This is a genomic window from Marinomonas piezotolerans (assembly GCF_003362755.1).
Taxonomy (GTDB): Bacteria; Pseudomonadota; Gammaproteobacteria; order Pseudomonadales; family Marinomonadaceae; genus Marinomonas; species Marinomonas piezotolerans.
This window is the reverse complement of record NZ_QKRA01000001.1, coordinates 1-57,671: the sequence shown is the minus strand read 5'-3', so window position 1 is coordinate 57,671 and position 57,671 is coordinate 1. Positions and strand designations below refer to the sequence as shown.

39 protein-coding genes, 3 tRNA genes and 2 pseudogenes (1 of these 44 running past the window's edge) are annotated in these 57,671 nt (G+C 42.9%); 15 read left to right on the top strand and 29 right to left on the bottom strand.

From position 1 onward, the window contains the following. Window positions 1-496 carry the 3' portion of a hypothetical protein gene (locus DN730_RS00225; protein WP_115466106.1) on the top strand. 50 nt of this gene lie to the left of the window's left edge, so 496 of the gene's 546 nt are visible here — the last part of the coding sequence; its start codon lies beyond the left edge, outside the window; it ends in the stop codon at window positions 494-496. A gap of 336 nt (window positions 497-832) precedes the next feature. Here DN730_RS00225 and DN730_RS00220 read toward each other — a convergent pair whose 3' ends face one another. From DN730_RS00220 to DN730_RS00210, 3 genes are all read right to left on the bottom strand, one after another. Further along, complete coding sequence (locus DN730_RS00220; RefSeq protein WP_115466105.1) at window positions 833-1,138, bottom strand: hypothetical protein; 306 nt, start codon at window positions 1,136-1,138, stop codon at window positions 833-835. A gap of 62 nt (window positions 1,139-1,200) precedes the next feature. After that, window positions 1,201-1,563 (bottom strand): hypothetical protein, encoded by a 363-nt coding sequence (locus DN730_RS00215; protein WP_115466104.1) that lies wholly within the window; start codon window positions 1,561-1,563, stop codon window positions 1,201-1,203. 25 nt (window positions 1,564-1,588) lie between these two features. Continuing rightward, on the bottom strand, window positions 1,589-1,816 hold the full coding sequence (locus tag DN730_RS00210; RefSeq protein WP_115466103.1) for a helix-turn-helix domain-containing protein: 228 nt from the start codon (window positions 1,814-1,816) through the stop codon (window positions 1,589-1,591). Window positions 1,817-1,948: 132 nt separating this feature from the next. Between DN730_RS00210 and DN730_RS00205 the strand changes: the two genes are divergently transcribed. The 4 genes from DN730_RS00205 to DN730_RS00190 all read left to right on the top strand — a co-directional run bounded on the left by DN730_RS00205 (window position 1,949) and on the right by DN730_RS00190 (window position 4,484). Then, on the top strand, window positions 1,949-2,164 hold the full coding sequence (locus DN730_RS00205) for a hypothetical protein (protein ID WP_115466102.1): 216 nt from the start codon (window positions 1,949-1,951) through the stop codon (window positions 2,162-2,164). Window position 2,165: 1 nt separating this feature from the next. After that, entirely contained in the window at window positions 2,166-3,371 is a 1,206-nt protein-coding gene (locus DN730_RS00200) for a site-specific integrase (protein WP_115466101.1), read from the top strand. Then, entirely contained in the window at window positions 3,364-4,002 is a 639-nt protein-coding gene (locus DN730_RS00195) for a hypothetical protein (RefSeq protein ID WP_115466100.1), read from the top strand. The genes DN730_RS00200 and DN730_RS00195 overlap by 8 nt, the downstream gene beginning before the upstream one ends. Before the next feature lie 95 nt (window positions 4,003-4,097). Beyond that, window positions 4,098-4,484 carry a hypothetical protein gene (locus tag DN730_RS00190; RefSeq protein WP_115466099.1) on the top strand — a complete coding sequence of 129 codons (387 nt, stop codon included), beginning with the start codon at window positions 4,098-4,100 and terminating at the stop codon, window positions 4,482-4,484. Between the two features lie 452 nt (window positions 4,485-4,936). Here DN730_RS00190 and DN730_RS00185 read toward each other — a convergent pair whose 3' ends face one another. Together DN730_RS00185 and DN730_RS00180 are read right to left on the bottom strand one after the other, a co-directional pair. Next, window positions 4,937-8,056, bottom strand: a complete 3,120-nt coding sequence (locus DN730_RS00185) for a UvrD-helicase domain-containing protein (protein ID WP_115466098.1) — start codon at window positions 8,054-8,056, stop codon at window positions 4,937-4,939. A 2-nt stretch (window positions 8,057-8,058) separates the two neighbouring features. Continuing rightward, window positions 8,059-10,749 (bottom strand): PD-(D/E)XK nuclease family protein, encoded by a 2,691-nt coding sequence (locus DN730_RS00180; protein WP_115466097.1) that lies wholly within the window; start codon window positions 10,747-10,749, stop codon window positions 8,059-8,061. A gap of 800 nt (window positions 10,750-11,549) precedes the next feature. Between DN730_RS00180 and DN730_RS00170 the strand changes: the two genes are divergently transcribed. Further along, the gene (locus DN730_RS00170) at window positions 11,550-12,203 is read left to right on the top strand and encodes a HEPN domain-containing protein (RefSeq protein WP_115466095.1); all 654 of its coding nucleotides are present in this window, start codon (window positions 11,550-11,552) and stop codon (window positions 12,201-12,203) included. Between the two features lie 11 nt (window positions 12,204-12,214). Here the strand turns inward: DN730_RS00170 and DN730_RS00165 are convergent, their stop codons facing one another. Genes DN730_RS00165 through DN730_RS00155 form a run of 3 tightly spaced genes read right to left on the bottom strand, consistent with a single transcriptional unit; the run spans window position 12,215 to window position 15,692 of the window. Then, window positions 12,215-13,189, bottom strand: coding sequence for an FtsZ/tubulin family protein (locus DN730_RS00165; protein WP_115466094.1), 975 nt, complete (start codon window positions 13,187-13,189; stop codon window positions 12,215-12,217). After that, entirely contained in the window at window positions 13,186-14,808 is a 1,623-nt protein-coding gene (locus DN730_RS00160; protein WP_115466093.1) for a PcfJ domain-containing protein, read from the bottom strand. The genes DN730_RS00165 and DN730_RS00160 overlap by 4 nt, the downstream gene beginning before the upstream one ends. 11 nt (window positions 14,809-14,819) lie before the next feature. Further along, window positions 14,820-15,692 (bottom strand): hypothetical protein, encoded by an 873-nt coding sequence (locus DN730_RS00155; protein WP_115466092.1) that lies wholly within the window; start codon window positions 15,690-15,692, stop codon window positions 14,820-14,822. 238 nt (window positions 15,693-15,930) lie between these two features. On the opposite strand from DN730_RS00155, the gene DN730_RS19115 reads away from it, so the two are divergent. Next, window positions 15,931-16,104, top strand: a complete 174-nt coding sequence (locus tag DN730_RS19115) for a hypothetical protein (RefSeq protein WP_170139000.1) — start codon at window positions 15,931-15,933, stop codon at window positions 16,102-16,104. Window positions 16,105-16,164: 60 nt separating this feature from the next. On the opposite strand, the gene DN730_RS00150 is transcribed toward DN730_RS19115, so the two are convergent. From DN730_RS00150 to DN730_RS00100, 11 genes are all read right to left on the bottom strand, one after another. Further along, window positions 16,165-16,776 carry a hypothetical protein gene (locus tag DN730_RS00150; protein ID WP_115466091.1) on the bottom strand — a complete coding sequence of 204 codons (612 nt, stop codon included), beginning with the start codon at window positions 16,774-16,776 and terminating at the stop codon, window positions 16,165-16,167. A 35-nt stretch (window positions 16,777-16,811) separates the two neighbouring features. After that, entirely contained in the window at window positions 16,812-18,221 is a 1,410-nt protein-coding gene (locus tag DN730_RS00145; protein WP_115466090.1) for a zincin-like metallopeptidase domain-containing protein, read from the bottom strand. Window positions 18,222-18,351: 130 nt separating this feature from the next. Further along, window positions 18,352-21,075 (bottom strand): DEAD/DEAH box helicase family protein, encoded by a 2,724-nt coding sequence (locus DN730_RS00140; RefSeq protein ID WP_115466089.1) that lies wholly within the window; start codon window positions 21,073-21,075, stop codon window positions 18,352-18,354. Beyond that, window positions 21,068-22,861 carry a DNA methyltransferase gene (locus DN730_RS00135; protein ID WP_115466088.1) on the bottom strand — a complete coding sequence of 598 codons (1,794 nt, stop codon included), beginning with the start codon at window positions 22,859-22,861 and terminating at the stop codon, window positions 21,068-21,070. The genes DN730_RS00140 and DN730_RS00135 overlap by 8 nt, the downstream gene beginning before the upstream one ends. Before the next feature lie 36 nt (window positions 22,862-22,897). Continuing rightward, a complete protein-coding gene (locus DN730_RS00130) occupies window positions 22,898-25,768 on the bottom strand; it encodes an ATP-dependent helicase (RefSeq protein WP_115466087.1) in 2,871 nt (956 codons plus the stop codon). A 307-nt stretch (window positions 25,769-26,075) separates the two neighbouring features. After that, the gene (locus tag DN730_RS00125) at window positions 26,076-28,085 is read right to left on the bottom strand and encodes a DUF262 domain-containing protein (protein WP_115466086.1); all 2,010 of its coding nucleotides are present in this window, start codon (window positions 28,083-28,085) and stop codon (window positions 26,076-26,078) included. After that, a complete protein-coding gene (locus tag DN730_RS00120; RefSeq protein ID WP_115466085.1) occupies window positions 28,082-29,500 on the bottom strand; it encodes a DUF262 domain-containing protein in 1,419 nt (472 codons plus the stop codon). The genes DN730_RS00125 and DN730_RS00120 overlap by 4 nt, the downstream gene beginning before the upstream one ends. A gap of 125 nt (window positions 29,501-29,625) precedes the next feature. Next, complete coding sequence (locus DN730_RS00115; RefSeq protein WP_115466084.1) at window positions 29,626-30,624, bottom strand: helix-turn-helix transcriptional regulator; 999 nt, start codon at window positions 30,622-30,624, stop codon at window positions 29,626-29,628. Between the two features lie 107 nt (window positions 30,625-30,731). Further along, window positions 30,732-35,999, bottom strand: a complete 5,268-nt coding sequence (locus DN730_RS00110) for a site-specific integrase (RefSeq protein ID WP_115466083.1) — start codon at window positions 35,997-35,999, stop codon at window positions 30,732-30,734. Beyond that, the gene (locus DN730_RS00105) at window positions 35,996-36,820 is read right to left on the bottom strand and encodes a hypothetical protein (protein WP_115466082.1); all 825 of its coding nucleotides are present in this window, start codon (window positions 36,818-36,820) and stop codon (window positions 35,996-35,998) included. The genes DN730_RS00110 and DN730_RS00105 overlap by 4 nt, the downstream gene beginning before the upstream one ends. 153 nt (window positions 36,821-36,973) lie before the next feature. Then, a complete protein-coding gene (locus DN730_RS00100) occupies window positions 36,974-37,999 on the bottom strand; it encodes a helix-turn-helix transcriptional regulator (protein ID WP_115466081.1) in 1,026 nt (341 codons plus the stop codon). A gap of 505 nt (window positions 38,000-38,504) precedes the next feature. Between DN730_RS00100 and DN730_RS00090 the strand changes: the two are divergent. Both DN730_RS00090 and xylA read left to right on the top strand, forming a co-directional pair. After that, window positions 38,505-39,137 (top strand): annotated as a pseudogene (locus DN730_RS00090) (hypothetical protein); the annotation flags it as partial. A gap of 32 nt (window positions 39,138-39,169) precedes the next feature. Next, window positions 39,170-40,489 (top strand): xylose isomerase, encoded by a 1,320-nt coding sequence (gene xylA / locus DN730_RS00085; protein ID WP_115466079.1) that lies wholly within the window; start codon window positions 39,170-39,172, stop codon window positions 40,487-40,489. 88 nt (window positions 40,490-40,577) lie between these two features. Here the strand turns inward: xylA and DN730_RS00080 are convergent, their stop codons facing one another. From DN730_RS00080 to xylF, 6 genes are all read right to left on the bottom strand, one after another. After that, window positions 40,578-41,018: an RbsD/FucU family protein gene (locus tag DN730_RS00080; protein ID WP_115466078.1), complete on the bottom strand. Its 441-nt coding sequence runs from the start codon at window positions 41,016-41,018 to the stop codon at window positions 40,578-40,580. A 35-nt stretch (window positions 41,019-41,053) separates the two neighbouring features. Beyond that, on the bottom strand, window positions 41,054-42,244 hold the full coding sequence (locus DN730_RS00075) for a XylR family transcriptional regulator (RefSeq protein ID WP_115466077.1): 1,191 nt from the start codon (window positions 42,242-42,244) through the stop codon (window positions 41,054-41,056). A 151-nt stretch (window positions 42,245-42,395) separates the two neighbouring features. After that, the gene (xylB, locus tag DN730_RS00070) at window positions 42,396-43,847 is read right to left on the bottom strand and encodes a xylulokinase (protein WP_115466076.1); all 1,452 of its coding nucleotides are present in this window, start codon (window positions 43,845-43,847) and stop codon (window positions 42,396-42,398) included. Window positions 43,848-43,886: 39 nt separating this feature from the next. Further along, complete coding sequence (locus DN730_RS00065) at window positions 43,887-45,017, bottom strand: sugar ABC transporter permease (protein ID WP_115466075.1); 1,131 nt, start codon at window positions 45,015-45,017, stop codon at window positions 43,887-43,889. Beyond that, window positions 45,010-46,539 (bottom strand): xylose ABC transporter ATP-binding protein, encoded by a 1,530-nt coding sequence (locus DN730_RS00060; protein ID WP_115466074.1) that lies wholly within the window; start codon window positions 46,537-46,539, stop codon window positions 45,010-45,012. Before DN730_RS00060 ends, DN730_RS00065 begins: the two co-directional genes overlap by 8 nt. A gap of 79 nt (window positions 46,540-46,618) precedes the next feature. Beyond that, window positions 46,619-47,620, bottom strand: a complete 1,002-nt coding sequence (gene xylF / locus DN730_RS00055; RefSeq protein WP_115466073.1) for a D-xylose ABC transporter substrate-binding protein — start codon at window positions 47,618-47,620, stop codon at window positions 46,619-46,621. A gap of 501 nt (window positions 47,621-48,121) precedes the next feature. On the opposite strand from xylF, the gene DN730_RS00050 reads away from it, so the two are divergent. The 6 genes from DN730_RS00050 to DN730_RS00025 all read left to right on the top strand — a co-directional run bounded on the left by DN730_RS00050 (window position 48,122) and on the right by DN730_RS00025 (window position 55,233). Beyond that, complete coding sequence (locus tag DN730_RS00050; RefSeq protein ID WP_115466072.1) at window positions 48,122-49,177, top strand: sugar phosphate isomerase/epimerase family protein; 1,056 nt, start codon at window positions 48,122-48,124, stop codon at window positions 49,175-49,177. Between the two features lie 11 nt (window positions 49,178-49,188). After that, window positions 49,189-50,352: a Gfo/Idh/MocA family protein gene (locus DN730_RS00045; RefSeq protein ID WP_115466071.1), complete on the top strand. Its 1,164-nt coding sequence runs from the start codon at window positions 49,189-49,191 to the stop codon at window positions 50,350-50,352. Between the two features lie 15 nt (window positions 50,353-50,367). Next, complete coding sequence (locus tag DN730_RS00040; RefSeq protein ID WP_115466070.1) at window positions 50,368-51,867, top strand: sugar ABC transporter ATP-binding protein; 1,500 nt, start codon at window positions 50,368-50,370, stop codon at window positions 51,865-51,867. A 99-nt stretch (window positions 51,868-51,966) separates the two neighbouring features. Then, the gene (locus tag DN730_RS00035) at window positions 51,967-52,941 is read left to right on the top strand and encodes an ABC transporter permease (RefSeq protein ID WP_115466069.1); all 975 of its coding nucleotides are present in this window, start codon (window positions 51,967-51,969) and stop codon (window positions 52,939-52,941) included. A 102-nt stretch (window positions 52,942-53,043) separates the two neighbouring features. Continuing rightward, entirely contained in the window at window positions 53,044-54,012 is a 969-nt protein-coding gene (locus DN730_RS00030) for a substrate-binding domain-containing protein (protein WP_115466068.1), read from the top strand. A 192-nt stretch (window positions 54,013-54,204) separates the two neighbouring features. Then, entirely contained in the window at window positions 54,205-55,233 is a 1,029-nt protein-coding gene (locus DN730_RS00025; protein WP_115466067.1) for a LacI family DNA-binding transcriptional regulator, read from the top strand. 451 nt (window positions 55,234-55,684) lie between these two features. Here DN730_RS00025 and DN730_RS00020 read toward each other — a convergent pair. The 4 genes and pseudogenes from DN730_RS00020 to DN730_RS00005 form a co-directional block, all read right to left on the bottom strand. Then, window positions 55,685-56,832, bottom strand: a pseudogene (locus DN730_RS00020) (IS3 family transposase). Between the two features lie 508 nt (window positions 56,833-57,340). Then, a tRNA-Val gene (locus DN730_RS00015) sits at window positions 57,341-57,416 on the bottom strand. A gap of 47 nt (window positions 57,417-57,463) precedes the next feature. Then, window positions 57,464-57,540, bottom strand: a tRNA-Asp gene (locus DN730_RS00010). Between the two features lie 33 nt (window positions 57,541-57,573). Beyond that, window positions 57,574-57,649, bottom strand: a tRNA-Val gene (locus tag DN730_RS00005). Between the last annotated feature and the right edge of the window lie 22 nt (window positions 57,650-57,671).

The window sequence follows — 57,671 nt, the reverse complement described above, 5'->3', positions numbered from 1 at the left end:
TCTGCAGGATTTTACAGATTTCATCATTGATATCTTTCCTGATAAATTGATACCTGGCGCAAAAAAACAGCACTATCACGAGTTTTTACCTTTCTACATTTCGTCATACTGCGACCTACCTACCAGAGAAGAAGGCAGAGTGCTTCAAGCCCTAACTGCATTGTGCATACAACAGTATTACGCCGCCCAACAAACACAGCGGGAAAATCGATTTACTTTTGCATGCGAGGAAATCTTGGCCGCGTTAGAAATTGATAAAACAAATGAAAACACTGCAATGCTTTGGCGTTCGTTTGATCGCCTCCAAGCAGTCTCCGTTTCATATTTTGATGATCATTCAGTCGCGTTTGATGATTTGGCTGTAACACTAGATCTTTTTGGTCATGAAGGAAGCTTCCAACTTCTTCCTGGGTTCTCAGGCATTTGCGTAGACAACAAATTGGAGCGCATCTCCTTTTCTCTGTGGAGCAATGCATTTGAGTTATTAAGGTCATGAACAGGCTTTAATATTGCAGAAGTGGCTGACCTTGAGGAAAAACGGTTTAATCTAAGGAAAATACACTTAAGTCGGTAATACGAGACAATCATGTCGACTTAAGCGAACCGTTACATACTCGTCTCACCTAATTTCTTCGACGAAATCTAGTTTCCCCATCATAAACTGCTCTCCAACGCGAATGCGCTACGTCAAGACCAGTTATCTTTGGAGGCGATTCAAGCGCTGCCACGAAACGATCCATTCCCTTTGCCGTTAGCCTGATCTGTTTATTCGATGCCTTTGAAGTCATTAGTAGGTTTCTCTCAACTTAGATTGAGTGTATGCAACTCAATATCAGCCGTAATTAAAATGATGCTCCAAGGAAAATTTCAGATGACACCCTCGACCTAAAGCTAATTCTTCGATCTGTTTCCACAAGAGCGGTAAGTAAGCTTTGAGAATTTCCGCATGCGATTGGTGGTAATCGTTATCACAATTTCCGTCCGCTGCCTTAAGCCAATCTGAGGGAGTTAAAAGAGATAGTCCTTGTTGGAAGTACTCAGGAATAGATTCCCGTATTGATTCTTCACTACCACTGGCGACAAAAAGTGTAGCACCCTCACCTGTGGCGAAATAATACACAACTCCTACATAAAACATTTTCACTCCTAGACACTTTGTCATAGCACCATAACATCAGTTGAAAGCCTAAAAAGAAGCCCTTATTGAAATCCTCCCAACTCACGACTATTCACCCACTCATTAAGTGCTTCGACTCCCTTATCATGATGCGACTTAACCACTTCAGATGGAGTCAGTCCACCAAAAGGCACTAGAGATTCACCAATGAACCATTCCCATGTTGCTTGATCAGAGTTAAACCATGGCCGAACTCGAAACAGTAATTTATGGATATCGAGCAATCGAGTACGAGTGAGCTCAAGGCTTTTACTATCTAGCGACTTCGAAGGATTTAATGGCAAGCCAACATACTGCGCGACTTGGTCAACAGGGGTTGAAAACGCCTCAGCCCAACTCTCCAGAACTTCAGCTCCTAGCTCAGGGGTAGACTTAATTTCAAACATAGTAATAACCCCCATTTAGAGCGCCCTACTTTTCTTCAGGCAAATATTCCGCAATTTCAGACAATGAACACCCAAAATAAGCACATAACTTATCAAGGTTGTCTGTGACAGTGCTGTAACCTTTTTGGTTTGCCATTTTTGACAATGTAATACGGCTTATCCCTGTCTTTTCAGCGACCTCTACCATTGTAATACGGCGCCCTTCTTGGAACGACTTCTCTGCCAGCATCTCTTTAAGCTTAAATCTCAACACACCTTACACCATACATATGTATAAATAATTTAACATTAATATATTGACAGGTTCTTTAATGCCTATTAAGCTAATTCTAAATGTTAAATTATTTTAACATTTGAACAACCATAAATACTAAAGGATCTATATATGAGCACTTACCTTAGCACAGAACAGCTATCAGAGAGAATCCATTACACTCCACGCACGATCCGCAATGAGCTTTTGGATTCATGTTTATTCGAGGGACGTCATTACATACGTCCATTCAACCGCCGCAAAATCCTTTTCATCTGGGAGAACATCGAAGCAGATATGGTGAGCCAAGATGATTCTCTAGCTTTGGCATTTACAGAGGAGGCTTAACATGGCTAGTGTCAGCATTCGAAAGGAAACCAATACGCTATATCTTGACTTTCGCTACATGGGAAAACGTTGTCGAGAACAAACAACTTTGAAACCCACTCTGGCAAATCGTAAAAAACTCGAGCGCACTCTCGTGCAAATTGAGTCCGAGATGATCTCAGGGACTTTTCGCTACAAGACTTACTTTCCAAGCAGTAAAGTTGCGGAGCAATTCACGGAACTTGAGCTGCAAATCCATAGCCCTGAAGAGTGGAAAGCCCTTAAAAACCAAGGTGAGATACCCACTTTTGAAGAATTCATTGAAGGCTGGATTGATCGCAATAAGATCTCATGGCGCAGATCACATATTGTGAACATCGAGAGCATCGTCAAGAAGTACTACTTGCCTTTCTTTGGAAAGCTAAAGGTCGACGACATCACCCGTAATGACATTCTTAAATTTCGAACCTCACTCGCCAAAGTTCCGGGTCGAAATGGTAAAGAAAGCCTAGCCAACACACGTATAAACAAGATCATTAATCCATTAAAACGCATATTTGAGGACGCCGCCGACGAGTACAACTTTACCACGCCATACATTCGTATCAAGCCTTTGAAGAGCCCTAAAACTGATGCATTCCCATTTACACTCGAAGAAGTAAACCTCATCCTTGATACCGTTCGACCAGACTATCGAGACTACTTTCTAATTCGGTTTTTTACCGGTATGCGTACTGGTGAGATAGATGGCTTAAAATGGAAGTACGTCGACTTCTCACATCGTGTTATCAAAATTCGTGAGACCATTGTTGCTGGTGAAGAAGATATTACCAAAACAGAATCGTCAGTCCGCGACATTCACATGAGCACTCCAGTCTATAACGCCCTACTTCGTCAGAGAAAACACTCAGAACATTTTGAAAAATTTGTGTTCTGTAATCGTCATGGTGAAGCTATCAATCATAACAATGTAACTCAGCGTATCTGGTATCCACTACTGAAACGTCTAGGTCTAGAAAAGCGTCGCCCTTACCAAACGCGTCATACCGCAGCGACTTTATGGCTTGCTTCCGGCGAATCCCCTGAATGGATTGCTCGTCAGATGGGCCATGCCAATACATCAATGCTCTTTCGAGTCTACTCTCGATACGTTCCAAACCTAACACGTATGGACGGCTCAGCTATTGAAAAGTTATTACAAAGCAAACTGGGGGCGAAATATGCATAGCTTGAATGCTCAACCTAATCTGTCAGAAGCCATAACTCAGCAACGTTTCAAAGGCTGTTATTTACTAGAGTCCGTACAAATGAAAATCACAGCATCAGGCTGGCCAGTACGCATAGCGACGATTAAAGATGTACAAGGTCACAACACCCTAGAACTACGCTTACTTGGCAATCATTTTTTAGCAATTAACCACTTCATTGGTGATTACATCCAACTGGAAGCAGCAATTAAACGCTTTCGAAATGGCTACTTCTATTATTTAGCTTGGTACGAGCCTGTTATTGAGCCACTTATGACACCAAAGGCATTAGGTAAAGCAGTTACAAACTCAAAAACAGATCGTGAACGCTGCCTGGAGGCCATTCGGCAACGCATCCAATTTTTACCGTCACAGTCTGAACAATCATTTTGTTTTAATGCGTTAGGCAATCTCAGTCATGAGACTTCGACAGATGTGATAAAAGGCATATCCGAGCAATTACAAGCACTTGATGATGACAAATTTATTCTGGAGCTTACTTATCAAACTAATAAGCAGAATGATGACATCGGTGTAACTGGCAGACTATTGAGTCAGCTTATTAATAAGCGCCCTTATCAAATCTGGGAACATCGGTTACTTGGCTACTAACGAATTAGGTCGCTGTTTTGATTTCCAAAGCGGCGACCTAGCGAGTATATTTTCATGTAAAATGCTCTATTCCCCCACCGATAAAAGGTAATGCAATGGCCGATAATGACATGACTGGTATCGAAAGAACCGCTATCGAATGGTTGGAAACAATGCGTGCCGAAGATAGGTGGAATCTTACAATGGATGAAATGTGCGTTTTATTGGCCGCTTCAAAAGACCAATATAAAACATGGTTAGAGCTCGCTTCTGACGAAGTGGACTTCGAACTCGATGAAGACACCCTGATGCGAGCAAGCTTACTGGCAGGTGTTCACAAGGCTTTGGCTTTAACATCTCCATCAGGACAGGAGTACGCATTTTTTAATAGAGCAAGCAAGGCTTCACCATTTGATGGGCGAACAGCAAAGGAGTTACTGCTAGACGAGCCATCTATAGAACAGTTATTTCTTGTCAGAAATTATTTTGGATCGCGTATGTAACCTCCAGCCATCACTCAGCGAGTGATGCGCCCGCAGCTCACTAGATCGTTTTCCAAATGTCGCTATCGATGATACTTCCAGATACCGTACGTTATGATCGTCGTGATGGTTACTCCCACAAATATAAAGATTTCAACAACCATTGTTATTCACCTCGCTTCTTGAGACTTTTTTTGCTCTCGTGATTTAGAGACCTCATAACATTAATTACTATAATCTTTTATTGCGCTTCTGGAATCATCTATATAGTTTTATCATTCAAGCCATTACCTTTGAATGAATACTAGGACGCAATATGAACTACACGGAGTTAAAAGCACGCCACCGCTCGGAACGCGAGAACTACGCATCAAATGTATTATGAGGCTTTAGGATGTCAATGAAATGGGGGGCAATTCATTTCGAACAATTTTTAATGCCCCCAAGTAACCTTAAACTAAATTCATGACCAGCTACGCCGTCACTTCAACAAGCCCACCACTTACTGAAAAATGAACCAACGAGCTAATCACAGGCTTATTGGAAAGTACCTCTAACGCATCCCAATAAGCTTTTAACTGCCCGCTATGCTCTTGCGCTATATCAAGCCATTTACTCTTCGGCTGTGGGTTCGACTTATGGTCAATAACAATCCAGCCCTCGTCCGTCTCAACAACCAGGTCAATTGCTCCTTGTCGAAGACCTCCATCACTGAGCATCAGCATGATTGGCATCTCAGTGTGCAGAACGGCATTTGGATATCGGGTTTTGACCCAATCAAACAAAGCCAGCCCCTGCTTAAAGATGTGATCGCCTTGCACAACACCCGGCACCTCAGCTTTGACCAACTCATTAAGGATCTCGACATCCAAATCAGGCTTAGCAAGAACCAAAGCCAAGCAATGGTGTAGAACTGAGCCAAGCTGATCCATATTCGGTTTACCATTGATTGGAATTCGAGTTCCAAAGTCATGCAAGACGGTGCAGACACTCTGCGCATGTGGTGGAATCTTCGATGCTGGTTGGAAGTAGTCTACGGCTGCTATTTCAGTTAACTGCAGCTGAGGAGCCAACCAATGGCGAGCTCTGGTATTCGTCGACGCAGAAGGAACATCCGGTTTGACCAATGTTTGCTTCTCAACATTTAGTGTCGCTCCAGAAGATAACGTAAGAAGCCCTTTAGCTGGTGGCAATGCACTGCTATTGAGCAACTGCAGCCAGTTTCCAACAGCATCCTCTTTTCCAATAGCGGTCAAGATCAGTTGATCCCGTGCTCGGGTAATACCCACATAAAGCAACTGAATAGCCTCATTCAATGCTTGTTGTTCAGCATTCTTCCACTCAAGGGATTGACTCAACTGAGCAGCCAAAACATCATTTCCTCGTTGTTCAGGAAACGGATTCGGCCAATAACACAAGCTTCGGCCCCGTAACGGTTGTTGCCAATCAAAAGGCAGCGCCTGGCTGGTAATCCTGGAACCAAAAAGTGATACCTTTAATGGGCTATCAAGACTGTGGCAGATGACAATCGGCCACTCAAGTCCTTTCGATTTATGATAGGTCGCGATTGTGATGGCATCTCCAGGGTTTGGCGCTTGCTTGTCGTCAAAGCACTGCTCTTTGTTTTTCAGCCATAAAATAAAACCTGTTGGTGTGGCAGCTAGAAATTGCGCCGAACAATGACTTTCATAGTCACTTACTAAGTTGGAAAGCTGCGCTAGGTTGGCAAGCCGATGTTCGGTCAGTTTTGCTCCTTCGTTCCATTGGCAAACCGTCTTTGCAACATCACCAGCCAATAAAGCAGTATTCAGGGCTTCTTTGATACTGAACAACCCAACATTTTCACGCGCGCTAGCCAGCCGCTCTAAAGCTGGGTGTGCAGTGTTATTCCATTGCCAAGACTTTGCTGCTGATACTGCAGCTAAACGGTCTTGCAGCCACTTCTCTGGGCCGTCCCCCGTATTTAACGTTAGAATTTCCGCACTTGCTAGCGAGTCTGATGGGTCAATCAAGCGACGTAGACAAGCTAGTGCTAGGCTGATTTCTGGTGTTTCTACCAGACCTGCTCGCTCTAGTGATACTGGTATACCTATACGGGCACAGTAGCCCGCCAGTTGACTAGCTTCTACATTATTGCGACAAAGCACTGCTAGATCACGCCACTTTGCTTGACGGGGTCTCTTCAGCTTTTTATCCCAAACTTCGACTCCAGCCTCAATATGAGAACGAACTCCCTCGGCAAGCGCTGAAAGTGTACGTTCATTACTCTTACGGCCTTCATACGTGAGTGTCCACCATTCTAACTCTGCACTGGCCAGGGAATAGGAGTTATTCGGCGTCAACTTTACTTGGTCTGACTTTAAAAGATGGCTAAATGGAGCAGTAAAAAGCTCGTTGGTCAGCTCAACTAAACCAGCGCGAGAGCGATAAGAGTTAGAGAGCGTATTAGTTTGCCCGCCACCCTGCTGTACATAATCCAACACATCCAACGTAAGCTTTGGATCACTGCCCCGGAACCCGTAAATAGCTTGCTTTGCATCTCCCACCATAAGAACGTCTTCAACTAGCTCAGATACTTTGGAGAATAAAGCGAGCTGCAAGGGACTAGTGTCTTGAAACTCATCAATAATCAGATAGCGGACCTCCTCTTTGAGCCGCTGTTGAACGACCGGATGATCAATGGCAAAAAGAGCCAGATTTTCCTGATCGACAAAATCAATCAACCCCCGAGAATTCTTGATATCAGCAAAAGCATCCATTGCCTTCTCTGCTGCATGAAAGACTAAAGTGATAAATTCGGAAAGTTCCTGCTGAAAAGCTTGGCACTTAAGTACTTCTAGTCCAATAGACATTGCTTGTGCAAAGATGGGATCGCCCATTTTGGTTGGTTTGAGCTTGCTCACCTTTACCCAGTTTTGCCATGTTAGAACCTGCTGACGAAGTATTTGCTGACAAGCGTCAACAGCGCCTAAAAGCCCACTGGTTGGTTTGACAACCTGATCGGCCTGTTGCACCGCGTCCTCAAGAGTTTGAATAAACTCTGCCTCAGTAACCCTCGGACTAGCATTAGGAAGATGGCATTTAAGTGTAGCTATTGAGGTTTGTGCAAACGTATTTGCTTCACTCGCAGGCATGGCATTGGTGCGCATCATTTCAATGATTTTAAGCACATCATCTCGCCAATCCTGGACGCTAAGGCGGAAACTTAACTGATTTAGAGATTTAATTTCAGTCAAGCTCAGGCTGCTTTCTAATGCTTCAGCAAGCACCTGCTTTTTATCTTGATCATCTATTACACGTTGCTCAGGTGAGAGTCCAAGTTCAAACGCAAAATCTGAAAGAAGTTGACCGAATACGCTGTGAACCGTCCCTATGCGAGCGGTCATTACACCGGTGGCAAGTTCTAACTTACCGCGGCCGATCAACGTTTGGCTAATCCGACCCTTTAATTCTTCTGCTGCATCCTTGGTAAAAGTAACCGCAATGATCTCGCTAGGTAAAAGATCATCGTGCTCTAGTTTATCCGCAACATCATTTTCAATACTGTGGGTTTTGCCTGAGCCGGCGCTAGCTTGGGTATAATGTAAGCTCATGATTAGTGCTCCTTGATGTTGCCAATAAGATTGCGCCAAGTATCGACGGCCTTATATGTTGATTTAAAAGAACCACTTCCGTTTTTTCGCGCACTATCTTCAATGGAGACAAGGTCTAAAGTATCGCTTGGTGGTGTTGAATCGTCATCAGGGCCAGCACCACCATAAGTCACCTCAATTTGCCCCGCAGAGAGATGATCAATTCGCCAACGCAAGACTGCTTCAAACTGCTGCCAAGTTCGCTTCAATGACGTTGGATCATCTGGCTCGACAACTATTGCAGTTGGAAATAACACAGCACTATTACATAGCAGCTCGGCGCGACTTAGGATGAAATAACCGGCATCAGCAAGTTCTCGAATGCGATTCCCTTCTGCAATGTGTGCATAGGTTGCCAGCTGAAGTGGACGTCCAGCCTTGAGCTCTTCGCGGTATTTATTGTATCCGCCCCATTTAAGGTCAATTATGGCAAAACGCCCATCGTCCAATTCACAGAAAATGTCCATGGTACCAACGAGATTTCCGAGCTTACCGTTATATTCAAGCTGACGCTCCGGCTCAACTCCAACAATATTGGCCGCAACCAACGCCTTCATCAGCCTATCTATGGCCTCCAACATTTGCTGTTGAAACCTCAATTGTTCAACCTGCATTCCTGGCTGTGCCAAAGGCAGCGCGATCTGTCGGATCATTACCGGGAGCTTATTATCTAACCAGACACTGATATCACTGCGATCAATAGGTTGACCAGTCCATGGATGCTCATTAATCCAAGCTTCGATCAAGTGGTGTGCTAGGTTTCCTTTCAAACGTACATCCGCCGATAATGACTCAATTGCCCCTTCACTGATCTCAGCTGCATATTTCAAAACGTATTCGTGAGGCCTAAGCGCCAAAGTCGCCAGACTGCTGTATGACTCTACAGCACGAGGTGCGATGACTGGACAATCGAGTGACCACCAGCGTTGCTCTCTTGGCAGCGGCGTCTCTTTTACCTGCTGAGCTGATGCTCCAATAGCTTCATTACAGAGGATCGCATCCTCTAAAGTTGGCCAAATGTTAGTATCCACCAAACTGCCAATCTGCAACTTCAACAACTCTGATTTCGAATGGGTCGAAATTAGCGTAAGTGATTGCTCAGCGGCCAATAATGGTGCGTAACTTCGAGCCAAAGCATGCTGTTTTAAGATAGCCTTTTGCGATGCATCGGGGGCCAAAGGGATACCTGTCAATTCCTCTTGCGATAGCGGTGGGACCTCAACCATGTTAAGGACCTCTGGGTTTACCCAGGTAACCTTGCTAATTGAACGAGTGTATAGCTGTGTGACTTCAGCATTACTGACCACGTCAAAACAAGATGTCTCTCGAGTGCTACACAAGCGACTATTGCCAACACTCAACACCATGGTGATCAATCTATTTAATTGAATCTTGCTGATGTCATTTTCTGGCCAGTCTTGCAGCGCTTGACTAACCGCATCTGCAGCTGCATAAGCTGCAGAAAAGATAACTTTAGCTTGCTCATGCTCCGATAGACTGAGTGTTACATTCCAGTACTTAGCAACACGGTCCGTCAGCGAGATAGCTAGCTCGATGGGCATAGCATCGTCACTTGGACACAGGCAGATCGGCAGCCATTCATCAATGGCGCTTCGCAAGCTAGCTTCATCTTGTTCTGGGTCATCGGTCAATGCGTCAGATACGAATTCATCAATAACACTTTGCCAATGGCTGCGGTCGTATCCGGGGAGGTCTCGAAATCGTCGAGCAAGCTTTCGACGCAAACGTCCAAACCTCCCCGTAGGCAACGATAAATATTGGAGCATTACTTCCGCAGATGGTGTTTGCCAAGCACACTGAAGCATTAGTAGTAATAGCTGGTTTGGCGCGCGATAAATGGAGAGGTCACCAAGCCCAGTGCTATTTCCCCCGAGCTGATCAATAGTGGATGCCAAGCAATGATGCCCACCTCGGGAAATGATCAATGTCGAATCATTCGCCTCGCGTATTGCGTATTCGGCTGCGAGCTGCTCACTTCCAGCAGAGAATAATTTAAGCGTTCCATCGTCTTGGAGGCCAAGTGCGCCTTTGTATTCACCAATTAATGCGCGCTGAAGCTTGCCAAGGTCGCTGTCTACTGGTGCTTGTGGCGAGATTGCCATGCACACTTCCGTAACCGAAACCCCAACACTTTCTAGAGAGTCGAAGAATTTTTGATACAGTGCCGGCCAACTGAGACGCGGGTGATGAAGTTCAAGCGAAGTAACGCTTGAAGCCAACAGGTTGAGTCTAGAAAAAAGAGCATAAATTCGTTCGCCAAGCGAACTTCCAACACTTTCAAACACCTTCTCAACAGCTGCCAAGTCAACCATGCGTCCTTTATCAGTGCTACTTTCCTCATGTTGCCAACCATGGAGGATGGCCCAATCCCGCCAAGCAAGCAATGCTTCAGCACTGGCTAATGGATCAACACGCAATGACTGGCTATAGAATCGCTCATCTTTATTAGCGAATTTCAGGGCTTTTAAATAAGACACATTACGCGCAACTTGAGAAATATCTGCGCTCACGATCCCTGCACGAAATTCAAGCTCAGCAATCAGCCCTTGCTCACCACAAATCAAAGAGTTGTAATGCTTAGGCAAATCATTGGGTAATCGGTCATCATAGCCGAGACCAGCAATAATTTTCATACGTATCTCCTTTTACATTTTACAATTATGCGCGAGCTAATTTGCTATCGTACTTGGATTTTAAGTGGTGCGAATTCAACTCCGCACTGCAATGACATACCTTATATAAAATTATCGAAATATCATTTCGCTTGCATTCGCCCAGAGTACTTTAACAGTCTAAAAGTAGCTATTGCAGAGTTGACTGTAAGTAGAGCGGAATGTGTATTGCACAATAATATTTGAATTAGACGACGATCTTAACAGCTGAAACGACAGATTATGTCGTTATCTCCCCGTATAATTGCTTTAACAACTAACTGGATGAAAACTTCGTGGCAGACATAGGTATTTTTTGGTATTACCAAGGAGAGATAATCGGTAAAAGAAGCACTTTTGAGGAGGGTGAATGTAGCCTACCTGGATTATGGGATTCACCTGACAATCATATTGATCTATGGGAATGCGAACCTGAAAGCATTAACCTACCAGCCCACCTCAGACAACTAGAGTATCAGGTAATTCCGAGAGGCCGAGTAATTTACGACCAAAGAAGAAAAATAAGCATGGTCTACATGGATAGCTCTCTATTTAACGATTCATCCAAAGAAGCGATACGAAGGTTTTTCAGATTGGAAGGCAAGAAAATAAAGTGGTGTAAAGATCCGCACTATCGAGTTTATTCCCCTATATGAATACGCGTAGAAACTAGAATAGTCTGACACGCTATGAAATAGCTAAAGAAACTATTGTCTTTCCTTAAATGTCTTTGTATTTTGGAATGAAGACACATCTAGACTAATAGGATGCTAGGACGCAATATGAACTACACGGAGCTAAAAGCACGCCACCGCTCGGAACGCGAGAACTACGCTTCAAACGCATTATCCTTGAGACTCCATCGAGCACTTAGCTGGCTAAATAAAGCCGAACAAGTGGAGGATGATGACTCCAAATTTATCTTTCTATGGATTGCTTTCAATTCTGCGTATGCACAAGAATCAGGTCAAAAGCATTACGACACAGAACGAGATCGTTATATAGCTTTCATCGAGCGATTGGTCTCGTTGGACTCTGAGCAAAAGCTCTACAATCTAGTTTGGACCCAGTACTCCAGCAACATTCGCTCCATACTTAATAATCAATTTATTCTTGCCGACTATTGGCGATATCAATCTGGAGACATCGAAGAAAGCGCTTGGATTGAAGCAAAAAATAAAGCCACGAAAGCCGCGCACACAGCCTTAGCAAATAATGATACAACAACCGTGTTGTCTATCATCTTGTCTCGCCTGTATGTTCTAAGAAACCAGATCATGCACGGTGGAGCCACTTACGGTAGTGGCGCCAATCGTCAACAACTGGCGGACTGCTCAGCATTGATGTTTGATATCGTTCCGCTCTTTATCGAACTGATGATGGCAGGGCAACATCAAGTATGGGGCGATGCCGCCTACCCTCTGATTGAACATTGACAGGTGATGAATCACGTCGATATATGATTCACAAAAAGCACAACTCGAAAGCTAGGTTTATCCCAAACACTAAACCCGCTGGTCAAATCTGCATAGCTTGATAACTGTTCATGAAGCGCTTCATTGATCTCGGCATAATCGGCTAGAGTGAAAGACTCTGGTGCCCAGATATGCATCAGGATCTTTGCGTTACTATCGCCATCCTCTACAGGTTGGATACTTTGTAGCAACGGAAAATCAGCTACCTTTTCAATGATTGTTTCAGAATTCGCGGATTCGATAACGCTGCCTCTCCCAACTCCCTTACCCGACAAGACAGATAGCAAGTGAGCAAAATCAATCCGTGCAATGGCTTCGCTATCAATGGTTGCCAACAATCCCGAGACCAGTTCATTTATATAGTGGTTTGCGGCTTCCAAAGCATCGTCGAGCTTGGCGTCCGCACCTAACGCCTGTTGTAGCTTGGCATTTTCTAGAACAAAGGTCGTTCCTGCTAGGTTTCGACAACGCTCAATTAACGTATCAGCTAAGACTAAACGTCGCTTTCCTTCAAAGCTAAAAGGACGCACAACAAATGCGATGGTCGGCACCTGCAACTGTTCACATACTTCCAGCAATACTGGCGTGGCCCCCGTACCTGTGCCGCCGCCACCTGCGCTCACAGTGATGACTAAATCTGCGCCTTGAATCAGCGCTTCGAGATCTTGGATTGACTCACGGGCAGACTGCTCGCCCACATGAGGCATCGCCCCTGCTCCAAGGCCTTTTGTTAGTACCTCTCCTATTGGGATCTGCACTGGGGCTTTTGTTAACTTGAGCTCTCGTTGATCTGTATTGATTGCAGCCAAGGTCACCTTTTCAGCCAGGGAAGATTGCATCATTACCTCCACCGCACTGCATCCACAGCCGCCAATCCCCACCAATAGAATTTTAGGAGCATGATCTTCGGCAAGAGCAAACATCATTTCCGCATGGTTTGTACTCATAACCCATCTCCTTGCTCCAATACCATCCAATCCTGTTCCCCATTGGCTACTGCAAGCCACCAATCCAAGAGATCCGTATCATATTGGCGACGCGTCCCATCACGGCGCACAGCATTAATCACTTCCCAACGACCATCGTCCAAACGCTCAAATTCAATCACGCGCTCTTTGCCGGGTTCATCCACTCGATAGACATAGCGCTCACCGTTTCGAATCTGATCAATGGTGCTTTGAATATGACCATTCATATAACGTTGCTCGATACGAAACATGTCCTCCGTTTCGATCGATGTCAGAAGTCCCTCTGACATATAAGGTGGCATTGGGAAAAACACATCATTAGGCTTTGCCCTTAAAGCCCGACGGCGTTTATGGTAGGCCGCCAAGGAACCTTCATACTGGTCAAACCATTCCTGTACCGCTTTTAACGTTTCTGGTGTTGCGTCGGCATTCTCACGACCTTTGATTTGCCCCAGACTCCAGACACCGTTCAAACAAGTCAGCTCTATCGTTGCGCGCTGTTCGCCCAAATACTGATAGATATAACATTCACATTGTTTGATTGCGTCACTGTAACTGGCCACACAATGCTTCATCCGCTCACTTTCTTCGATTAGGGCGAACCCTGTACGGATCGGCTTAATCAACTCAGTTTCTTCTAAAGGCGGTTTAGGAAAGACACTGTGCAACCCTGCTTCGTTGGGTAGCGCCTTAATTAAACGCTCTGTCCATTTATCATGACGCTTTTTAAGCCCAGCAAACGAGCACAAGCGATCAAAGTGGCTGCAAGCAGGAATGCCTAGTGCCTTACCAATACGCTGAGTATCTACAGCAATATTCTTCACTTCCCACAGCCAACTGCGAATGTCTTTGCCTGAAAGCGACTTGACCTCTTCTAAGTCGTCTTTCCATTGGCGAATATCCACCGGCAAATCAAACAAAGTCTGAATTTGTAAGAAAGACACACTCGCTTGCCCGAAACCATTTAGATAAGCGACGTGCAGCGGATCACGTAACCATTTTTGCAGTCGTTGCCAATCATGCACATCACCTACATTGGGGCTCACTTTTCGTAGCCACTTAAGCATCCATTTCTTACGATGTCCTGCCACAAGCTCTAATAAATCTACACGCGGGCGTGTTAACCAATGCTCAATCTCATCCTTTGACCAATGCGCTTGCTGGACATGGCCCAAGAACAGCCAGGCCAAATTAAAATCTGACTGACACAGCTGCTTGAACGCGTCAGACCGAAGACACATATTCAGCATCGAGATCTGTAGATGTCGAACAGAAAGCGCCATCGCCTTTACATCCTCAGGGATGAAACGCACCACCTCAGCCAGAATTGGGCACGTCGGCGCCCAAGTAAGCAGAGGCAGCCCAGCATCCTGCTCAATCTCTTGCCAACGACCGTCATTAAGCTTGCTACGCTTGATGACAATACCTCGATAAGTAGGAAGATACGGATGAATAAGTAGCCGCTCTTTGATCGGATAGGTAATCTCCCAAATCAGCGCGGAGTTTTCGAAACGAAATACGTCATCATGAGTCTGCTGAGCCACCAACTCTTCCAATCGCTTGTCACGGGCTGATAACGCCTCACGTAATATTGCCATGGTAAGCTCCTCTACTGCTTTGACTTCTTATTGCCATCACAATTGATTTTTAGCGGTACCCACTCTTCTGAGGTCGTCGGGATCGCATCCATAGGCAACACTTTTTCTGAAGCATCCTGATGCAATTGAAACTTCAACGATTTAACGCTGATCTTCCCATGAGGGTGATTTACTACGCGCGCCAGAAGCTTTTCAATCACATAGAACAACTCAGCTTGAGTGTGTTGTTCATCGCCATAGGGCATCATGTTGCGGATACCATGTTGGATGAACTCTTGGCGTGAGAACTTGATCTTTCCGTCCCATTCCCAATCCTCGTAAATGCCAAACTCGTGACGCTCAAGGTCAATCTTGTTATCCCATAAGAACCACTTATGCTCTGAGCATGGGAACCACACTTCACTTTGTTCGACGTGCACCCAAGGTTCAACGCGATGTGCACTGTCACGCCATTTATGGGCCTCGACTTCACGTAAAAAGCCACCGTCTTGCTCTTGGATTTCTTCCAAGTCATAGTGCTCTTCTAAAGCGAATGCGATCTCATCAAAGTAAATAAAGTCTTGCAGATCGACCATGGACGCAATGTAGATAGGGTCAGTGGCAATGGAGTCCGTAATACGGTAGCGAGAAATCCAAAACGTCGTCGCGAAATCAGCATCATTAAGCGCTCTATCTTGTAATGCGCTCACTAAAGCCTTTTTGATTTTTTTCATAGCGCGCCCACCCAAGTAACCAGGGCGATCGTTACGACCATTAAAAGTATATAAATCCACCTCATACACATAATTGGCACGTGGCATATAGAACTCAGGATGAAGTGTATCTGGCTGAAAAACGCGGTTCGTATCAGGAAAGCGACGAAGGTGATCAGAATGGATAATCATAGAAAGTGCCCTTGCTGTATTGATGACAAGGGCAATCATAAGACGAGAGCGCGACAAAACATGTCGCCGTAAGATATTGATTTAAAATAAAAAACTTAAACTATTTTCGGAACCAATCTTACGAGTTAACTAAATAAACATCAACTAAAAACGTAACCAAAACCCAATATCCCAAACGACAAACACTGTCGTATCAGATGTAATGATGGCTCAAAACCATCAAAAGGAAAGCTTGATCATGAAATGTCCAAACTGTGACTACTACATTGGCTGGGGATTTATTGAAGATGAATGTATCGACCCAAACGTCACCTTCGTATGCCCGAAATGCGAGATAAAGCTAAGGTACTATATAGGCGAAGGCACCTATCAAGGTGCCAGCGTTACGGAGATTGAGATAGTGGATAAGTGACTTTGGCTTCAACAAATGCCACCAAGGCTGCCTTTAGAAAATACCCTTATAGCGAACCTACTATTTAAGATTTGGGTCAATTTTTCGATATTGAGTTACTGCTCGATTATACAAACCTAAAAGCTGCGCTAGAAGCTTACGAGTGTCTAATTCTGCATGATCTTCTTCTAAGTAGCGCTCCATGAACTCTTTTACTGATGGTTGCACTTCGTCACCCAAATCAGTAAATAGATCTTCTAACATTTCTATCGGAATCGTGTTGATTGCTTTAAGTTCTTTATCTTTTTCAGCAAGCTGATTTTCTAAATCCTTCTTTGAAGCCTCAACATTAGAAACCTGCTTTTTGGCCTCTTTCAATTGTCGACGTGCATCTTCAGCAACTGAATCAGCTTCATCTTGTGATAAAGCTCGATATTCCTTCATCGCTCGCAAGATATGTTCACTAGCACAGATATCTTTCAAAGTTGACATGCGCGTTTGTTGCGGTGGAATCCATGGCACATACATCGCCATATCTGGGACATTCTCTCCAAAAAGACGCTCTTTCCACTGTTTAAATGTTTCATCTGGTACAGAATGAGGTATACGATCTAAATTTTTTACATGATTACCGATATCTTCAACTAAAACACCGTATTTTGTTAATAATCGTGAAGTTGATGTTGTACTCATTTATTGCACTCCAAATTTAAATTTACAATTAATTTCTATTTATACATAACAAAATTAGATGCTTTATTTGCAAGAACGGCAGCCTCTTCTAAACTATCAAGCCACTGCTCTTTATTTAAACCTGACAACCAAGAAATTATATATCGAATAGAATTTTTACTCACTTTTTTTCTAAACCCAAATCTAGAGCTTAGAAAATTGGCCCCTAATTCTGCCACCAATTCTTCAAGCGCATAAGAATCACTACCAAAATCATTCCGAATATTTCTATTACACCTTATATCACTTCCAGTCCAGTGAATAACTTCATGAAGCAATGTAGAATAATAAGAAGCAGTAGAATTTTCTTTTATAAAAAAACGTTTCTCAGGCATATAAATAACATCTTCATCTATATCATAATACGCACTATTTGATTCTAAAACCTCAACACATAACTCGGATAATCTATCATCAATTTTTTCAAATTTAGCGACCTTATTATCTCCATATTTCATCCCATCAAATGACAAGACTTCTTCAGAGTTATATACAATTGAAGTTTTCTTACCATAGAAACCAGATTCAAATTCATTTGTCTCAGGGTTTATTTTATCTTTAGATAAAAAGTTATGAAAAACAGCGGCGGGCTTTGCATTTTCTTTTAAAACATAGCCTTTTCTTTTCCACTGCTTAGCAGTTCCCCAGACATTACTCTTATAATTTCTACTAATATAAATTAACGTAAGTAGAAACCAAGAATACAGTGAATTATATTCCCTTCGACTTAAAATGTTGTAATGAATATTCGTTTTATCAAAATTCTCGAGCCATTCAACTAAAAAATCACCTTTTGTGAAATCAATATCTGACAAAATACTTTTAAATACTTTTTCATCTTTATCCCAACCACTTTCAACAAAACATGAAAAATTTCTCAACTGTTTAAATAGAGGCCTATTCAATTCCTCTAGCATAATTTTAGCGCTACAGATTTCAACCTTTACAAATTCTAAATAAACAATCCAATCAACCCAATAGCTATACTCATCTAAAAGCTCCAACAACTCAAATTTTGTAACCTTAGACCAAAAACTATCTTTAAAATCAACACTTAAAAAAATCTTTTCTAAAATTGTAGTGGAATGTTTATTCTTAACCAAATTATAAATGTTGAAAAAATCACTCTCAACTAGACACTCTAGATCAAATATTGCTTTTGAAACACTTCTCAATATTGATATCGGATATTCGAGTAAATCCTCTTCCGACAATACCTTTAAATTTGGCCTACCAGGAATACTGCAACCTAGAAAATTAGAAATTTTAACATTACCATGAAAAAACTTCCTCCCATCTTCTACATAGTTTGCTCTATCAATAATATAACTTACACTTCTACCAGTTTGCAGAGAGAATTTCAGTTGAATTGCTTTTCTAGATCTTAAGTAACTAATAGTATCCATACGTGAATCCAAAAACTTTAATATTGATTATTAAATCAGTAAGTTATAGTGTTAAATAACACTTACTCTTCAAATAATCGAAATCAAGAGTTAAAAAGATAATAACTTATCTCGACTAAATGAGCTTTCCTTAGCTTAAAAACTCACGACCGTAGGTCCCTGCTTGAGCAGACTTACCTGCAATTAATTCGTATTTGATACCTGATGCCACACCCATCAATTCTGCGGCATCTTTTTTGTCGATGACATTTTGTGTACCGATCATATGCTCTCCTTTAATTTCTATCATCACATAAGAGCCATCTTCTTTCTGTATCAGGAAGTCTGGGTAGTAGCTGCGGACACGCTGCTCTTCTGTATCTACATAGTGGATAACGAAGTCGCTTTGACCGTGAGTTAGCATTCCAGTAAACCAGATCTTTTCGACTTTTTCTTCGTGTAGCATGTCCCAGAAGAATTGACGCTCAGGGTTTGAATCAAAGCAGTAGTTATCAACATGAAAGCTTTTGCTCACATAGTCAGCTAAGGCTGAATCAGATTTGCTGATGATCTTATCGTTAGAAGCCGTCATAGCGTAATAGCCAGGGTTCTTAGGTGCGTCCTTAACCAAAGTTATAGTATGCTCTTCCGATGTGATTTCTGATTCGATATCAAACATTGCCCTGAACAATCTAGGAATGACATGATCATAAAGAACGTCATTAAACTGGTTTACTAGTTTCAAGATACCATCAAAACCTTCTTCAGTTTTCTCAATAACTTTTTCCAACTGTAGACACGGTTTGTTGATGTATCTCGCAATGTCTGCAACCAAAGAAAGTTTCGAGAATGTTCTCTGGTTTCGACGACTAGACAAGTCTGTTTGTGTGCGATTCCTTACTCGACCTAGATCTTCAGGCATCAATAGACCATCTTGAGACTGATGAATTAATCGGTAGTTATCCACCTCAATTTCATCTAGCCCAAGCTTATACCCTTCCTGGATTTCACCTTTCTCAATTAACGTGCGCTTGTGATATATACGTTTAAGCGGAATCTTTACCGGAGGCGGCTCAACGCGCACTTGTACTTGTACTTTGTCGGTATCAGGCTTAAGCTCATCTGTTGAAATACGGAAGTTAGCCTGAAGCTCTTTATCCAGTAACTTCATGTTCTCTTCAGTCAGGAAGACGTGCCCTGTTTGCTGAAGTTCTGTTATCGCACGCAGACAGCGCATAGTTGCCTGAAGTACAAATACCTTTGACTTTGGTTCACGATATAGCGCAACAGAGAATAGAGAGCGACAGTTCCATCCTTCTCGCCCTTTATTTACCAATAGAATAAATTGCTTTTCGGACCTAGGTGTATCAAGACTATTGAATTCACGAATATCATCATCTGAGGTCAATTTGGTATCACCAACATTGACCAATATCTTATCCGAGGATATTCCGTGTTTAGCTAAAACAGCTTCAACAGCAGGTCGTATTTCAGTTTCTATTTCTTCTATGGTAGTACCGAAAATAGCCATTTTAGGTAACATGCCTTCAGGTCGAAACGGCTCAGTAACTTCTACGCCATCATCTTTGATACGAGTAGTCTTAAGTTTGTCTATTTCTGAGAGAAACTGCTCAACAGCGATTTCAAGAAACTCCTCGTGTCGGGTATGGCTGAAGCCGTTTAGCCTAACTTGTTTTAGATAATTTTTATCAATTGCCTTACGCAATCCATAGGCATACACCACTTCTGGGATGACCTCTTTTCCAACGTAAGGTGTACCAGTGTAGTTATAACAACCAACAACGTTAGTACCAGCTTGCTTAAGATTCACTGCAAGTTCATCAATCGTCTTTCGTAGCGAGTTTGCAGTGTTGTCTGCTTGTATACCCATATCTTTGGCTAACTTAGTTCCGAAAGCATGGTGTGCCTCATCTACAAAAATACCAAGTTGAGGCAAGCGTTCTAGTTTCCTAAAGCGTTGGTTAGCGACTAAATCTGCTTCCTCTTCAGGAGCCACAATGCTTAACTCTGAGTCAAGATCCAATAACTCAGCCATTTCATCGCCAACATCGCCTAGCCCTTTATAAACATCCTTTGTCGCACTGAAAAGCTTGTCTACACTCGACTTGTTTTTATTGTCACGACGTAAAATAATTTTTTGACTGTTGGATACAACGATATTGAACTTCGAACCATCTATTGTATTTAGTGATACGCCCGTATCTTCTAAGTAGTGAAACTTAAATTCGGCGACAATAGGCATATACTCAGACGGTACAACTTTGGAATGGTCGAAAGACTCTATTTCACGTAGCGACTGCAATACAGTCTTATCAGGGGCAAAGATAAGCGCATTCTGTATAAATCGCTCATCTTTACCTTTTTTATTACCCGCTAAGAAATCGTAGAAGATACAGGTAGCCATCAAGATGGTCTTACCCGTGCCCATGGTTAAAGCAAAAATATAGTTCGGGTAAAGACGTCCGCCGTTCGTAGCCTTCATTTTTTTGAAGATTCCGTGGTACGACTTTTCAGCCATCTCCCAAAGCATGTCCCCCTGAACGACTTGACCTTCAATCGTAGTAATGCCCGATACTCGGCCAGCAAATTGCCCTTGGCTTTTAAACCAGTCTTCAAACAATTGATAAACCGGCTTATTACCTAGAAACTCTTTCAGAAAGACATAGACTTCCAACGCTTCAAACTGCGGCTCACGTAAAAAACTTCCTGGACGATCTGGGGCGTTATAGTCCAAAAAAGCCTTAGTCAAACGTGTATAGCTTTGACGAATCAAACCTCTTTTTTGCTTATAGAATTCCAACAAATGAACATAAAAGGAGTTATTAAGCTCGAAGTTGTCTTGAGCATTAGCCATAAACGATCACCTCTTCATAGGACTCAGATAACAGGTCAGTGATCTTAACCTTAATATTACTAGCACCTTTAGGGATCTCATACTCACCTGAAACAAAATCATTCTTTGCAGGGATATCAATCAGTGCAGGTTCCATAACTGCGCCATCGTAGTTCCAGTCAATCATTATGGACTCAACCATCTCACGCCATTCAGTGATATCATCTTTTTGTTGACTAAGCTTCTGTAGAAGGTTTCTTGGATAGAAGGCTTCAATGATCAGCTTATTATTATCAATTTTAATAGAAGCTTCAGAATCATATTTAAAAGTTAAATCTGATTTATCACGCAGAATATCAACAACTTTTACCTTGATCTTATAGCCATTGGTCAATACGTCATTTTCTAGATCAGCAGCCAAACTTGGTTCATGCCCCATACAAACCAGCATGATTTCTTCGACACATTTATTAGGTTCAGCTTCTTTACGTGCTTCAAATTGTTTGTATGGTAAGTTAGCAATAAAATCATCGAGATCAGCTTTAGTTGCAATACGGGTTACAGGCATAATTTTTACTTTATAGCCATCTTTTTCACCATCATAAACTATATTTGATTCAAGTTTTTGTATCTCTAATGATTCAATTAACAGCTCTTTTGCTTCTACCGGATTCCGGAAGACGTCATAATTGTTTACATTATAAACTTCAAAACCAGTACATTCCCTATTAACCAAACTGTCACTATAGTTATCAATAGTTAAACCATTTTTGATCGGAAGACTTTCTTTATTTTTCGCTATAATTTGACTCAATCGCTTTATTGAAATACTAACAGCACTTAAATTTATGTCTGATACAATAAATCTCCGCCCCATTTTTTCCGCAGTTGCAGCTACAGATCCTGCTCCAGAAAAACAATCAAACACTAAGTCATTTTCATCTGTAAAAGCATAGATAAGCCTTTCAATCAATGATTCTGGCTTCTGTGTTGGATAGTTCATGTTTTCCAACTTGTCCGAAGGTTGAAGCATTGATAATCGCCAAACGTCATCAACAGTTCTATGTGTTGAGTCAATGTAGATTACATTACCATTGCTATCTTTTGCATTAACTAATGACTGTGTTTCTGAACTCCAAACACGCTTAATTTGTTTTATTGGCTTATCTCTTAACTCTCTAATTTTATTAAATTTATATGATTCGCTTTTGCTATATATAATGATTTGATCATGATTAGAGGCAAATCTACCAATATTACCCTGCATCTTGTTGTAATAGTGCCAAGTAATTTCATTTACAAATCGTTCTGGCCCGAAAATTTCATCTAAAATACATCGTAAATGGTGTGATTTATGCCAATCACAGTGAAGGGCTAAGACACCTTGCTCAGAAAGTAACTCTTTGATTAGAGTTACTCGTTCATACATAAACTGCAAATATTCATCATTAGACCAAATATCCGTATATTGTTTTTCTTCAAATGAACTGGCTGATGATGACGCCGTCTTACCTTTTACCTTTATTTTCATCTTATAGTCGGCAGCGGAGTCATATGGAGGATCAATGTAAACAAAATCAATTCCTCCACGGTATTTTTTCAACAAGTGGCTCATTACTTGTAGATTATCTCCCCAAAAAATTTTATTCAGCCACCCATTTTTATCTTCTTGACCATAAACTTCTTTTAATTGAGCTGGAAAGTATTGGGTAGAACGGAAAGGCCTTTTTCCATCCCATCGGAGCTTAGGCTGCCCTTTAATTGGCTTAAATTCATATTGTTCTACGCTAATTTGGTCGTTCGACATAGTTATCTCTCTTCACATAGTTGTGCACTAACGCAGTTAGCAACAAAACTTCCAATTTTTTCGGTCGCAATAAGCTCTAGCACTACAGTCGACACATGTTTTATCTGGTCGCGCTTTAAGCGAGTAATCCTTAGTTTCAATTTTGTCCACGATTCTATCAAACTCCTCAATGGTATGATCAATTGAAGAACTGCTTTTACTAAAGCTAATAGTTGGTAACCCATTGATTTCACCAGTAAAATACAAATGCATTTTACTTACTTTATGTCCTGTATTTTGCTCTACTAAATGAGCATAAACTTCCAACTGACGCTGATGATGCTTGATACGTTCACGGTCTTTCTCCATGTCTGGCTTTCGCTCTGACTTAAAGTCTACAATCTCAACGGTATCGCCTTCGCCTTTGATCAAATCAACGCTTCCTTTGAGAACATAGCGATCCTTTACTAAAGAAATGTCGACTTCCGTTTCTTTGATATCTGACCAATCATGCCCCTTGCGTTCGACGTAACGCATGATATGTTTCAGAGCTGCACCTAATGTCGATTCCCCCAGATACATCCGCTCTCGGTTGGCTAAATTCTGATAGTTATCAAGGAGCCAATTTTCAATGTTCTCTTTAGTTAGCTTCTCAACCTCACCTCGAATAGCTACCTTATGCACATCTTCTAGGGTTTCATGTATCAAGGTACCGAATAACATAGGACTAGCCTTTACCGGCTGAAATTCAAGGTCCTTGAACAAGCGATACTGCTCTGCACACGTTTCAAACAGTGTGATATGAGACGTAAAAGCATACTCGTTTTTGATGTTTACATCTTTTACTTGCTCAAACTCTATCCCAGCTAAGTGATGCTTAACGCTCCGCCAACACGGTAGTTTGGTTGTATAGTCAGTGAAGTATCGAGACGGTGTTTTGCCATGGGCACTTTTCTCTTGACCAGTAAGCACTAATAAATTTTGAGGGCGTGAAAAAGCGGTGTAGTACAAACGCCAGAAGTCAAAATACTTGGTATCTTCTAATGGTTCAAACGGAGGTTTTCCCATGTACTGGTTTTCAATAATCTCATCTAGGTCACTGTATTGCTTACGCGGCATACTTTCTAATGAACCAACAAATACAATTGGAAATTCAAGCCCCTTGGACTGGTGAATTGTTAGAAATGACACACAACCAGAAGGTGCATACTCAGACATATCCTCGTATTCATCAATCCCACCCTCGTACAGAAACTTCAGGAAGTTATCGAATAACGAACTAAGATTTTTAGTAAGATACTTAGGGTTAAGAACACTTACATGATGTAGGTACTCAAACTTTCCTAGCATTCGACTAAGCTGCGCCAAGTTTCTCTGCGCTCTCTCATTTCCATTCTCTTGCTCAAGGTAGCTAGAGAACAAAGGAAATTGCAGAAGCTCATAAAAGAGAGAAAGAAATGAAGAATCAGCGTTTTTACTGAGGGCTATGTGCTGCTTAGCCTTTATTTTGCACCACTCAAGTAACTCGGACTGCTCAGGCGCTTTCAGGCTCTGCATAAACGGCTTGAGACAGTAACTTTCGTAGTACTCCCATATAGGCAAGAGCCGCCCTTCAGTTATTCTCTTCTTTCGCTCAACCATCACCATCGGAAATATCATATGGAGAGCACCAATAAGGTATCGAACTTCTTCTCGCTCAAAAAACAAGTTCGCTCGCGGTGAATATACAGGAATTCCACTATCTTCCAGCGATTGAGCAAGAGCTTTAACCTTATCAGACTTAACCGAGCGAAATAGAAAAGCAACTTGGTTCCAATCCGTTAACTTTCCGCTTTCTTTTAGGTGCATCAGCATCTGAAAGACATCACCATGCCAATCCTCCCCCTCCGGAGTGATAGCACTAACAACTGTCGGCCCTTCTTTAAATTCATTACCACAAGGCACTATCGTTTTTGGATAGCGATAGCTCACACCATCTGAAAACCAAGCTTGATCACCCATATATGTATCGTAGAAGCCCACGATATCTGGATGAGAGCGATAGTTAACTGAAAGCTTTACCTGTTGGCATCTATTGGGAGAAAACTGCTGAGGAAACTCAAGGATGTTTCGAACACTGGCTCCTCGGAAACGATAAAGTGCTTGGTCATCATCACCAACAACGCATATATTCTGCTTCTCGCCCATTAGAAGCTTCAGGAGTTGCTCCTGAATAGTATTGGTGTCCTGATATTCATCTACCATCAAGTATTCTAGCTTGCTTGTCAGCTCGGATAGAACATGAGAGTTTTCTTTGAGGAGCACTAAGGTCTCAAGCTGGATACATGAAAAATCGAGTGAATTGTGTTTCTGCAGCAAATTTTGGTAGACACGATAACTTTCTCCTAAAGCACATATTGCCTCATCAGGAGAATTGCAGAGCCGATCAATATCGAGAACTTCTTCAGAAGTCTTGTTCAACCACTCAAGCAAATTCTCAGACTTTGCCCATGCAGGGATCTTATGCTCTCCGCAGATGTGTTCAATCCCGTCTATATCTTTAAATTCACGGAGATTTTGGTACAAAAAGTACTGCTGATCAAACTGATCCATCAGCACAAAGCTTCGCTTTAGCCGAGTAAAATCTCGGTACTCCTCAAGGATTCGCAAGCAAATCGAATGAAATGTACCTAGGTACATTTCATTCACATTGAAATCAGATCCAAGCTCTAATAGACGATTTGCAATTCGAGTTTTGAGCTCCTGAGCCGCTTTTTCAGTAAATGTCACAACCAACAATTGCTCTGGTTTCGCGTTATGAACACGAATGAGATTCATAATTCGCTCAACGAGAGTATAGGTTTTACCTGAGCCAGGGCCTGCTATGATCAGAAGTGGCCCTTTATGGTGGTTGATCGCTATCTGCTGAGATGTGTTAGCTGAAGACATTCTGATAATCCCTAAATCAGTCTTTCCGTTTTCGCAATGTAAGTTGGTTGAGTATTTAAAGTTTAATGCCTCACAGTGTCTGGTAGTCATTTCACACAGTTAAAATCAGTTCACTTCAGGAGCTCTATTCTCATATTATTTTTGATGTTCACTTAAAAGCGTTTAGGACATTAACCAAGCAACTTCGTATTTCATTCAAACTCTTGGCACATGACCTCTAATGGCTTTCTATAAGTTACCCCGTCAAGCTCTATTTACTCAGTTAGATTGTTGTCTTTAGTGGACGAAACTTTAAGCGCGATTTAAATCATGAACTCAAATAATGCAGTTTAAATAAGGCTTGTACATGCGCCTGATGTTCAGAAATTTCTCGTTCAGTCCATTGGTTATTGGACTGTTCGTAGAGTTTAAAAATTTCTCTTAATTTTAAGGAATCATAACGAGGCTTAACATCAAAATCGGCTTTTTTCTTACCAACCGTTTGATTGCTGTACGATGAGTTTTCACCAGGGCTTAGTAACACCAAGTTACCGAAAGCATTCAACACCTTATCATCCAACTTATTCTGATACTCTTCATTTTGCGGGTGAACGTGCTCTACCGAGTTTTTCGACGTAATACGGTAGCGTTTAAGCCTTTCGTCGTTCGTTTTATCGCCTTGCTTCCACAGTAGGTATTCGATCTTCTGGAACCAATAATGCTCAAAGCTTGTGCCATGAGACAGTTCAAAATAACCAGTTTGATCAGACCATTGCGCCACCATTGGCAACTGACCTTGAAGTAACTTATATGTTGCTTCTTTCTGTGTTTCTGTAGTCAATGACAGTTGATTATCGATACGCTCTAAAGTTGCCAATACCTGCTCATAAGACATATCAGGTGTTTCAACCAGTTTTTGTAGTAATGCCCCTAACCAATAGTGAGCAGAACGGTCGCCGGTGAAGTTTCGCACTGCTTGTAGCTGTACCAATGCACTTAGCTCTCGCGCCGTTCTGTTGATGTAGTACTTGCCACTGCTGAGGGAGCGACTGATAGACGTTAATCGAAGCTGCGGATCGTTTTGATCATCGTGCTCGACCCATTTCACTACCCAAGTGTCAAACTGATAGCGCACTTGCCAAAGTAGTTCAATGAACTCTTTAATAGCGTCCTCATCAAGAGCTACCAAGGGTTTAAAACACGCCATCAAGTTGCCCGCTTTGATACGCGGTTTGAGGTCTTCCCAACCTTTTCTGGCAAAAAAGATTCGTAGGGTATGTATTAGTAGCAATTCAAAACTGATGACAGAACGGCAGTAGACAGTTTCTTCATCTAGGTCCGGCTCTTCGTTTGTCTTACTTGATGAGCCACCTTCCTTTGCTTGTGTAGTTTCAGACAGATCACCAAATAACTCTTGAAGCGTTTTTGCAGTCGAATCTTTGCCTGACACTCCCTGCGCTTCCACTGAAATTGTTAAGTTAAATAACTCTGGAGAAAAGGATTTTAACATGCCGTATTCAATAGCATTCCAATTAGCATCAGAAAAAAGCTGTCTCAAGTTTCGCTCAAAATAGTTCTCGGTGTGCTCACACGCTTCCCAAATTCGGCTGTACAACACTTTTTCCGTTTTGATGATTTTCAACAGCTTGGCTTTAAGAAGGTCGACCGGCTCTAACTGAATACCTGCGGTGTTCATGCTAGCAAACAAACGGTTAAGGTCCATCGTCTCTGGGACGATATTATTGACCCAGCCTACTTGCTTAAATACGTATTCCGCGAAGCCCCCGATACTTAATACTGAATGGGTCTGTAGCTGTTCTTGAAATGTTTGGACTAGGTCTGTAAGTACCTTGAGATTAGCACTCAGGTGCTTCAAATACGGGTCATTCTCGATGGCATCATCACCTGGACGGCTTAGCGTCTCAATTCCAGCTTTACTTCCTAGTAAATTACGCACTGCTGGACGTATCTCAAAATTCAATCGAGGTTGAGCGTCTAACAGCGAAACTTCCGCTAATGGCGATTCGATGCCCACGTTTTTAAACGCAATCGAAACCAACATTAGAGTCGTCGTCCGCTGCTGACCGTCAATGAGTTCATAGGTATCTGTGCCGTTTACTGGGCGAATCGCAGACAGCACACTACCAATGAAATAATGTGGCTCATTATTTAAGTAAGCCTCTTTGATGTCATCGAATAACTTTTTGACATCGTCTTCGCTCCACACATATGGACGTTGGTAACTCGGGATAATGAAGCCCATTTTTCTGCTGTTTACTTTCTCAAGTGTTAGCAGCTCTGTGTTGACTTGATTTGGCTGAATGATCCCCGTGCTCATAAACTACTCCCTGTCACTTTACGCGTTAATGCTACGGCAAATTCTTTTTCATATTGTTCATCGTTTAGGCTCAAACCAAACTCATTGTTTACCTTGTCCATAAAGCGCTTTTTAACACTGTTTCCATTTATATTGCTGGGGTCGACTCTGAGCTCAAAACGATCTAATCGCTTGCAGCATTGATCAGGCGTGTAGCTAAGTGCTATCCAATCTAAAACCGGAGTTTCTTTCACAAATGCAGAAATGGAATTTTCACGCACTGCCTTTTGGTTGCTGACACGACGTGAATACACAACCCGAAAGAGCTTTTTCGCAGCGACTTCCAGTTGATCTTCGCCAAACTGGCTGATGTATAAAAGTAGACAGGCTTGGTACAAACCTTCGAGGTAACCACAGCCATCAAGATTCTTTAGCCAAGTTACAAACCCTTGATAACTCGCCAAATGCGGCAAATCTGGATTTTCCCAGTAACGGTGTGACAGCTCTTGGAAATAGCTTAAGTAGTGAATCGAGTTGGTTCCTGCATTAAGAGGTTGGCGTACATCATAGCCTTGTTGACTAATTTGCTGACTAATCTCACCTGAAAGCCCCTGTACACGACGAATACGCCCGTAAGAGATATCCTCTTTTGACGTTCCTGTATCTTGCGCCAATTCTTTCACAATCGTGTCTTTAACGAGTTTTGTCTGTTGGTAGGAGGGCAGCTCGCGAGCATTCATTTGTTGCCAGAAACGACCTTTTAGCAAAGCACTGATGGTGGCATCTAACTCACCTAAACCTTCCCATTTTTGAGCAAACATCGTTTGGAAGGTCTTATCAACCGCACGAAGGTGATGGGCTTTGATAATATCGGGACCACCAAGACGAACACCGCCAGTATTTTGTGTTTCAAAAAAACGATACGCATCATCTTCGGACTGAGTTACGACTAAAGTGAACTGCAATTTATCTAGCGCGATGCAATCCTTCAGCTCATCTAAGTGTTCTTGCAACCATTTAAGGTTATGTTTGATTTGCTGCTGGCTAGCCAGGTTATCGAAGGACAGACTATTTGAGGCACCTAATGAAGGATTCAATAGAAAAGCAATCAAACTTAATGTTGTCACCCGTTGCTGGCCATCAATGATGTTGAGTCGGCTTATGCCATTGCTTAGCATCTCTTGGTGAAGAATCAGGCTTCCCAAATAATATGGCTGCTCAGAACTTAGTAACCTATGTGACTTAATGTCTTCTAACAAACTTTTAAGTTGCTGCCGCTGCCAACAATAAGGTCGTTGATATTCTGGAATTGAGAGCATTCCGGTAATAGGTTGACCTTCACTGCAAACAATTGCAGTACCGTCCTTTGCTTCATAATCAATTAGATGCTGAGAAATCAGCTGGTCTACCGTGCAGGTTGCGACTTGAACCGACATCCATTTATTCCCTATTTGAATGCAATGAAATCAATATTCCATCGCATTGATTCACCTTAATTTTCTGATTGCCATCATATAAAGTTAGCGCGACAAAATATGTCGCTATTCCTATGACAGTCGGGCTAAATTAACCCCAGCACTTCCCTAGCCTGCTGATGTATGTGCTCACGCCATTTCAATGGCTCCTGCACATCAATCGCCGCACCATAGCCTTGTATCCACCAAAGAGTCTGTTGGTCATCTGAAACAGTAGCAGTCAGTCCATACCAACCATCTTCTCCTGGTTTTAAATCTTGGTCTTCGCTTAAAGGCGTTTCAGATAGCAACCAAGCGATCTCTTCTTTCACTCGTGCTTTAAGCACAACAGGCTGTGACGATTGTCGGTAGCTAAAACCACCCTGGTTTATATATTCAGCCAGATCAAACCCTTTAAGTGGACGAAAGCTTTTATCCGAGCGCTCAATTTTTTGGATTCTATGTAACGCAAATTGAAGTATGTCATCGTAGTCTTTTACGGTTGCCAATATGTAACTAACACTGTGGCGAACAACGATAGCCTGTGGATGCAGCGTGTAGTCTTTGGGCTCGTTGTGTTTCCTGCTGAGGTACGTTACTTCGATGGCGTACTCTTCTAGCGCGGCTTCCGATACCGCTTCCCAAATGCCTGATTTGATTTGTGCTGGTATGAGAGTTTTGCCGTTAGGTATGGCTTTTACACGGTTGGCCCAACCAGAGTAATGATTAGTCGGTAACGCATTGAGATACTGTTGAGCGGCTTTGAATTGCGATGAAATTTGGTCGACGGCGATTTGTGGCAATAGATCAGCAAGATATTCGTGCGCTAAGACAAGTGTCAGGGCTGTGGGTGTGTCTAGGCCCAGCTTAGAGTCATTGAAGCTTTCTGCCAGACTCCAACGACGCTCGCCATCGCCTTCGGTGTAATATATAGGTAAGTGTGATGTCATCGCATTCAGATCACGCTGAACACTCCTTAAAGAAATCCTAAAACCTTTTTCTTCTAATGCGGCATGAATAGTTGAAGTGGCTTTGTAACGCGGCTCTTTAGGAATCGCTTGCAACATTGCAAGTGTGCGAAATAAGGTGTCGTGCTTAGCACCCATGAATGATCCTTATTCAAAAATCCGTTAATCTTCAGACTGATAGCTTCCTTACTAAAGGCTTACATTACCTGATTTGAAGCTGTACAACTACGCCAAACACCTACAATTCACAATTTAGATAAAAGAACCAACAGGAACATGGCATGACTAAATTGCGGAATGGATATGGGGCCTCTCTTAAAGCTCAGTTGCTCAACCGGTAACGAATCACGAACTACCCCGCTTGAGCGTCTATTAATCCCTTCTTTACCTATCTCAAATGCGAGTAGACAATTTGCAAATGCAGCTTTGGCCTCTTCCACTTGATTTGATGCTATATAAAGCTTCTTCTTTGCGTCATACCATCCATGTGCCCACATCTGCGCTAACGCTATGAATGCTTCCGTATTGGATTCTCTACACTTTATCAAGTGCTCGAGCAGTAGATAAAATGCCGGATCTTTGAAATAGTTTCGTGCCTCATACAAGCGTGGTTGTCCAATGAACTCAACCCCTTGCTCGTTAGAAGAAATCTTATAAGCCCTGTAGGAAACATGGTTAGAAAGAACAGCTTGGTATACATTTCGAACACCCTTAATATAAGACTGTGTCAGCGCATATTGGGCGCTTGAAGGCGATATAGGTGTTGAACCTGAATCAACACAAAGCTGCTTTTCTATGTCTTCATGGTAGCGAAGTGCTTTTTCAATCTTTTGAATTTCGTTGATTACGGGAGTGATATTGTCTTTCTCTTGCAAACTTAGACAAGGCGCAACATCACTGTCTTCGACTTGGTAACCAATGACCTCGGGCAACATATTCTTTTTTAGTCCCTTTAATACAGCAAAGCTTGCGGACAAACCCCATTCGCTTTTCATTTCGGTGAGTCGCTTACGTGGTATTGAAGATAATTCTGATAAAACTCCATCCAGGTTTTTGATCTTTTTAAATTCAGCCTCAACAGATAACCAACGCCAATAACCCATTAAGTGTGTATATGAAGACAACGTAGTCGTCGCATTAGAATGCCCCACCATAAGAGCCAATGCAGGAAGTAAAGCATGACTTGTCGACGGCGTCGCCACACATGTATCAGCAAAACGATCTTGAAAGTCTGTAAACGAATCAACTCGCATCCATTCTTTAACAACTTTAGATATTGGGTCCTTCTGTTGGTCTTTGAGAACAAGTGATGTAGCAGTAAAGCTGATAAAAGTATGACGCCCATCATGAAGACGCATGCTTGGGTCACCTGTAACAAGCTTCAGTGCCTCAATAACTCGACTAAAGTGACTATCCATATAGCGAATTTCGCTCGGATTCATCGAGTCAAAAAATAATGGTGTGGATTGTTTATTCTGAGCTTCCGCCTGCTCCATGCACCAACTAAGTAACCGCATTTCAGTGTCATTAAGGAACAAGAAGTAAGGAATGCGACGATTGCCGCTTTTTGACTTAACTCGAACCGTTTCGTTTGAAATACGATGAGTCCTTATGTGGAGCACCTGATCTTCAAGCGAGAAATCTCTCAACTTTAAGCGCCTCACTTCTTGCCGCCTAAGGCCCAAACGGCAACAGAATATTAATATTGCTGCATTAATATACTGCTCATGCAAATTGGCATCTTTATCAGTCAACAACATGGTAAGGGCTTGCTCATACTCCCAAGGCATGACCACTCTTCCCGTCGTTCTTGTTTCATGACTTCCTACATCCAGATCTCGAAAGTCCAAATGAACGGCACCAAAAACCTCATGAATTTGAGTATGAAAATCAGCCAATATCTTAGCCCTTTCCAAGCGGCTAGAAGCATCTCCCGAATCAATGACATCCTGATAAAGATCCAAGAAATCTTCGTAATCAAATGTCGTCAACGATGCGTTCGCAGCAAACTCACACAAGCTTGGCGCTACTTTAGAAAAATAGGTCTGAATCGACGAAGGGGCCAAGCCGCCCGCTCGCTGCCCTTTTCTGCCTGACGCCCTATAAAGCCAAGTAAGGATCAGCACCAGAATTTCAGGTAGTTCGTGAGATGCTTTTACTAAATCAGCGAGCTTCTTTGCGCTTTCATTGGCGATAAGATCCTGCCAAAACCTAACAATTTTTTCATTTGATGTTCCAGAGTAACGCTCAAACTTCTGACGAAAATCCGCCATAAACTTTTTGTAGTACTCATTCGAGTGCCGTGATTTTTTGAAGAATGTGCGTTCAGGAACAATCTGCATTGCCGTCTCTGTATTAGAAGGCATAACATAACGATGCTTACGATCTAGCATACGTATGAGCGTATGATTTGATAACCCTTTCACCCGTAACGTGCCTTGACGTAGACCGTATAAACTCCCAGATTCAAATCGCCTAGGTGCATGTTCAATAAGTCTAAAAAGCATACTGAACGTCATTGCCTTGTTATGCACTCTCGCGAACCACGCAGAAAACTTTTTATAGCTATTCGCTATTGATTTATCTACTTTGTCTTCCTGACACTGACCACTCATCAACGCCGCCAGGCCTTTCGGATTCAATGTAATCGTTTGAGAGTCTTCCCTTTTAACCAGCATAGCCAAAAGAATCGCAGACAAACCACCGAAAAAAGTTGTACCGCCATCATCCATTTCAGCATTCATGTAACCGTTAATATATTGGGCAGAGTTAATCGCCACTTGTTTCTTTAATGTCTGAGGAGATAGATCCCCCGTACCATCAAGCACCATAGAAAAGAGTAACGCACTGCCCAATGTCTCTTTAGACACTTTCTTTTGATGTGCTAACAGCGTTTGAACGAACTCATAAAACAAGGCTGTTAAGTCGTGGTAATGCCGCTCTGAAAGCATAGCGTTATATGGCAAAATTGCGGTAGTAACGGGAGGCTTCTTGAAACTCCCAACCAACGCTGACTTTAAATCATCAATACTGACCACTTCCTGACTATCAGAGCTGTTGCTACCTGCTTTATTAACTAACTCTAGCGCTTGCTCATGCAGATAAGGATCATCACAGTAAAACTCAGACAGCAATTCGTAGAAATCTTTATTTGATTTAATCGCTTTATCAATCAAAGCCCTTAAGTCAGCCTGCAACGTCTGCACTATATTCTTGGACTTGAGAGTAGTTTTTGATCTTATGGAACAAGGGACAAACTGACCGTTATTGCGCTTTCCAGAGTTAGAAGAACTCATTCGCCCAAGCACCTCGAACTCCAATTCTTCAAGGCATTTAGAAATTACACTTCGATGAGTTTCAAATTCGGAGCTGTCTCGAAGCATCACAGATGTATTTTGAAATGAATGCATCTCAGAAGAAATATGTCCCATTTGATGATCCAAGTACGGCACAGCTTCGCTGTAGCCAAATAACGCATGGTACGAAAGGTGGCGCATGACATTCTGTGGCAAGCCCCATCCCTCCCCCATAAATACCTCGATCTGGGATGTACTGGGCGTGTCCAACGAGCCATCACTTTGCCATAAACCTAAAAACGGGGAATTGCCATCACGAAGAATGGATGCACTAAGCTTCTTTGCCATTTCCGTATCCAACAAACGAAGACGCTTAACTATTTTCTCAATCCAGCCCAAAGTGTTGAGAATCTGCCTAGTCATAAGCTCAGGCACCGGAATAATTCGCGTTGCGCTCTCACCAAAGTGTATTTTGTCGGCCACAAGCACACACGTATAATCCTCATTCCAGCAGTAATGCTCAATGAACATGCTCTTACTACGTCGATGACTGGTTACAATGGAAAACATTAATACCGTATAAGAAACGAGCTGATTATAGGTTTCTTGTAGAGCACTTAAAGAACGACTATTCGGTACTTTTTCTAACGACACTTTTAGAAGGCTTACGCGCTCAGCCAACTGCTGAGAAAAATTCTCCCTACATAAGGCTAACCTTGTTCCCACCACGAGGTCTCGATCCGAGTCGAGAACATCGCATTCAAATTCAAATCTCAACTCTTGCGCACAGGTGTCAATAAACGCTGCCTGCAAATCACACACTTTATCGGACATGTAATAGTGCCAAGTTGACAACCCAAATTCGTTATTGGCAAAAATGAGAGCAGCTTTATGTCTTCCGTGCTTAGATACCACACACCCATATAGCAAATATCGAAGCGCTTTATGGGTCAGGCGCCTATTAAAATCATGGGAATGAACAATCTCACGACAAGCCGCCGTCAATAAAGCGGATGCCCTCCCAACAACCTCTGAAGGCAATATCTGCTCAACCAAACCAGCCTCAAATGAATTAAAGTAAGCCCTGAACAAGTAAAGAAACGGTTTTGGTATAGGTAACTTAAGCCAATTAGAATGAGGGCTTAACCATCGCTCATCTGAATCAGTAGGCCGGTAGCTATCACTGATATCTAGCTCTTTACGCCAGTACACGCCTGACTCTAGGTTAATAACACCATAGCTATCGTCTAGTTGCTTAAATACATCTTGATCACTGTCTGACAATGCTATGTGCAAACCGAGCACTTCATGTAACTTCAAAGCGGTCAGCATTGTTAGAAAGGCCAGCGCAGAATCGTGCGAAGGAGATGCACTATTAATCCACTGAATAACTTTTCTCAGTTCTGAAGGTGTTAGACGATAAGTGACATATTGAAGACCAAATTGCTCTTTAGATGTGAGAACTTGATTTCGAAAGATTTCACGCTCCGCCCTTATTGTTGGACTAATTGCGCTAGGATCCAACTCGACCACGTTGACGTCGGGAACGTCTTCGATATCTAAATCGTTGCCATCAAAGGGAAATGGCTCAACTTGGATAGGTGGTTTAACTTTGGGGTTAGGGCGTCGCTTCTGGATTCTTGGTTTTTTGATTAAAGGCTGTTCATCTTTGAAATTTGAACAAACGTTCCAGCCATTACGGACCATTTTTAAATAGACCTGAGAGATCGTGTATCGCCCTGTAATTTCATTGCATAGATAGCTTAATGTTTCGACCGTTGAAAGATGCTTCGGGATGGACTTAATTTTAGATACGTATGCAGTGCTCGACAATATTAGCCGAATTTCCTTAGCAGCCTCCGCAACAGAAGTAAAATTGAAGGTGGAATCTTCACAGACCAATGCAAAGTACATTGAAGACTTCAGTTTTTGAACGACGAGCTGCTCTGACTCTCCGTGTAGCGTTGCATCATAAGATAAAAGAGAAAGTAAAGGATACTGTGAAAGGCTCTTATGACAGCTATATTGAACACGGTCTTTGAGTATATACAGTTCTTCATTGTGTAATGGCTGATAGTGGTGAAGAACATCCAGCTCGAGGTCGTTAGCTCTAAAAAGGTTAAAAAGCAACAGCTCTAGACCATCACTACGCAACAATAGCGTCGAGCGCTCCTTTGCCCAACGTTCTTGTAAACGCCCCTCAAACAACAAGCTCAAATATCAAAACCTGTCTGAGCACTAGCGCTTTTTACATCAAGCAGTTTAAACAGCTTTGGCTTAATCTGCGTGACAGTAAAATTGTAAAGCTCGTAGGCTTTGAATGAAAAACACCTATCGCAGAAAAAAGCAAACTGTTCCGCAGTTAAGACTATTTTCTTCTCTCCTTTTCCTGATTCAGAAACAACAAGAATACTGCGATCTTTATTAAGCCCCCCTATTATTTCGTAGCGTTCCCAGTACAAATCTCGATCATCTGGTTCAAATTCAGGCTTACTAGGCTTTGCCTGAAAGTTGATTTTTCGAGTTTTATCCAGCCCTGGAAACGTAATAGGTACTTCATCAAGCCCCTCTCGGACAATAAGATCTTCAAAAACCGTCATCATTTCATACGCGTCTTTTGGATTAGAAAAACCCGATGCTTCATATGTGCGATTTACTGGCTGCTTCTTCGTATTAAGCTCGAAAGCGGAGGTCTCGATTCCAGCGAATTGGCGATCTAAAACTTCACGCAATACGTCCATTCTTGAATCAAGCAAATCAGAGGTATCGTTCTCAAAGTCATAAAGCACTTGAATACTATTAGGTAACGCATAAGCAGAGAATTTTTCAGCTTTCAGTTTAAAGCCTTTTTTCTTTTCTGCTTTATCTGAAGAGCCTTTAGCATTCGCCACCCTTGCGGATATTTTAAACAGCTTCGCTAATGCTTTGAGCGAGGGGTTACCACTCTGAGCAAATTCAGTGATATGAATGGCCTTTGTTTCTTCGTCAACGGCAATCCCGCGAAGCCCTATTCCGATTTCAAAAACACTCTCTCTCATTCAAACTCCAATCATGATTTAAGAACCGCAGATACGATAACTCGTTGTTCCTGATTAGAATTTACACAGAAAAAAATGATAATCAAAATAAGTGCGTCAAAGAATGTACCACAAACACAATAACCATCATAAAAATTACATTTTGTAACAATTCTATTCCATCTTTGCTTTCAGCCCTCCCAAGCTGTCTGACAACTCTTTTATAGACGCAACCTCTTCAAGCAATGAGCTTTTTAATGAAATAGGCTCTCGCACGATGAGCTCAGCTCCCCTACTTAACAACCAAGATCTTGTATCCCTATCATCTGGAATGACAGCCCTAAGGAGCCGCCACTTCTCATCATCAGTTTCCAAAATAATTTGAGAGTCACTTAATTTTGTTTCGCTTAGTCTTTTTGCTAAATCTTTGCTAATCAGAGCTTCTAGTTGAATAGGCTCATCAGAGTATTTAACCCCCGGTTCACCAGCATCTATGTATTTCTGAATGGTGAATTCTGAACGAGGTCGAAAGCTTTCAGAGGATATCTTTAAGGACGTGAACCGATGAAGAGCAAACTGCCTTACATCATCGTAATTATTGTAAGAACCTAAAATATAAGTGGCACTCTTGCGAACCATTACGCCGTATGGATGAAGAACGAACTCCTGGGATTTATCTTTAGAGTGGCTTTCATACACAACATCTAATGCCTTGTTTGACATAATTGCCTCACAGACACTCTTCCAGAAATCTGGGTCGATTGCAGCTGGTCTAAGTACCTTCCCTTCGGGAACAACCGCAACTTTATCCAACCAATTCAAGTACACACCATCGGAGTGAGACTGTATAAAATCCCTTGCTCGATTTAGCTGCGGTGTAAGTTGAGACAAAAGCGGTGCAGGCACAACCCCAGCAAGGTATTCATGTGCAAGAATGGCATTCACTGCGGTAGCAGGATCCATAGCAGCAAAGCTACCTTTATAGTCAGATACAAAACTCCACAGGTAAGGTCGAGACTTATCATTACATTCAATTGGGTAGTACACCGATAAGTTCGTTAAATCGCGCTGAAGATTGCGCGAAGAGATTGAAAAACCTTTTTTAACTAAAGCCCCATGTATTGCTGTTGTTGAAACAGCATTCTTTCGTCCAATAGGTATCAGCTCAAGTATGCTGATATATCTAATTATAGAATCCATTTCTGACTCTCATCGTATATTCAGAACAGATTCTAATCTAGGCACATATATCGTCAATCTAGGAGATATGATTGCCCGTTAGACAAATGACCACTACCGCTCTACTCAACACCGCGTTATCAATAAAAGCGGAAAAGAAAGATACTCTATTCCGTTCTTTTTCAGTGGGCATATTGACCACGAGGTTCGATGCGCCCCAACTTGCCTAAAGCAAGGCGAATCACCCAAATACTCCGCGACTACCGTCGAAAAACACATGACAGAAATGTATCGAAAGACTTATGGATAACTTTAATATGAGCTCATTACCGTGTCATAAATCTGATCTTTTTTTCATTCATGGCGCGTGGGCGAGTGGTTGGGCGTGGCAAAAGTTACTGCCCCATTTAATAAACATCGAACAAGTAACCTGCCATGTTATCGATCTTCCTGACAGCAGCTCGATAAGCCAATCATTTAACTCGAAAGCCAATCATTCAACTCGAAAGCCACGCTTGAGGATTATGTTTCGTACATTCTAAAGCAGCTTTCAGTCATAACTCGACCTGTTTGGCTAATTGCGCATTCGGGTAGAGGAATGATTGCAACGGCAGTTGCTGAAGCTCGCCCAAAGAATATTCTCGGTATTATTTATATCGCAGGAATGATACTCCACAGCGGCAGAAGTTTTACTGAGTTGTGTGACTATGTCTCTGCCCAAGGTACTGACGCTTCAGGTATCTCTCCGTATTTGAAAGACACTCTGTACGGCACTCAAGAAAATGAAACTGGCATACGAGAAATTTTCCTTCATGATGCTGAAGAACACGATATACAAAACGCTATTGCGCACATGGTTGTCCAACCAAATGCGGCGCGTAAAGCAATTGTCGATTGGAGCGCAGAGAACGCAGGGCAAGTTCCAAAATATTACATCTTGGCTGAAAATGACCGCTCGATTGTCAAAGCAGTGCAACAAGAGATGATTAGCCGTACACCACCGAAAAAAGTCTTCTCAATGCCCTGCGGGCATTTCCCACAGATTGTCGTGCCTAAAATTCTCGCGAGATACATTATTGAGATCGTCTCAACAAATTCAATAATCGCCTCAAGAAATTTCGTAATTGAAGCAATCACTCAAAAAACCAATCATTCATAGGGACAAAAATAACAACTATCAGGAGTTCTGATATGAATGAGTTTTTTCAAAACGTGCCACACATAAAATACGAAGGCGCGAACTCAAGTAACCCGTTTGCGTTTAAGCATTATGATGCCGATAAAGTGTTAATGGGTAAAAGTATGGCTGAACATTTAAGAATGGCCGTCTGTTATTGGCACAGTTTCTGTTGGCAAGGCAGTGATGTATTTGGGGCAAATACCTTTGACCGTCCTTGGTACAAGGCAACATCTGAAATAGAAGCTGCCAGAATGAAAGCCGATGCTGCCTTTGAATTTTTCACTAAACTTGGCATCTCTTATTACAGTTTTCACGACGTGGATGTCAGCCCAGAAGGCCAGTCAATTAAAGAATACGTCAATAACTTCGCACAAATGGTTGAGGTTCTCCAGGCCAAACAAGAATCCACAGGTATCAAGTTACTATGGGGCACGGCGAACGCCTTTTCCAATCCAAGATACATGTCTGGTGCCGCTTCTAACCCTGACCCAGAAGTCTTTGCATATGCAGCGACGCAGGTGTTTCATGCTATGAACGCAACCAAAGCATTGAATGGTCATAACTATGTCTTATGGGGTGGACGTGAAGGCTACGAAACCTTACTCAATACAGATTTAAAACGCGAACGTGCACAGCTTGGCCGCTTTATGCAAATGGTAGTGGAGCACAAATACAAAATCGGCTTTAAGGGCACTTTATTAATCGAACCAAAGCCTGCCGAGCCAACCAAACATCAATACGATTACGACACCGCGACGGTTTATGGCTTTTTGAAAGAATTTGGGCTTGAGAAAGAAATCAAGGTTAACATTGAAGCCAATCACGCGACATTGGCAGGCCATAGTTTCCACCATGAAATCGCCACAGCATGCTCTTTAGGTATCCTCGGTTCTGTTGACGCCAACCAAGGCGACGCACAACTGGGTTGGGACACAGACCAATTTCCAACCAGTGTTGAAGAGTATACGTTAGTCACATATGAGATACTGAAAAACGGTGGTTTCCAAGACGGTGGCTATATGTTTGATACAAAATTGCGTCGCCAGTCTAGGGACCTAGAGGATTTGTTCCATGGGCACATTGGCGCTATGGATACCTTGGCGCAGTCCTTAGAACGAGCGGTCAAAATGATTGAAGACGAGAAGCTAGCAAACCTTGTCGATCAACGCTACGCAAAATGGAATGATCCGTTGGGAATGGACATTATGGCTGGTAAACATTCGCTGCAAGACCTAGCAGAATATGCAGCTAAAAATGCCTTAGATCCTCAGCCAGTCTCAGGTCGCCAGGAAATGCTAGAAAACATGGTTAATGGCTATATTTACAAATAAACATCACACGTAAAAAACACAGGCCAGCGAAAGCTGACCTGTGTTTTTTAAATGTTGCTTATATCTCATCCCATTCCCACAAATAATTCTAAGCGAAGATCACACCTTTCTTTAACAAGAAACAGCCATAGCCTCTTGCTTCACCTGTTACTATGACAGCAAAAGCCTGCTTGGCCGCTTCGTAAAAAGCAAAACGTTCTAATGAACCTATTTCTGCATTATCACTGTCAACCGCTTTTAGCAGCGCCGCGAACTCCTGCTGAACCTCTGGCATGACTGACTCATCTTCACCCACCACTTGCATACGAGTAACAGGCCGATCAACAAAAGTATCCAACGGGAATACGGATAAAATAGCAGAGGCAGCTTGAATGACATTTACACCATCCAAGCGGATGACTGGTTTTCCCGCTGCAACGGAAGCAGCAGGAAAATTACGATCCACCAAAACAATGTCATCACCATGTCCCATCGTTCGTAATACGTTTAGCAGTTCACCGCTTAGTAACGGATCTATATTTTTTAACATGTCACCTTACCTCACTCTCATAGTCTAGAAATACTTTAGTGTTGATTATTCTCTTTATTAAGCCGCGATGACACACGGTACTCCCCTGGTGTCATACCTAAGTTTTTTCGTGATACGGTGTACATATATTGCACAGAAGGGTAGCCACAGGTTCGAGCGATCTCATCGAATGGTAGATTGGTCGAAGTGATCAATTCACAAGCACGATAAAACTTGGTCATATGCAGCTGCTCATGCATAGAGCAGCCAATTTCATCAATAAAGCGAGTTTCTAGGTTGGTCCTAGATATACCAATGTAATCCACCACCTGCGCTACCTTCACACCTCGACAGGCGTTATGACGTATAAAGTGCATCGCTTGGATCACATATGGATCATGCAAAGCTCGATAGTCTGACGACTGTCTTTCAGCAATGCCTGTTGGATTAACCACCATCAGCGAGTTTTCGGCAGGATAGCCTTGTAGCATACGGTGCAGCATCTTTGCGGCTTCATAGCCCATTTGCTTACTCCCCTGCTCTACCGACGATAATGCAGTACGGTTTAAATTTCTCGCCATACTTTCATTATCGATCCCAACGATGGCCACTTCCTCTGGCACCAAAATATTCAAATGATCGCATACCTGCAATAGATGCCTCGCACGCGAGTCTGTCACAGCAATAATACCAATGGGTTTAGGAAGATTTTTAAGCCAATTTTCTAACTCACGTTGCGCTGTCTCCCAGACTTCTGCCGAGGTGCAAAAACCTTGATGCACATGAGGCTCAAACCCATCTGAACGGACTTGCTCGACAAAAGCATGTTCTCGCTCGCTGGCCCATCGGCTGTAAATGGTGCTTGGAACGCCATAAAAAGCAAACTCAGGCAGGCCTTTTCGCTTCAAGTGTTGGTATGCACAATGAACCAACGCGGCGTTATCTGTGGCGACATAAGGTAGGCGAGGATAATCCTCTTTATGATGGTAAGAGCCACCAACCGCTACAGTTGGAATATCGGTATGTTTTAGAATCTCTTCCACTTCAGGGTTATCGAAATCGGCAATAATACCGTCCCCTTCCCAGTACTTTAATGCATCTAGACGACAGCGAAAATCGTCTTCAAAATAGACATCCCAATCACATTGAGCTGCATGCAAGTACTCACCAATACCTTCTATTACTTGTCGGTCATAGACTTTATTGGCATTGAACACTAGATTGAGCCGATAGCGTTTTTCAAACATACAAAAACATCTCTAATTTTTATTATTGCTTGATCATACTCTTGTTGATATTGCAGGTTCTAGACAATGATAAAAATCAGAAATGAAATATTAGAAATCGTAATGAAAGAAAGTTGGCAATAAGAGCGGCGTCATGCAACGCCGCTCTTGCTTATGACAAGCCTTTTACTCTTTGGTATAAATCCTGAAAGCGCCTGCGTTTCTCTGTATACCGAGCGCTATCTTCTTGATTAGGCAAATAACGTTTAATAAGCGCAGGCTTAGTGCAAATTTCGTTTAGCGCGCCTTGGCCTTGATCGCCAATCGCAGCCAAGCGAGCGGCGCCCAATGCAGGTCCAACCTCACCACCTGCACGATAATCCATTGGTACATTAAAGACATCAGCCAACATTTGTAACCAATACGTACTTTTAGCGCCGCCGCCAATGACATCGATACCGTCACTGATGTTTTGCGCTGAACGCACCGCATCTAAGCCATCTAGCAAAGCAAAACTCACACCTTCGAGAACAGCATGAACAAGATCTGCTGGGGTCGTTTCATGGGTCATTCCCCAAAAAACACCTTTTGCATTAACATCATTATGTGGCGTTCTTTCCCCGCTCAAGTATGGCAAAAACGTAAGCTTATTTTCATGATCTGTACGAGCCTCAGCGGCTGATAATGCCTCCTCCACATTGCTAAATTGCGCCAATTTCGTAACCCAATCAATGCAACTCGCAGCGCTCAACATCACAGACATCGTATGCCAGGTATTAGGAACCGCATGACCGAAGCTATGCAAGGCAGCAGCTGGGTTCGCTGTAAAGCCATCACTTACCGCAAAAATCACTCCAGATGTGCCAAGTGATAACATGGTTTGCTCCACCGAAACTATCCCCATACCGACCGCACCTGCAGCATTATCTCCCCCACCAGCGACAACAGGTACAACTGGCATAGACCAACGATTAGCTAATGCGGCATCGATCGTACCGGTGATCTCTGATCCTTCATATACCTTTGGCATTTGCCCTTCATTTAGACCTGTTGCTTGCAACATGGTTTCGCTCCAAGCGCGTTGCTCCATATTCAGCCAAAGCGTGCCAGAAGCATCTGACACATCGGTCGCAAAATCTCCTGTCATGCGAAAACGCAGGTAATCTTTTGGTAGTAGAATCTTGTCTATTCGCGCAAAAACGTCTGGTTCATGCTGCCTAATCCATAGCAACTTAGGTGCGGTAAAACCAGGCATAACTAGATTACCCGTAATGGCTTGTACTTCTGGGCAGCGCCGTTGCAACAGTAAACATTCTTCGTGAGAACGACCGTCATTCCAAAGCATCGCTGGGCGCAACACTTCAGCTTGTTTACCTAACAACGTAGCACCGTGCATTTGCCCGGATAAACCAATGCCTTTCACCTTTTGTAGGCAATGCTCTTTAGCCAACTGCAACATAGCCAAATCCGTCGCTTGCCACCATTCTTCTGGAGATTGCTCTGACCAGAGATCAAAGGGACGTGATACTGATAGAGGCGATGAGCTCGTTGCCAAGACACTTCCACCTGCTGATATTAAAATAACTTTGACACCTGAAGTGCCAAGATCTATGCCGATATACATACAATGCCTTTTTATACATTGGGCTTGATGCCGCGTTGGTTACTGTGACTTTTTGGTTTTTACATCTAACCAAACAGCGAGTAATAAGATCATGCCTTTAACAATTAATTGCCAAAACGTCGGCACATCCAGCATGCTCATCCCATTATCCAAGCTCGCCATAATCAGCGCCCCCATGATGGCACCAAATACCGCGCCAACACCTCCAGCCAGACTAGCTCCGCCAATAACACAGGCAGCAATAGCATCTAGTTCTGCCATGTTCCCTGCCGCAGGAGAACCCGCTCCCAACCTAGATGTAAGGATTAGTGCTGCCACCGCGACCATCATGCCATTGAAGCCAAACACCAACATTTTAGTGCGTTCAACATTCACTCCTGACATGCGAGTCGCTTCGATATTCCCCCCGATAGCATAAACTCGACGTCCAAAAGACGTTCGTTTTGCAACATAAGTAGCTAGTAAAATCAGCCCTCCCATGATCAAAATTGGCGTGGGAATACCACGATAGCTTTCCAAAATAAATAGCAAGCCCATTAACACGAAAACAGCAATTGTTGCTTTGGCGTATTCAAATTTAGCCGGCTGATTTTCCACTCCGTGCTTAACCCTTGCCTTACGTCGAGCATAGACTTTGGCCACTAACCCTAGGCATAGCAAGGACACAATACTGACGCCCCAACCGGACGGAATGTAACTTTGTCCGACGATCGACAAGGAGCTAGACGTAGGCGCGACCGTTGCGCCATCAGTTAATCCAACTAAGATGCCGCGAAACGCTAGCATGCCAGCTAAAGTCACAATAAAAGATGGCACTTTTTGATAGGCAACCCACCAGCCATTAAACAAACCTAGAATTAGACCCGCAGCAATAGTCACCACAACGGTAAGCATGATAGGAAAGTGAAACCAAACATCTAGAATCGCAGCCACACCACCCAATAAGCCCATCATTGAACCAACTGACAAATCAATTTCCGCACTGATGATCACAAACACCATACCAATGGCAAGCACGCCAACAATAGCCGTCTGGCGAATTAGATTTGAAATATTTCGTGGAGATACGAAGGCACCATCTGTCGCAAAAGAAAAGAATATGACAATCACAAACATAGCTGCCAGCATGGCAAATAGTTGTAGTTGACTGGTTTTTATTGTTTTAAACATTCGCTATATCCTCTTTGATCGCGCAATTCATTATCATTTCTTGAGTCAAACCTTGATGGTTAAATTGCCCTTTAAGTCGGCCTTCGTGCATGACCAACACTCGGTCACTAATGCCAATGACTTCAGATAATTCAGACGACACCATGATGATCGACATCCCCTGTTTGACGAGCGCAAACATAAGTTTATAAATTTCGTATTTAGCACCCACATCAATGCCACGAGTCGGTTCGTCTAGGATTAAGATTTTTGGATGAGTTAATAAGCACTTAGCAATGATGGCTTTCTGTTGATTTCCACCACTTAGGTTTTTAATAGACAGTTCTGGGGACGCTGTTTTTACCTTCAACTGTGCAATATAATGGTCGATATCTTGACTTTCTTTATCCTCATTCAAAGCCCCAAACCAAGACGTATACTGCTTTAAAACCGACAAAGTGATGTTCCTTCCAACGCCCATAATCGGCACGATACCATGGCGTTTTCGATCTTCCGGTACCATAGCGATACCAGCTTCCAGTGCAGTTCTCTGAGAACGAATCGTTAAAGATTTACCTTCTAATTCAACATTCGCTTCATAATGGCCGTCGTAACATCCGTACAAACATTGCATCAACTCTGTTCGACCTGATCCAATCAGTCCAGCGACACCTAGGATTTCTCCCTGACGCAACTCGAAACTAACATCATCTACTTGAGCTCGTGAGGCCCCCACTTGCTTAGCGGTGGCGTGACTGACATTTAATACGACGTCACCGATCTCGTGCTCTTCACGCGGAAACAGCTCATCTAATTCACGCCCCACCATCATGCTGATGATGTCATTTTGTGTCAGATTTTCGACAGGTCGAGTATCTATATGGTCACCATCTCGAATGACCGTAACCCAATTAGATAGGGCCAACACTTCTTCCAATTTATGCGAAATATAAATGCAAGCGATTCCCTGTTGTTTCAGGTCGCTCACAATATTCAATAGAATTTCAATTTCAGTGGAGGTCAAAGAAGACGTTGGTTCGTCCAGTATGAGTAGCTTCACGTTTTTATTTAACGCTTTAGCAATCTCAACCAATTGCTGCTGACCTACACCAAGCTCTCTGACAGGAGTATCAGGCAGAATATCCAATTTGACGCGTGCCAACAGTTCCACTGTACGGCGATGCATTTCTTCATCATTCAATCTTGCAAACGAACCAAGTTCATTACCTAGAAAAATATTTTCTAGGACACTCATTTCTTTAACGAGCGCCAACTCTTGGTGAATAATGACAATCCCTAGTGCTTCGGTATCGCGAATGCTAGACGCCTTAACAAGATCCCCTTCAAAATAAATTTCACCTTCATAAGAACCAAAAGGCCAGACGCCACTTAATACCTTCATCAAGGTTGATTTGCCTGAGCCATTCTCACCACAAATGGACAAAACTTCACCAGATTTAAGCTGAATGCTAACGCCGTTTAATGCACGAACACCGGAGAAACTTTTTATAATCCCGCGCATATCCAATAAGGGCTGCTTCATGTTTACGCCTCTTTCTACATCTCTTGTTTAACCAGAAAAGCAAACAGCACCTTTTGAGGGTGCTGTTTATAGGAGTGAACTAAGGGTTGTAAACAGCGTTGTGTGTATGGTATCCATCAGCAATAACGGTAGAATCCAAATTGCCTTTGTCGACAGAAATAGGCGTCAACAACACAGAATCGACATCTTTTTTGCCGTTGTTAACGTGACCATTTACCTCGATACGCTCACCACGAGCCAGTTTTACGGCCATCTGCGCACTGGTTGTCGCCAGCTTAGAAATCGGCTTGTACACCGTCATGGTTTGTGTCCCAGCGACAATACGACGCATTGCAGCAAGGTCTGCATCTTGACCAGAAATTACCACTTTGCCACTCAAGCCCTGAGCCGCTAAAGCTTGTACCGCACCGCCCGCTGTAGAGTCATTGGAAGCAACCACTGCATCAATTTTATTAGCGTTTGCAGTGAGTCCGTTTTCCATAATGTTCAACGCAGCTTCGGCAGACCAGCCCATAGCCCATTGATCGCCTACAACTTTAATCTGTTTAGAATCGATCGCTGGTTGTAAGACATTCATTTGCCCCTGGCGAAACATCTTTGCATTGTTATCGGTAGGTGAACCGCCTAATAAGAAGTAGTTGCCCGTTGGTTTACGTTTAAGTAACGCCTCGGCTTGCATCTCACCCACACGAATATTGTCAAAAGATACGTACAAATCAATGTCGGCAAATTTGATTAATCGGTCATAAGCCAACACTTTAATACCTTCTGCTTTCGCTTCAGCTAGCACATTACCCAATACCTCGCCATTTTCAGGCACGATTACAAGCACATCCACACCACGAGAAATCATATTTTCCACTTGAGAAATTTGGGTGGTGACATCGCCATTTGCTGATTGGGTATAGACTTTTGCTCCCATCGCTTCCGCAGCAGACGTGAACAAATCTCGGTCTTTTTGCCAGCGCTCTAGGCGTAAGTCAGACATAAGCAAACCAATTTTTTCGCCGTCAGCCAAAGCAGGAAGAGACGTTGCTGCGCAGAGAGTTGCCAACAAACTCATGGACACTATTTTTTTCATTTTTTCATCCCTTGTTATTTTTATATGTGAACGATCTCCATAAGGAGTGGGATAAATGTAAAGTGATGGTTTAAGTGGCGGTATTATCTTTTTTTGTTTGTGTGTAGCGTTTTTTATAAAAAAACACACATTATGAAATTCAAAATTTTTACATTATTTTTCTAGACACATGTCATCAATAATGGCTTTTCGACCTGCATACTTCATAAAGGCAACTTCCTGATAACAGTCAAAATTATTGGCTTTGAACTTACCCCTTAACATACTTATCATCTTTCAAACTGTAAAAATTTCATTTCGTTACATCATTTTTCAAGGGCATAAAAGCTCATTAAAATCGAAAAAACGCACTTGATTAGATCAAAAAACACACTATAATCACCAAAATCTTCAAAAAGACTTTACAAAACGCATTGCAAAAGTCTTTTTTTATGATAGAAAATGTAATCGATTACAGACATATAAAACCACTCTAATAAAAATAACTATGGGGGTAACATTATGCAGGCTATACAAGGTCCCGCCCTGTTCCTTGCGCAGTTCGCTAGCGATGAAGCGCCATTCAATACGTTTGAAAACATTATTGAATGGGCTGCAAGTATTGGTTTTAAAGGCGTACAAATACCAACTTGGGATCAAAGGCTGTTTGACCTAGATCGCGCCGCTCACGATCTCCAATACTGTCAATATATTCAAGACACGCTGGCCAAACACAACATGGTTGTCACCGAGCTATCTACCCACTTGCAAGGACAATTAGTCGCAGTACATCCAGCCTATGATGAAATGTTCGACGGTTTCGCGCCAGACCATGTCAAAGGCAATCCAGACGCCAGACAAAAATGGGCTGTCGATCAGCTATTAAAATCCGCACATGCTTCTAAAAATCTAGGATTAACCAACCACGCCACTTTTTCTGGTGCTTTACTTTGGCCATATCTTTACCCTTGGCCGCAACGACCCGCAGGCTTGGTTGAGGCAGGCTTTGATGAATTAGCTAATCGCTGGATTCCAATCTTAGATGAGTTCGACCGTTGCAACGTCAATGTCTGCTTTGAAATTCATCCGGGTGAAGACCTACATGACGGCGTCACATTCGATATGTTTTTAGCGGCAACAGATCATCACCCTAGAGCCAATATCCTTTTTGACCCTTCTCATTTTGTATTACAGCAATTGGACTATTTACAGTTCATCGATATCTACCATGAACGAATCAAGATGTTCCATGTGAAAGACGCCGAGTTTAATGCCACTGGCAAGCAAGGCATATACGGGGGCTATCAAAGTTGGATAGATCGAGCTGGACGCTTTCGATCTTTAGGAGATGGCCAAGTCGACTTCAAAGGCATTTTCTCAAAACTCACTCAATATGATTTTGGTGGCTGGGCAGTCATCGAATGGGAATGTTGTATGAAACACCCCGAAGCTGGAGCCGAGGAAGGAGTCAAATTTGTTAATGACCATTTAATTCGAGTCACAGAACGCGCGTTTGATGACTTCGCCAGTAGCGGCATAGATCACCAAACAAATCGTCGTATTCTTGGTTTGAAATAGAGGAAAGCAACATGACTCATAAACGTATTCGTATTGGTATGGTCGGAGGCGGCGATGGTGCTTTCATCGGCGCGGTACATCGTATTGCAGCTCGTATAGATGATGGCTTTGAATTAGTTGCTGGTGCTTTATCTTCTGCCCCTGAGCGAGCTTTAGCTTCAGCTCTCCGTCTTGGTATTGACCCAGAACGCGCCTACACATCATTCGCCACAATGGCCGAACAAGAAAAACAGCGTGAAGATGGCATTCAGGCTGTGGTGATTGTAACGCCAAATCATATGCATTACCCAGTGGCAAAAGCTTTCTTAGAGCAAGGCATCCACGTAATTTGCGATAAGCCAGTCACAAAAGACCTAAATGAGGCTCTTGCGCTAAAAACACTGGTTGAAAAGTCTGGAGCGTTTTTTGCCTTAACTCATAACTACACAGGTTATCCTCTGGTACGACACGCTAAACATCTAGTTGATACAAACGTGCTTGGTGCACTTCGTGTTATTCAAGTGGAGTATGCACAAGATTGGCTATCTAATCCCGCTGAGAACACGGATAACAAACAAGCTAAATGGCGCACAGATCCAGAAAAGTCAGGTATGGCAGGCTGTCTAGGGGACATAGGCACCCATGCCTTTAATCTCGCTTGTTTCATTTCAGGACAAAAAGTTAAGCAAGTATCTGCTGATTTGACCGCTTTTGTTAATGGGCGACGTTTGGACGACAATGTTCACACTATGCTGCGTTTCGATGGTGGAGTGAAGGGAATGCTATGGTCCAGCCAAGTAGCGCCTGGCAATGAAAACGGTTTGAAAATCCGCCTGTACGGTGAAAAAGCTGGCATCGAATGGTCGCAGGAATCCCCCAACGAATTATGGCTATCGGTACTCAACGAACCAACCCAGAAAATCACCCGAGCAGGTCACGGTGCTGGCGACGAAGCTAACCGACTTTCAAGAGTTCCCGCAGGACATCCCGAAGGCTACCTAGAAGGCTTTGCTAATCTGTACCTCGATATCGCATCCGCCATTCACGCCATCGAATCGGGTGCAAGTGCGGATACTGTACAAGGCCTTATTCCTAGCATTGACGATGGAGTTGACGGAATGAGATTTATCACTGCGGTATTGGCATCGTCCGCTAGTAATAGCGCATGGCAGCCTCTTGAAGTCAACGACCGATAATTAGGAGCAATGCGGATGAACGATCCTATTATGCAAATACGCGGTATCGTTAAAGAGTTCTCTGGCGTACGTGTGTTACACAAAATCACCTTAGACATTTATACGGGCGAAGTGCTTGGGGTGCTGGGAGAAAACGGCGCCGGCAAATCAACACTACTTAAGATTATCAGCGGAATTTATACCAAAACATCGGGCAGCATTAAGATTGATGGTAACGAGGTATCCGTTCAATCTACCGCTGACGCAAAACGCTTGGGCATCGCCATGATACCGCAAGAGTTCAACCTAATTAGTAGCCTAAATGTGTTTGAGAACATTTTCCTTGGCAACGAAATTAAAAAGAGCTTTTTCCTTAACAAATCCGAGATGCGTAACAAAGCGAGCACGCTACTGAAAGAGCTAGAAACCGACCTGAATCCTGATGCCCTAATCGAGAACCTCAGTGTGGCTCAAAAGCAAATGGTGGAGATTGCTAAGGCTCTGGTGAACGATTCGCGCATACTCATTATGGATGAACCCACGACAGTCCTTACGGATCACGAAGTCGAGATCTTTTTCAATTTAGTAGAAAAACTTAAACAACGTGGCGTCACCATAATTTTCATCTCTCACAAACTGAAAGAAGTAAAGCTACTCTGTGACCGCTTGGCCATCTTACGAGACGGACACCTTGTGAGTGTGGACGAAGTATCGGAAATAGATGAAGAAGACATGGCACGTAAAATGGTGGGACGTGAGCTAAACCAAATTTATCCCCAGCGCACAGAACATACCGATGAGGTCGTATTAAAGGTTACAAACCTATCGATCAAAGGGGTTTTAAATAACATTAATTTCGACCTAAAGAAGGGCGAAGTTCTGGGCTTTGCAGGATTAATTGGTGCTGGTCGGACGGAGACAGCCGAAGCTGTCATGGGGTTACGTAAGAAAGACTCTGGCGAGATCGAAATAAATAGCCAAAAAGTACACATTAATTCAATCGCTGACGCAGTGTCCCATAACTTAGCCTATTTGTCTGAAGACCGCCAAGGCAAAGGGCTCGTCATGAATTTTGACATCCCTAAAAATATTACGCTTATCTCACTATCAGCCTATGTAAAAGGCCTGATTCAGCACAAAAAAGAACAGCAAGTGGCTCGTGAATATGTGAAACGATTTGACATTAAAGCCGCTTCCTTACATTCAAATTTGGCAAACCTAAGCGGCGGTAATCAACAAAAAGTGTATCTGTCCAAATGGATGGACACTCAGCCCAACATTCTCATCCTAGATGAGCCTACGCGCGGAATCGATGTGAATACCAAAAAAGAGATCTATCACTTCATCCGTTCGCTGACCGAGCAAGGCGTATCAATCATCGTAATTTCATCTGAGCTAGAGGAAGTCATGGGGTTATCACATCGCATTATGGTAATGAGATCCGGCCAAATAATGGGGGAGCTCACTGGAGACGCCATAAACGAAAAAGAAATTATGTACTACGCAGCGGGATTAAAAACCATGTCTCAAGCATAGTTTCAGCCATTTTTTCGCCACCACACACGACTTACAAGTCTTTCCTGCACTTGCTTTCAGTTCAGGAACAAAAACAATAAAAATACATGAGGATCCACTATGGCCATGTTCGAATTATCGCCTATGATCACACGCCTAAAACGGCTTGATATAGCGACTTACGCGCCTTTCATAGCTCTACTTTTGTTGATTCTGTTCTCTTCTATTGCCAGCGAACATTTCTTAATGCCGCGCAATATCACCAATGTTTTAAGACAAGTTTCTTATACCGGAATTATTGCCCTTGGGATGACGTTCGTCATCATTGCTGGCGGTATTGACTTATCAGTTGGCTCCATGGTCGCTCTAGTTGGTGTACTTTCTATCATGATCATTAACGGTGTTGGGGACGGCTGGTGGGCAGTTGCCATGGCTGTTTCTTCCGCTATTGCTCTCGGTGGTGTATTTGGCGCAATCAATGGGTTGGTCATCACCCGCGGCAAAGTCGCATCATTCATCGCAACCCTAGCCACCATGTCTATCTTTCGATCTATGACGCTGTACATCAGTGATGCAGGAGAAGTGGTATCTCAAAACCAACACTTCGCGGATATTGGTGGAGGTTACCTTTGGGCTATTCCCTATCCTGTTTGGATCTTTCTATTGCTGGCTGTTGCTTACCATATTTTATTAAAGCACAGCGCGTTCGGACGCCATGTCTGTGCAGTAGGCTCAAACGCTAAGGTAGCGTCTTACTCTGCGATTAAAGTTCGTTGGGTGTATTTCCTGACCTTTGTTATAGCAGGTGTGTCCGTTGGAATATCCGCTGTGCTCTTAGCATCACGCCTAAATTCCGTTAGTCCAGGCGATGCTGGCCTCTTTTATGAGTTGGATGCAATTGCCGCAGTCGTCATTGGCGGTACCGCGCTGTCCGGCGGTAAAGGCACAATTTGGGGGACCGTCATCGGTGCAATCATTTTAGGCATTATCAATAACATGCTGAATTTAATGGGTATCTCACCTTACCTACAAGGAATGGTCAAAGGTCTCGTTATTCTGACAGCGGTTCTCGTGCAGTTTAAAGGCGACCGTTAAAGGCTTAGTTTTCTTTGCTATGCGAGCCATATGAAGAAAACAAGAATCCGAGCAAATCACCTATTTTGCTCGCAATTAAATCAATGCAAATCGGAGAAAACCATGAAATATAAAAATAAAATCATGAGACTAGTTGCAATGTTTACTATGCTATTTGCCGTTGTTGGTACAAGCTATGCTGCAAAGTATAAAGTTGGTGTTAGTGTACCTGCGGCAGATCATGGCTGGACAGCCGGTCTCCTTTGGTGGGCAAATAAATCCGCAGCCGACTTTGAAGCAGAAGATAAAGACCTTGAGTTTTTCGTTGTGGCTTCAAGCTCAGGATCTAAACAAGTCGGCGACGTAGAAGATTTAATGATCAAAGGGATTGATGCCTTAGTCATTCTTCCTCATAACCCAGCAACGTTACAGAAAGTGATTGAAGAAGCTTACAACGACGACATTTATACGGTCGTTGTTGACCGCGAACTAGCTCACCCAGCCCAAAATGTATTCATTGCCGGAGACAATGCAGGTCTCGGCCGTGTTGGTGGGCAATGGTTAGCCAACGAAATGTCAGGTAAAGGCAACATTGTCGTGATTGAAGGCTTGCAGATTCCTATCAATAAACAACGTGTCGACGCATTTAATGAAGTCATGGCAGATTACCCAAACATCAAAATTCTTGACTCTCAGCCAGGCGATTGGTCTACCCAGAAAGCACTCTCAGTAATGGAAAACTTCTTACAAAAGCACCCTAAGATTGATGCAGTTTGGTGCCAAGATGACGACATGCTGAAAGGTGTTTTAAAAGCCATTGAGGAATCAGGTCGAACAGACATCAAAACCGTATTAGGTGGCGCTGGCTCTAAAGATATTTTGGAGATGATTCAACATGAAAACAAAATGGTACGTGCTACTGTAACCTATAGCCCATCAATGATTGCATCTGGTGTCGCTCTAGCAGTACACGGCGTGAAGAACGAAAAGATTGGTCATCTATATCACGAGCCTTCCCGCGTTATTCTTGGAGCGGATTTGGTCACAAAGGAAAACGTTGCAGATTATTACTTTAAAGATGCTGCGTACTAAAGAACATATCGATGCTGAGCCATTAGAGCGTTTGCTCTAATGGCGTTTCCTTGACAACCCTAATTTTCCTAAAGAATAGCCGCTGTGCATAGACAGAGAGTTTGGTTAAGATATGCAATCATTCAAACTCGCTTTTAAAGGCTATGCAATTGAGCGCTACTATTCTTTATTTCTTCTTTGTTTTGGACTCTTATGGCCACTGTTAAAGATGTAGCAAAGTTAGCTGGCGTATCCACTGCAACCGTGTCTCGAGCATTAGCCAACCCAGAAGTGGTATCACCGACAACTCGAAAAAAGGTTGAAAAAGCCGCCTCCGAAGTCGGTTACTCCCCTAATGGACTTGCCCGAAGCTTACGAAAAAGCGAATCAAAAACCATTGCGGTTGTACTGCCTAATATAGATAGCACCTTCTTCTCCGACGTGGTTCATGGTATCGAAGCGCTTGCCCATAAGTATGGTTACAAACTGCTCATTGGTGATGCAGGCAATGAATCCTCTCGACTTCGCAGTTATTTTGAGCTGTTCGAAAGCAAACAAGTAGACGGGATCTTATCCCTTTCTTCTGATGTCCCTGCCTCAATGATCATTAATAGCGCTGGTGAAGTAAAACTTCCCATAGTTATTGCAGGAGAATACTTTTCAGATATTCCCGTACCGACAGTGCACATCGACAATCACTACAGTGCCAGAAAAGGAGTTGAATATTTAATTATGATGGGGCATTACAAAATTGCCTGTATTACAGGCAAGAGAAGCAACCCCATTTATAACGCCAGAGTTAATGGTCACAATGAAATAATGAAAAAATGGAAAATCCCACCAGCTGATGACTACATACTCGAATGCGACCTTTCTTATATCGCCGGGTATAACTTAGGGAAGCAACTTTTATCTTTAACGAACAAACCGTCTGCTATTGTTTGTCACAGTGATGAAGCAGCTATTGGTGTATTAAAAATAGCCAGAGAAATGAACATAACTGTACCAAACGAGTTATCCGTTATCGGTTTTGACAACCTAGCTTTGAGTGAATATTGTGTCCCTGAACTAACCACTATCCATCAGCCTAGGCGGCTTATTGGTGAAACCTCTATGAAGTTGCTGCTAGATATATTAGAGGGAAGGAAACCCAACCCAGAAATGACACTACCTACACAACTAATTGTACGAGAAAGCTCCTGTCCTCCGCCTGTAGAACAGCGTTTAAAAATAGATTTATAAACGTCTTATTCAGAATAACATATAAGCAAGTAATTGAAATTTGACTAAGAAGAAAACACGAAAAAGTCACTGAGATGCAACCTTTTCTATGCTGTTGAAGCTTAACGTAATTATATGCACAAAGTGCTGACTTACATCGCACAGTTCTAGATATCCATATCTTGTGCCAACTCAGCTGTAACCTTCGAGGCTTCATTCAAGCATTTGATAACCTTGTTTACTGGCGTTTTAAGACCTTAGTACATCAAAATGACGCCTGATGCCAGCGAAAATACAACAGCGCTTTGGCTCCATTAGCAAACGCTTACCATATCCATAAGTGTACCATACAGTCTAACGGCGCTGGATTATTCAGCACTCAGTTTTCCTGCCCTGGTTGTTGCTTCATTAACCACCAGCGATCTTTACTAATGACATGACAAAATACAAATCATGAATCGACCAGGCTTTACTAGACCACCTTTTGCTCATAATTCCCTAGCTTTTCATAGGCTAACGATCGCATGTTAGCAGCATGGCTATGCTTACGTGTAGCGTTATAAAACATCCCTATGTAATCGAATATGTCAGTCCTTGCTACCTCTCGTGATACGTAGATTTTTCGTTTTACCCTCTCACGCTTAAGCAGCTGGAAAAAGGTTTCGGCAACGGCATTGTCATGGCAATTTCCTCGGGGACTCATATTAGGCTTCAAGTTGTACTTCTCTGGAAAAGTTTGCCACTCGTATCATGTGAACTAACTCCACTGATCTGAGTGGATCAGTACAAGGCTTTTAGGTTTACGCCGCCAGACAGCCGATAACAACGCTTGAGTAACGAGCTCACTTTCCATTCTTGAGCTCATTAACCAGCCGACCACGGCTCGTGAGTATAGATCCAAAACAACAGCGAGATACAGCCCGCCTTCATCCGTCTTATTGTACGTAATGTCAGTGACCCACGATTGATTTGGAGCCTCCGGTGAGAACGAGCGATCTAATATATTCTGCTCATCATGTGTAGGTTTTCCGCCGTACTTTCCAAGGGTTCTTCCATAGCCAACTTGAGCTCTAAGCCCTTCACGCTTCATTAATTTTACTACGCGATATCTGCTACAAGTCTCACCCAGATCTTTAAGGTCGCTGTGATTTTTTCAATAGCCGTAGACACAACCACTTTCAAGCCAAGAATGCTTAATCAACCCAGTAAGCCTATCATCTTCAACAGCTCTTGCTGATTTGGGGTGCTTGAGCCACGCATAGAAACCACTGCGCTGAATCTTTAACGTTTGGCACATAAGTCGGGCAGGAAAACGATCGAGCCAAGATTTTATGAACGCGTATTTTTCTTTGACTCTTCCGCGAAAAATACGGTGGCTTCCTTTAGGATATCCCTTTCTTGAGTAACCCGCTTTAGCTCTTTCTCAAGCTGACGGCTACGAGTTTCTTGACCAGAGACTTCTTGGCGGTGACTTGCTTGAGGGCCATATTTCTTAATCCAAGCGTATAGACTATGAGTGGGCATCCTTAAACGATCCGACACACTTGCAACAGAGTAGACTTTCTCAGTCACTTGCTTAACAGCTTGGATCTTAAACTCTTCAGTAAATCGTTGATTCATTACTTCTCCTAAGAACACTTAATTGTATATCACTAAAGTGTCTAGAGAGTCTGGTCGATTCAAGTGTCTCGGTTAACCTATAGCTTGTCATTTTTCGCCCAACCTAAGAACACACAGTACAAATGAAAGCCGATTTACCCACTATCAAGACACATCAGTTTTAATAGAAAAACTTTTACACTAAATCAGACGACAACTAACACGGCACGCATATCGAAAACAGTCGAGAAAGAAGAGTCACAATAAGGTAAATCAAGGTACATGAAATAGCGCTATCAGAGGAAATGTGGCGCTTTAAAGCGAAATGCAAAAACGCTAGAAAAATGGCAGATATTTCAAATCATAAAAAATGCGGATCGCTGACTTGGTCACAGGTTGGTCACACCTGGGTCACAATGAAAAGTGCGACAAATTTTGGCTGAAGAGTGACTATGAATTACGAGAATGGAGTTTCAACTAAAAAACTTTAAAATCATTAAGTTAGGGGAAACTGAGAAAGAGCTATGAGTGGTGGGTGTGGAGAGGTTCGAACTCCCGACATTCGCCTTGTAAGGGCGACGCTCTCCCAACTGAGCTACACACCCATCATAATGATGGTTTTGCTTACCTACTTACTCACATCAAAAGTAAGTGGCGGAACGGACGGGACTCGAACCCGCGACCCCCTGCGTGACAGGCAGGTATTCTAACCAACTGAACTACCGCTCCATTGTCATAGGTTCTTTAGCCACTTCCTATAAGTGGTGGGTGTGGAGAGGTTCGAACTCCCGACATTCGCCTTGTAAGGGCGACGCTCTCCCAACTGAGCTACACACCCATCATAATGATGGTTTTGCTTA

Coding starts and splice junctions, on each gene's coding strand:
- DN730_RS00170 (WP_115466095.1), top strand. CDS start 11,550: ATGAACTACACGGAGCTAAAAGCACGCCACCGCTCGGAACGCGAGAAC.
- DN730_RS00180 (WP_115466097.1), bottom strand. CDS start 10,749: ATGAAAATTATTGCTGGTCTCGGCTATGATGACCGATTACCCAATGAT.
- DN730_RS00145 (WP_115466090.1), bottom strand. CDS start 18,221: ATGGATACTATTAGTTACTTAAGATCTAGAAAAGCAATTCAACTGAAA.
- DN730_RS00200 (WP_115466101.1), top strand. CDS start 2,166: ATGGCTAGTGTCAGCATTCGAAAGGAAACCAATACGCTATATCTTGAC.
- DN730_RS00120 (WP_115466085.1), bottom strand. CDS start 29,500: ATGTCGGTTCAAGTCGCAACCTGCACGGTAGACCAGCTGATTTCTCAG.
- DN730_RS00125 (WP_115466086.1), bottom strand. CDS start 28,085: ATGAGCACGGGGATCATTCAGCCAAATCAAGTCAACACAGAGCTGCTA.
- DN730_RS00155 (WP_115466092.1), bottom strand. CDS start 15,692: ATGATTATCCATTCTGATCACCTTCGTCGCTTTCCTGATACGAACCGC.
- DN730_RS00185 (WP_115466098.1), bottom strand. CDS start 8,056: ATGAGCTTACATTATACCCAAGCTAGCGCCGGCTCAGGCAAAACCCAC.
- DN730_RS00215 (WP_115466104.1), bottom strand. CDS start 1,563: ATGTTTGAAATTAAGTCTACCCCTGAGCTAGGAGCTGAAGTTCTGGAG.
- DN730_RS00130 (WP_115466087.1), bottom strand. CDS start 25,768: ATGTCTTCAGCTAACACATCTCAGCAGATAGCGATCAACCACCATAAA.
- xylF (WP_115466073.1), bottom strand. CDS start 47,620: ATGAAAAAAATAGTGTCCATGAGTTTGTTGGCAACTCTCTGCGCAGCA.
- DN730_RS00040 (WP_115466070.1), top strand. CDS start 50,368: ATGAACGATCCTATTATGCAAATACGCGGTATCGTTAAAGAGTTCTCT.
- DN730_RS00030 (WP_115466068.1), top strand. CDS start 53,044: ATGAAATATAAAAATAAAATCATGAGACTAGTTGCAATGTTTACTATG.
- DN730_RS00100 (WP_115466081.1), bottom strand. CDS start 37,999: ATGGATTCTATAATTAGATATATCAGCATACTTGAGCTGATACCTATT.
- DN730_RS00080 (WP_115466078.1), bottom strand. CDS start 41,018: ATGTTAAAAAATATAGATCCGTTACTAAGCGGTGAACTGCTAAACGTA.
- DN730_RS00135 (WP_115466088.1), bottom strand. CDS start 22,861: ATGTCGAACGACCAAATTAGCGTAGAACAATATGAATTTAAGCCAATT.
- DN730_RS00150 (WP_115466091.1), bottom strand. CDS start 16,776: ATGAGTACAACATCAACTTCACGATTATTAACAAAATACGGTGTTTTA.
- DN730_RS00220 (WP_115466105.1), bottom strand. CDS start 1,138: ATGTTTTATGTAGGAGTTGTGTATTATTTCGCCACAGGTGAGGGTGCT.
- DN730_RS00190 (WP_115466099.1), top strand. CDS start 4,098: ATGGCCGATAATGACATGACTGGTATCGAAAGAACCGCTATCGAATGG.
- DN730_RS00140 (WP_115466089.1), bottom strand. CDS start 21,075: ATGGCTAATGCTCAAGACAACTTCGAGCTTAATAACTCCTTTTATGTT.
- DN730_RS00165 (WP_115466094.1), bottom strand. CDS start 13,189: ATGAGTACAAACCATGCGGAAATGATGTTTGCTCTTGCCGAAGATCAT.
- xylA (WP_115466079.1), top strand. CDS start 39,170: ATGAATGAGTTTTTTCAAAACGTGCCACACATAAAATACGAAGGCGCG.
- DN730_RS00195 (WP_115466100.1), top strand. CDS start 3,364: ATGCATAGCTTGAATGCTCAACCTAATCTGTCAGAAGCCATAACTCAG.
- DN730_RS00045 (WP_115466071.1), top strand. CDS start 49,189: ATGACTCATAAACGTATTCGTATTGGTATGGTCGGAGGCGGCGATGGT.
- DN730_RS00065 (WP_115466075.1), bottom strand. CDS start 45,017: ATGTTTAAAACAATAAAAACCAGTCAACTACAACTATTTGCCATGCTG.
- DN730_RS00075 (WP_115466077.1), bottom strand. CDS start 42,244: ATGTTTGAAAAACGCTATCGGCTCAATCTAGTGTTCAATGCCAATAAA.
- xylB (WP_115466076.1), bottom strand. CDS start 43,847: ATGTATATCGGCATAGATCTTGGCACTTCAGGTGTCAAAGTTATTTTA.
- DN730_RS00025 (WP_115466067.1), top strand. CDS start 54,205: ATGGCCACTGTTAAAGATGTAGCAAAGTTAGCTGGCGTATCCACTGCA.
- DN730_RS00060 (WP_115466074.1), bottom strand. CDS start 46,539: ATGAAGCAGCCCTTATTGGATATGCGCGGGATTATAAAAAGTTTCTCC.
- DN730_RS00115 (WP_115466084.1), bottom strand. CDS start 30,624: ATGGGTGCTAAGCACGACACCTTATTTCGCACACTTGCAATGTTGCAA.
- DN730_RS19115 (WP_170139000.1), top strand. CDS start 15,931: ATGAAATGTCCAAACTGTGACTACTACATTGGCTGGGGATTTATTGAA.
- DN730_RS00105 (WP_115466082.1), bottom strand. CDS start 36,820: ATGAGAGAGAGTGTTTTTGAAATCGGAATAGGGCTTCGCGGGATTGCC.
- DN730_RS00160 (WP_115466093.1), bottom strand. CDS start 14,808: ATGGCAATATTACGTGAGGCGTTATCAGCCCGTGACAAGCGATTGGAA.
- DN730_RS00205 (WP_115466102.1), top strand. CDS start 1,949: ATGAGCACTTACCTTAGCACAGAACAGCTATCAGAGAGAATCCATTAC.
- DN730_RS00050 (WP_115466072.1), top strand. CDS start 48,122: ATGCAGGCTATACAAGGTCCCGCCCTGTTCCTTGCGCAGTTCGCTAGC.
- DN730_RS00035 (WP_115466069.1), top strand. CDS start 51,967: ATGGCCATGTTCGAATTATCGCCTATGATCACACGCCTAAAACGGCTT.